At 72.5% G+C, this 57,671-nt stretch carries 45 protein-coding genes and 1 other RNA gene (1 of these 46 running past the window's edge); 12 read left to right on the top strand and 34 right to left on the bottom strand.

The annotated features are described in order from the left end of the window. The 17 genes from ACFW2G_RS21030 to ACFW2G_RS20950 form a co-directional block, all read right to left on the bottom strand. On the bottom strand, window positions 1-325 hold the 5' portion of the coding sequence (locus tag ACFW2G_RS21030) for an IclR family transcriptional regulator (RefSeq protein WP_030662724.1). The gene continues 317 nt to the left of window position 1, outside the view; only the first 325 of its 642 coding nucleotides appear in the window; it begins with the start codon at window positions 323-325; its stop codon lies off the left edge, out of view. Between the two features lie 403 nt (window positions 326-728). Further along, window positions 729-2,513 (bottom strand): DEAD/DEAH box helicase, encoded by a 1,785-nt coding sequence (locus ACFW2G_RS21025; protein ID WP_384580620.1) that lies wholly within the window; start codon window positions 2,511-2,513, stop codon window positions 729-731. A gap of 131 nt (window positions 2,514-2,644) precedes the next feature. Then, entirely contained in the window at window positions 2,645-3,013 is a 369-nt protein-coding gene (locus ACFW2G_RS21020) for a type II toxin-antitoxin system death-on-curing family toxin (RefSeq protein ID WP_037923310.1), read from the bottom strand. Further along, a complete protein-coding gene (locus ACFW2G_RS21015) occupies window positions 3,013-3,210 on the bottom strand; it encodes an Arc family DNA-binding protein (protein ID WP_037923309.1) in 198 nt (65 codons plus the stop codon). Before ACFW2G_RS21015 ends, ACFW2G_RS21020 begins: the two co-directional genes overlap by 1 nt. Before the next feature lie 42 nt (window positions 3,211-3,252). Continuing rightward, window positions 3,253-4,707 (bottom strand): MFS transporter, encoded by a 1,455-nt coding sequence (locus tag ACFW2G_RS21010; RefSeq protein ID WP_384580618.1) that lies wholly within the window; start codon window positions 4,705-4,707, stop codon window positions 3,253-3,255. Window positions 4,708-4,838: 131 nt separating this feature from the next. Beyond that, on the bottom strand, window positions 4,839-5,393 hold the full coding sequence (locus ACFW2G_RS21005) for a hypothetical protein (RefSeq protein ID WP_384446173.1): 555 nt from the start codon (window positions 5,391-5,393) through the stop codon (window positions 4,839-4,841). Further along, entirely contained in the window at window positions 5,393-7,678 is a 2,286-nt protein-coding gene (locus tag ACFW2G_RS21000) for a hypothetical protein (RefSeq protein ID WP_384580615.1), read from the bottom strand. The genes ACFW2G_RS21005 and ACFW2G_RS21000 overlap by 1 nt, the downstream gene beginning before the upstream one ends. A gap of 13 nt (window positions 7,679-7,691) precedes the next feature. Further along, window positions 7,692-8,129, bottom strand: coding sequence for a hypothetical protein (locus tag ACFW2G_RS20995; RefSeq protein WP_384446177.1), 438 nt, complete (start codon window positions 8,127-8,129; stop codon window positions 7,692-7,694). Window positions 8,130-8,170: 41 nt separating this feature from the next. Continuing rightward, window positions 8,171-9,343, bottom strand: a complete 1,173-nt coding sequence (gene mycP / locus ACFW2G_RS20990; RefSeq protein ID WP_384446179.1) for a type VII secretion-associated serine protease mycosin — start codon at window positions 9,341-9,343, stop codon at window positions 8,171-8,173. A gap of 21 nt (window positions 9,344-9,364) precedes the next feature. Then, window positions 9,365-10,825, bottom strand: coding sequence for a WXG100 family type VII secretion target (locus tag ACFW2G_RS20985; RefSeq protein ID WP_384580613.1), 1,461 nt, complete (start codon window positions 10,823-10,825; stop codon window positions 9,365-9,367). Then, entirely contained in the window at window positions 10,825-11,355 is a 531-nt protein-coding gene (locus ACFW2G_RS20980) for a hypothetical protein (protein WP_384446183.1), read from the bottom strand. The genes ACFW2G_RS20985 and ACFW2G_RS20980 overlap by 1 nt, the downstream gene beginning before the upstream one ends. A gap of 168 nt (window positions 11,356-11,523) precedes the next feature. Then, the gene (locus ACFW2G_RS20975; RefSeq protein WP_384446235.1) at window positions 11,524-13,815 is read right to left on the bottom strand and encodes a xanthine dehydrogenase family protein molybdopterin-binding subunit; all 2,292 of its coding nucleotides are present in this window, start codon (window positions 13,813-13,815) and stop codon (window positions 11,524-11,526) included. A gap of 59 nt (window positions 13,816-13,874) precedes the next feature. Continuing rightward, window positions 13,875-16,148 (bottom strand): 2Fe-2S iron-sulfur cluster-binding protein, encoded by a 2,274-nt coding sequence (locus tag ACFW2G_RS20970; RefSeq protein ID WP_384580611.1) that lies wholly within the window; start codon window positions 16,146-16,148, stop codon window positions 13,875-13,877. Next, entirely contained in the window at window positions 16,145-17,062 is a 918-nt protein-coding gene (locus tag ACFW2G_RS20965; protein WP_384446187.1) for an FAD binding domain-containing protein, read from the bottom strand. Before ACFW2G_RS20965 ends, ACFW2G_RS20970 begins: the two co-directional genes overlap by 4 nt. 293 nt (window positions 17,063-17,355) lie before the next feature. Then, a complete protein-coding gene (locus ACFW2G_RS20960; protein WP_384580608.1) occupies window positions 17,356-19,011 on the bottom strand; it encodes a beta-N-acetylhexosaminidase in 1,656 nt (551 codons plus the stop codon). Window positions 19,012-19,175: 164 nt separating this feature from the next. Then, window positions 19,176-19,460 (bottom strand): DUF3039 domain-containing protein, encoded by a 285-nt coding sequence (locus tag ACFW2G_RS20955; protein WP_030010729.1) that lies wholly within the window; start codon window positions 19,458-19,460, stop codon window positions 19,176-19,178. Window positions 19,461-19,489: 29 nt separating this feature from the next. Then, window positions 19,490-20,050: a YqgE/AlgH family protein gene (locus tag ACFW2G_RS20950; protein ID WP_384446191.1), complete on the bottom strand. Its 561-nt coding sequence runs from the start codon at window positions 20,048-20,050 to the stop codon at window positions 19,490-19,492. Window positions 20,051-20,313: 263 nt separating this feature from the next. On the opposite strand from ACFW2G_RS20950, the gene murA reads away from it, so the two are divergent. Further along, window positions 20,314-21,657: a UDP-N-acetylglucosamine 1-carboxyvinyltransferase gene (gene murA / locus ACFW2G_RS20945; protein ID WP_030771691.1), complete on the top strand. Its 1,344-nt coding sequence runs from the start codon at window positions 20,314-20,316 to the stop codon at window positions 21,655-21,657. A gap of 452 nt (window positions 21,658-22,109) precedes the next feature. Here murA and ACFW2G_RS20940 read toward each other — a convergent pair whose 3' ends face one another. The 8 genes from ACFW2G_RS20940 to ACFW2G_RS20905 form a co-directional block, all read right to left on the bottom strand. Continuing rightward, window positions 22,110-22,391, bottom strand: a complete 282-nt coding sequence (locus ACFW2G_RS20940) for an HU family DNA-binding protein (RefSeq protein WP_007264399.1) — start codon at window positions 22,389-22,391, stop codon at window positions 22,110-22,112. Between the two features lie 300 nt (window positions 22,392-22,691). Next, window positions 22,692-24,128: an NAD-dependent malic enzyme gene (locus ACFW2G_RS20935; protein WP_037923270.1), complete on the bottom strand. Its 1,437-nt coding sequence runs from the start codon at window positions 24,126-24,128 to the stop codon at window positions 22,692-22,694. Between the two features lie 482 nt (window positions 24,129-24,610). Beyond that, the gene (locus ACFW2G_RS20930) at window positions 24,611-26,944 is read right to left on the bottom strand and encodes a HelD family protein (protein WP_384446194.1); all 2,334 of its coding nucleotides are present in this window, start codon (window positions 26,942-26,944) and stop codon (window positions 24,611-24,613) included. 104 nt (window positions 26,945-27,048) lie between these two features. Then, complete coding sequence (locus tag ACFW2G_RS20925) at window positions 27,049-27,609, bottom strand: ABATE domain-containing protein (protein ID WP_037924233.1); 561 nt, start codon at window positions 27,607-27,609, stop codon at window positions 27,049-27,051. Between the two features lie 135 nt (window positions 27,610-27,744). Then, complete coding sequence (locus tag ACFW2G_RS20920) at window positions 27,745-28,293, bottom strand: GNAT family N-acetyltransferase (protein ID WP_384446196.1); 549 nt, start codon at window positions 28,291-28,293, stop codon at window positions 27,745-27,747. Between the two features lie 9 nt (window positions 28,294-28,302). Next, window positions 28,303-29,481 (bottom strand): uroporphyrinogen-III synthase, encoded by a 1,179-nt coding sequence (locus ACFW2G_RS20915; protein ID WP_384580605.1) that lies wholly within the window; start codon window positions 29,479-29,481, stop codon window positions 28,303-28,305. A gap of 95 nt (window positions 29,482-29,576) precedes the next feature. After that, window positions 29,577-30,944: a nitrate/nitrite transporter gene (locus ACFW2G_RS20910; RefSeq protein ID WP_037923264.1), complete on the bottom strand. Its 1,368-nt coding sequence runs from the start codon at window positions 30,942-30,944 to the stop codon at window positions 29,577-29,579. A gap of 97 nt (window positions 30,945-31,041) precedes the next feature. After that, window positions 31,042-32,034: a LysR family transcriptional regulator gene (locus ACFW2G_RS20905; protein WP_037923262.1), complete on the bottom strand. Its 993-nt coding sequence runs from the start codon at window positions 32,032-32,034 to the stop codon at window positions 31,042-31,044. Between the two features lie 93 nt (window positions 32,035-32,127). Between ACFW2G_RS20905 and ACFW2G_RS20900 the strand changes: the two genes are divergently transcribed. Both ACFW2G_RS20900 and ACFW2G_RS20895 read left to right on the top strand, forming a co-directional pair. Beyond that, window positions 32,128-33,459: an MFS transporter gene (locus tag ACFW2G_RS20900; protein WP_384580751.1), complete on the top strand. Its 1,332-nt coding sequence runs from the start codon at window positions 32,128-32,130 to the stop codon at window positions 33,457-33,459. A 49-nt stretch (window positions 33,460-33,508) separates the two neighbouring features. Further along, complete coding sequence (locus ACFW2G_RS20895) at window positions 33,509-34,690, top strand: SH3 domain-containing protein (RefSeq protein WP_384580603.1); 1,182 nt, start codon at window positions 33,509-33,511, stop codon at window positions 34,688-34,690. A gap of 424 nt (window positions 34,691-35,114) precedes the next feature. Here ACFW2G_RS20895 and ssrA read toward each other — a convergent pair. From ssrA to ftsE, 5 genes are all read right to left on the bottom strand, one after another. Then, window positions 35,115-35,503: a transfer-messenger RNA gene (gene ssrA / locus ACFW2G_RS20890) on the bottom strand. Between the two features lie 82 nt (window positions 35,504-35,585). Beyond that, a complete protein-coding gene (gene smpB, locus ACFW2G_RS20885; protein ID WP_037923261.1) occupies window positions 35,586-36,071 on the bottom strand; it encodes an SsrA-binding protein SmpB in 486 nt (161 codons plus the stop codon). Between the two features lie 18 nt (window positions 36,072-36,089). After that, window positions 36,090-37,268 (bottom strand): S41 family peptidase, encoded by a 1,179-nt coding sequence (locus ACFW2G_RS20880; RefSeq protein ID WP_384446202.1) that lies wholly within the window; start codon window positions 37,266-37,268, stop codon window positions 36,090-36,092. Window positions 37,269-37,335: 67 nt separating this feature from the next. Beyond that, complete coding sequence (gene ftsX / locus ACFW2G_RS20875; RefSeq protein WP_037923256.1) at window positions 37,336-38,286, bottom strand: permease-like cell division protein FtsX; 951 nt, start codon at window positions 38,284-38,286, stop codon at window positions 37,336-37,338. 15 nt (window positions 38,287-38,301) lie between these two features. Further along, window positions 38,302-38,991 carry a cell division ATP-binding protein FtsE gene (gene ftsE, locus ACFW2G_RS20870; RefSeq protein WP_030011324.1) on the bottom strand — a complete coding sequence of 230 codons (690 nt, stop codon included), beginning with the start codon at window positions 38,989-38,991 and terminating at the stop codon, window positions 38,302-38,304. Window positions 38,992-39,229: 238 nt separating this feature from the next. On the opposite strand from ftsE, the gene ACFW2G_RS20865 reads away from it, so the two are divergent. Beyond that, window positions 39,230-39,421, top strand: a complete 192-nt coding sequence (locus tag ACFW2G_RS20865) for a hypothetical protein (RefSeq protein ID WP_037923252.1) — start codon at window positions 39,230-39,232, stop codon at window positions 39,419-39,421. Window positions 39,422-39,561: 140 nt separating this feature from the next. Here ACFW2G_RS20865 and prfB read toward each other — a convergent pair whose 3' ends face one another. Continuing rightward, window positions 39,562-40,671, bottom strand: coding sequence for a peptide chain release factor 2 (gene prfB, locus ACFW2G_RS20860; RefSeq protein WP_037923250.1), 1,110 nt, complete (start codon window positions 40,669-40,671; stop codon window positions 39,562-39,564). A 315-nt stretch (window positions 40,672-40,986) separates the two neighbouring features. On the opposite strand from prfB, the gene ACFW2G_RS20855 reads away from it, so the two are divergent. Beyond that, window positions 40,987-41,988: an isopenicillin N synthase family dioxygenase gene (locus ACFW2G_RS20855; RefSeq protein WP_384580600.1), complete on the top strand. Its 1,002-nt coding sequence runs from the start codon at window positions 40,987-40,989 to the stop codon at window positions 41,986-41,988. 139 nt (window positions 41,989-42,127) lie between these two features. Here the strand turns inward: ACFW2G_RS20855 and ACFW2G_RS20850 are convergent, their stop codons facing one another. Both ACFW2G_RS20850 and ACFW2G_RS20845 read right to left on the bottom strand, forming a co-directional pair. Then, entirely contained in the window at window positions 42,128-43,378 is a 1,251-nt protein-coding gene (locus ACFW2G_RS20850; RefSeq protein WP_037923245.1) for a serine/threonine-protein kinase, read from the bottom strand. Window positions 43,379-43,536: 158 nt separating this feature from the next. Beyond that, window positions 43,537-45,330: a protein kinase gene (locus ACFW2G_RS20845; RefSeq protein WP_384580598.1), complete on the bottom strand. Its 1,794-nt coding sequence runs from the start codon at window positions 45,328-45,330 to the stop codon at window positions 43,537-43,539. Window positions 45,331-45,763: 433 nt separating this feature from the next. Between ACFW2G_RS20845 and ACFW2G_RS20840 the strand changes: the two genes are divergently transcribed. From ACFW2G_RS20840 to ACFW2G_RS20820, 5 genes are all read left to right on the top strand, one after another. Beyond that, a complete protein-coding gene (locus ACFW2G_RS20840; RefSeq protein WP_384580596.1) occupies window positions 45,764-48,853 on the top strand; it encodes an FHA domain-containing protein in 3,090 nt (1,029 codons plus the stop codon). A gap of 267 nt (window positions 48,854-49,120) precedes the next feature. Continuing rightward, on the top strand, window positions 49,121-50,479 hold the full coding sequence (locus ACFW2G_RS20835; protein ID WP_384580593.1) for an ABC transporter substrate-binding protein: 1,359 nt from the start codon (window positions 49,121-49,123) through the stop codon (window positions 50,477-50,479). 4 nt (window positions 50,480-50,483) lie between these two features. After that, the gene (locus ACFW2G_RS20830) at window positions 50,484-51,800 is read left to right on the top strand and encodes a carbohydrate ABC transporter permease (RefSeq protein WP_078556616.1); all 1,317 of its coding nucleotides are present in this window, start codon (window positions 50,484-50,486) and stop codon (window positions 51,798-51,800) included. Beyond that, the gene (locus ACFW2G_RS20825) at window positions 51,797-52,729 is read left to right on the top strand and encodes a carbohydrate ABC transporter permease (RefSeq protein ID WP_384580591.1); all 933 of its coding nucleotides are present in this window, start codon (window positions 51,797-51,799) and stop codon (window positions 52,727-52,729) included. Before ACFW2G_RS20830 ends, ACFW2G_RS20825 begins: the two co-directional genes overlap by 4 nt. A 120-nt stretch (window positions 52,730-52,849) precedes the next feature. Next, window positions 52,850-55,108, top strand: coding sequence for a CDP-glycerol glycerophosphotransferase family protein (locus ACFW2G_RS20820; RefSeq protein ID WP_384580589.1), 2,259 nt, complete (start codon window positions 52,850-52,852; stop codon window positions 55,106-55,108). A 70-nt stretch (window positions 55,109-55,178) separates the two neighbouring features. Here the strand turns inward: ACFW2G_RS20820 and ACFW2G_RS20815 are convergent, their stop codons facing one another. Then, on the bottom strand, window positions 55,179-55,811 hold the full coding sequence (locus tag ACFW2G_RS20815) for a TetR/AcrR family transcriptional regulator (protein ID WP_037924223.1): 633 nt from the start codon (window positions 55,809-55,811) through the stop codon (window positions 55,179-55,181). A 116-nt stretch (window positions 55,812-55,927) separates the two neighbouring features. On the opposite strand from ACFW2G_RS20815, the gene ACFW2G_RS20810 reads away from it, so the two are divergent. Then, a complete protein-coding gene (locus ACFW2G_RS20810; protein WP_384580587.1) occupies window positions 55,928-56,836 on the top strand; it encodes an ABC transporter permease in 909 nt (302 codons plus the stop codon). Further along, window positions 56,829-57,614 carry an ABC transporter ATP-binding protein gene (locus ACFW2G_RS20805; RefSeq protein WP_384446221.1) on the top strand — a complete coding sequence of 262 codons (786 nt, stop codon included), beginning with the start codon at window positions 56,829-56,831 and terminating at the stop codon, window positions 57,612-57,614. The genes ACFW2G_RS20810 and ACFW2G_RS20805 overlap by 8 nt, the downstream gene beginning before the upstream one ends. The last annotated feature ends 57 nt before the right edge of the window (window positions 57,615-57,671 follow it).

Raw genomic sequence — 57,671 nt, 5'->3', positions numbered from 1 at the left:
CCTCGGTGCCGTCGACGAGGGTCAGGTGTGCGGTGGCACCTATGTCCTCGGCGAGGGACCGCAGCGCGGGCAGCGCGGCCTCACGCACGAGCGGGTGCACCTGCCGGCCCAGTCGCAGCACCCCGAGCCCGACCCTGGCCCGGCCACCGAGGTCGCGGCGGACCAGGGCGTGCTGTTCGAGGGTGGCCAGGAGCCGGTAGACGACCGTGCGGTTGACGCCGAGGCGGTTGGAGAGCTCGGTGACGGTCAGACCGTGGTCGGTGTCGGCGAGCAGTTTGAGGACCCTGAGCCCTCTGTCGAGAGTCTGGGAGGTTTCCGCGGTCACGACGCCTCTCCCTCTTTCGGTGAGCGGCGGTGACTCTCGGAATGGCGCGCCGCCGGTCCCACGGCGGCGCACAGGAGAGGCCGCCGGTAGCGGCCATTGCACCGGCTGCGCTCCCGCGGCGGCGCTGCCACGGTGCGTTCGATGCGGGGAATGTAGCGAGCAGGTCCGCTCAGCGGAAGGGCTCGTCCAGAATCCGGGCGCGAGCTACCCGTTTGTGCTATTTTCTGATCGCCTCAAGTGTCGTTTCGTGACAACGAATCGCACAGACGCGGAGACGGCGGTACGCGGACGGGGTCCGTGCGAACCTCCGCACGGACCCCGTCACACGTTCTGGGCGAACTCACCGCAGTCACCGCGGTCACCGCACATGCCGCAATAAGTGCAGTAAGCGGAGCAAGCGCGCCTACCGCATGCGGGTGGCCCACTCCTGCACCTTCTTGATGCGCTCGCGGATCTGCCCCGCCGTGGCCTCCGCACTCGGCGGCCCGCCGCACACACGGCGCAGCTCCGTGTGGATCACCCCGTGCGGCTTCCCGCTCTGGTGGACGTAGGCGCCCACCATCGTGTTGAGCGACTTCCGCAGCTCCAGCAGTTCCTTGTGGGAAACCACGGGCCTGCGATCGGCCGGCAGTTCCAGGAGGTCCGCTTCGGAGTCGGGCTTGCGCCGGCTGTGCGCGATCTGCCGGGACTGCCGCTTCTGCAGCAGCATCTGCACCTGGTCCGGCTCCAGCAGCCCGGGGATGCCGAGGTAGTCCTGCTCCTCCTCGCTGCCCGGGTGCGCCTGCATGCCGAACTCGGCCCCGTCGTAGAGGACCCGGTCGAAAACGGCGTCGGACTCCAGTGCCTCGAAGGACATCTGCTCGTCCTCGCCGGTGTCCTCGTCCTCCTGCCGGTTCGCCTCGTCCATCTCCTTCTCGGACTCGGCATACGGGTCCTCCTCGCCCTGCTTCTTCGGCCGGTCGAGCACGTGGTCGCGCTCGACCTCCATCTCGTTGGCGAAGCCGAGCAGGTAGGGGATCGTCGGAAGGAAGACGGACGCCGTCTCGCCCCGCCTGCGCGAGCGCACGAAGCGTCCGATGGCCTGGGCGAAGAACAGCGGGGTGGAGATCGTGGTCGCGTACACGCCGACCGCGAGGCGCGGTACGTCGACGCCCTCGGACACCATGCGGACCGCAACCATCCAGCGGTCGTCGTTCGCGCTGAAGGTGTCGATGTTCTTCGACGCCCCCGTGTCGTCGGAGAGCACCAGGGTCGGCCTCGTCCCGGTGATCTCCCGGATCAGCTTGGCGTACGCGCGCGCCGAGTCCTGATCGGAGGCGATGACGAGGCCGCCCGCGTCGGGGATGCCCTTGCGGACCTCGGTGAGCCGCTGGTCGGCGGCGCGCAGCACGTTGGGCATCCAGTCGCCGCGCGGGTCCAGGGCCGTACGCCAGGCCTGCGAGATGGCGTCCTTCGTCATCGGCTCGCCCAGCCGCGCGGCGATCTCGTCGCCGGCCTTGGTCCGCCAGCGCATGTTGCCGCTGTAGGAGAGGAAGATGACCGGCCGGACGACGCCGTCACCGAGGGCGTTGCCGTAGCCGTAGGTGTAGTCGGCGGAGGACCGCCGGATGCCGTCGTTGCCCTCTTCGTAGGTCACGAACGGGATGGGATTGGTGTCGGAGCGGAAGGGCGTGCCGGTCAGCGCGAGCCGGCGGGTCGCCGGGTCGAAGGCCTCCAGGCAGGCCTCTCCCCAGGACTTCGAGTCTCCGGCGTGGTGGATCTCGTCGAGGATCACCAGGGTCTTGCGCTGCTCGCAGCGGTTGCGGTGGAGCATCGGGCGCACGCCGACGCCGGCGTAGGTGACGGCGACGCCGTGGTAGTCCTTGCTGAGCGGACCGGCCGAGTACTCGGGGTCCAGCCGGATTCCTATCCGGGCGGCGGCCTCCGCCCACTGCTTCTTCAGGTGCTCGGTGGGCGCGACGACGGTCACCTGCTGCACCACGTGGTGGTGCAGCAGCCAGGAGGCGAGGGTGAGGGCGAAGGTGGTCTTGCCTGCGCCGGGGGTGGCGACGGCGAGGAAATCCCGGGGCTGGTTCTGGATATAGCGATCCAGCGCTCCCTGCTGCCAGGCACGCAGCTTGCTGGCGGTGCCCCACGGGGCACGGCCGGGGAAGGCGGGTGAGAGATGGTGGGAGGCGGTAGTAGTCACGGTCTCCGGTTCGTGCTCTCGGCGGCGGTCGTACGTAGGACAACCGGGCCACCTTACCGGGGCGGGCCCGCCCCCCGCGGAGGGACAGGCCCGTGACCTCGGGCGGTGCGGCGAGCGTCACATCGCCTGCCTCAGCGCGCGAACCTCGGCAGCTGCGCAGCGATCTTGGGTACGTCGAGAGCCCCCTGGCACACGTCCAGCACGAACTGCTCGGCTTCGTCCACGTCGAACTCGGGGTCGAGCGGATGCCCGTTCATGTGGAGGAAGACCCAGGTCGCGTACCAGGCAATGCGCTTGTTCCCGTCTACCAGCCCGTGGTTGCGAGCCAGCGATTCCATCAGAGCCGCTGCCTTCTGCCAGATGTCCGGGTAGGCGTCCTGGCCGAACACACTCGCTTGCGGGCGCGCCAGTGCCGAGTCGAGGAGACCGTAGTCGCGCACTTCGTCCGCTCCGAGACGCTCCGCGAGGTTGAGTAGCTCGGGAAGCGTGAGGTAGTGCATCAGGCAAGCCTCCGGTTGAGCTCTGCGCTCGCCTTCAGCACATGCTCCGCCGCCTCGTTGAACAGTCGGGAGTGTTCGTTTATGGCCTTGATGACCGCGTCGTGCGCGAAGGACTGCATGCTCCGGCCCTCCGCCTCGGCGCGCTCACGCAGGGCGTCCAGCTCTTCTTCGGTGAATCTGACGTTGAGACCAGCCATGGAATGACGGTACCGCGCGGTACCACGCGGTGTCACGCGGTGTCACGCGGATTCGGGAGCCGGCTCCAACCGGGTCGCGACCCACGCCCCCACCAGCGCCACGCACGCCATCGGCAGGAACACGACCGCGAAGGCGGCGGGGTGCGAGGCTCCCGCCCCGCCGGCGGTCACCGCGTGCGCGGCCCCGACCGCTCCGCCGCCGAGCGCGGCGAAGGCGGCTCCGCCGGCGGCCAGCAGGACGACGTTCGCGAGCGCGTCGGAGATCTGCAGGGCGGCGGAGTTGGCACCGACCTCCTCCGGTGCGGACAGCTTCAGCAGCAGCACGCTCGTGGAACCGATCACCAGCCCCATCCCGAGACACCCCACGGCCCAGGCCGGGGCCAGCGTCCACACGGGCACGGACTCGATGAGCACGGCGGGTGCGGCCGCGATGGCCAGCGCCACCAGGACCATGCCGATCACCATCAGCCGCTGCCGGTAGGGCGCCGTCCGCCCCCGCGACTGCACCCATGAGCCGCCCGCCCAGGTCACCCCGCCGAGCGCGAGGGAAAAGCCGGCCATCGTCGGGCTCAGCCCCCGCTGGGTGACGAGCATGAGCGGTACGAAGCTCTCGGCGGCGATGAACGCCCCCGCCGCGACCCCGCGCAGCAGCACCACGGACGGCAGCCCGCGCCGGGCCAGGTACGTCCCGCGCGGCAGCAACCCCAGCACGGCCGGCACCAGCAGGGCCGCGCCGGCGACGCCCGGAACGAGCGAGAGCCACCGCAGGTCCTGGGCGGCGTACTGGAGCAGACCCGCCCCGACGGAGATCCCGAGCGCCAGCCGGATCCGCCGCCGGTCGAACGCCGCGGGCTCGCCGCCCACGGGACCGGAGGCGGTCCGGCGGATGGCGGGCAGCGCGACGACGAGGGGGACGACGACGAGCACGGGTATGCCGAGGAACACCCACCGCCAGCCGAGATGCTCGGTGACCGTCCCGGAGGCCAGCGGCCCGACGATGGAGGGGACGACCCAGCTGGCGGCGAAGGCAGCCATGATCGCGGGCCGCAGCCGCTCCTCGTAGGCCCGACTGACGACGACGTACAGCGCGACGATCACCAGCCCACCGCCGAAGCCCTGCACGGCGCGGCCGAGGACGAACACCCACATGGCGCCGGCGGTCCCGGAGACCACGAGCCCGAGGGCGAACGCGGCGATGCCGACCGTCAGCGGCTTCAGCGGCCCCTGCCGGTCGGCCCACTGCCCGGACAGGACCATGCCGAAGAGGCTGGTGGTGAAGTAGGCGGAGAAGGCGAAGGCGTACAGCCCGATCCCGTCGAGCTCACGGGCGGCGACGGGCATGGCCGTGCCGACGGCTGTCGCCTCGAAGGCGATGAGGAAGACGACCGAGATGATCCCGATGCTGAGCGTCCGGTACGCGGGCCCCATGACCCCGCCCTGCGACGGGGTCGGAAGGTCTGCGGTTCTCTGGGGCACGCGGGGCTCGAGGGCGCTCATCGCCCCAGAGTAAGGTGCACAGCCCCATTTCGACCCTGTCCGTTAGGCCGATCCCGCACTCGGCCCCGGGTCCTAGGACCACGCGCGCCGAGGGTGACTGCGGTCCGGGGCCTCGGCCTTTGCCTGCCTTGTCAGGCGCGGCACTGGTTCTGTCGCTTGGCGTAGTCGGCGTACTTCTGCATGAGTCCGGTGAGTAGCACGCGAGTATCGGTGGACTTCTTGCCACTTATGGACCCACTGAGCCACAGCTCCAGTTGGAAGGGCTCCTCGGATCCCTGGCAGGAGATTCCCGCTGCCGCACCCGTATCCCACACCTTGCCATTTTCAACGGCGGGAATCGACTCGGCGTTCAGGTCGTCCAGCGGCCAATGGAATTCTTGCCCGACGGGTTGCCACTTCGCCCAAGCCAGCACGCCGCTCTTGCCATCGACGTAGATGTTGCAGGTCGCGGCGCGTCGTTGCGAGTTCAGAGCGAGGTCGGCCGGAGAGTCGACCTTGACATCGTCACCCCTGCCCAGCAAGGGCGCGAGATCGGACGGCGTGAAGGCCCCGAAGCACGTCGACTCCGGCAGTCTTGACGCCACGGGCGCAGGCCCACCAGAGCAGCCCACCAGCAGCAGAGCCCCCGCCACGGGGAGGGCGGCGGCTCTGCGACGGGTAACGCCACGGGCAGCGCCTTCCGGCATCAAGAGCTCCCCTTCGAAGACGCCACGAGGTCCCGGCCTGCGCTGTAAGCGTTCGTCGTCGCGGTCCCCGCGACTCCGGCGAGTGCACCGATGGTCCGCTCGCTCATACCCGAACCCTCCGCCGCCTTCCGTACGGAAGCAGCAGCCGAAGCCCCGGCTGCCTGCTGCGCGTCGACGTACGCGGTAGCCGCAGCCTGGTCACTGTCGGCGGTCCTGTTCACGACGTCCTTCTTCGCGCCCTCGACCACACTCTCTGTGATGTCCTCTTGGAGCCACTCCACGATGTCACCGGCCAGCGGCACCATCTCCAGATACTTGCCGCCGGCGGCACTGATACCGCGGTTGATCCACTTTGCCGTGTCCTCGACGCCCTTGACGTACTCCTCCTGCTTATGACCGTTCCCGGCATACACCCCTTGGGACCGCGCTTCGGAGAGAATGCCCGCGATCTCACCGCCAGGGTGCACGGCGCTCTGGATACCTGCATCCAGGTCGGCGTACTCGTCGCGGTGAGCGATCACGTCGTTGACGAGTGTCGTGGTGAACGCCCGCTGAGAGTTCGTGATCGCACCATAAGCCTCGGGGTCCTGGCCCACAGCGCCCACGAAACTCGCCATCTGGGACTTGTCGAACTCGGCCATCACCCCATTGGCCTTGATCAATCCGCTGTTCTTCTCCGCCGCCGCCTGGATGTCCGGCATGTACTCCGCCGCCATCTGGCCGAAGTGCCCGGACAGCCCGTTCAGCGGGCCCTCCGGGTCACCCGGGTCGGCGTCGACCAGATCCGGCTCGTCGCCGATCTTCTCGACGATCCGTTCCATGACCGCCGCCATCTCCTTGGTGTGCGCGACCGGCGGCGCGTCCTCGTCGCCGGGGCCCCGGTGGGAGACGGCCGCCATCAGCGCGTCACCGAGGGCCTGTTGGGCCGGGCGGAGGTCGCCGGTCGGGACGATGTCGAAGCCGTCCATGTACGGCTTCTTGTCGAGCATGTAGTCGACCATGCCCCGGTCCTTGCCGTGCTGGCCGCCGACCGGCTTGTCGTCCTTCGTGACGATGCCGTCCTTGTTGCTGTCCTCGCGGACCGGCTCGTTGAAGAAGGCCGTCGCCGCGTCCGGGTTGTTGCCGAGTGCCTCCATGAGTCCAGTCAGTGGGTAGAAGCCGCGGCCGCCCTCCGACCCCTGATTGAGTACGGTCTCCAGGCCGATCGGCGTGTGGAACTCCCAGGCCTGCGGGTCCTCACGGTCCATGGCGACCATGTCGCGGCCCACAGAGGTCAGGAACTCCGTGTCGTACTTCCCCTCGCGCAGCAGCGCGCCGAGGGCCTGGTAGCCGTAGATCTGCCGGACACCGCCGAAGACATCCATCTCCTTACGCCCGGCCTTCATGAGCTGGGTCGTCCACGCCGCGTCGAGGTGGCCCGGCACGTCCTTGTGCGTGGCGAGGCCGAGCATCGCGCCCAGGTCGCTCTGGATGTTCGAGACCATGAGCGCCCGGTCCTTGCCGGCGGTACCCAAACTTGTCGCGTCCAGGGACATCGCGGAGTACATCTGCAGGGTGCCTTCGGCACCGATGGTCCGGAACAGGCCCGTCGAGAACTCGGGGTCGTCGCGGTTGTCGTCGAGCACTTCCTCCAGCTCGCGCAGCGCCTCGACGTTGCGGGCCGTGCCGCCCGCGCCGGTGACCTTCTTCATCAGGTCGGCTGCGCGGGAGACCTGTTCGGCGTCGAGGGTGGTGAACTTCGGTCCGCTGAAGTCGTGTTCGTCCGTCGTGTTCGCCTGGAGCACGCGGACTAGGGAGTCATCGGCGTCCTGAGCGTTCTCGACGGCCCGGTTGACCTGGGACTGCCAGGCGTTGCGGTTCGCGTTGAGGGTCTGCTGGTAGTCGGGGTCGTGGCGGGCCGCGTTCCGCTCGGCCTCGGTGGGCAGGGGGATGACGCTGACCCGCCCGGTGGCGTCGATCCGGAAACCGGCTGCGGGGGCTTCCGCCGCGAGCCTCTTCAGCTCATCCTGGGCGGCCTTGAAGGTGGCGTGCGCGTCGGCGAGGACCAGGTGCATGCCCTTGGCCGCCTTGGCCGCGTCCTCGAACTCCTTCGCCGTCTTGTCGACGAACCCGCGTGCCACTCCGGCGGTGATCCCGCTCCACTCGGCCTTGTCGGACTTCGCCTTCATGCCGTTGCGGGCAGCCTCGGCCATCTCGTCCAACTTACCGGCCATGGCCGTCCAGTCGGTGACCGCGGTCTGGAGCTTGTCCAGGGGCGCGTTCATCACGTTCTCGTACGTCAGCATGCGGACGCCTCGCCTACTTCAGGTACTTGTCGATGGCGGACGCCGTGAAGTCCGCGTGGAGCTGCTGCTCGTCCTTGGCGTGGGAGGAGAGCGAGTAGTTGAGGCCGTTGGAGATGTTGGCGCAGGCGGCCACCAGGGTCTTCACCTGGCTCTCCCAGAGGGTGTTGGCTTTGAGCAGGGCGGCCCCGCTCGCGAATCCCTCCCGGGTGAGCGCCCCGGCAGCCTCGGCGGTCGCGGTGGCGGCGTGCTTGCCGTCGGTCTGCAGTCGGGTGTGCAGCTTGTACGCCTCGGAGCCGATCGCTCCGATCTGGTCCTGGTTGAGCGCGAGATCAGCGCCGCCGGATCCGGCGGGTCTGCCGGGGTTGGGTTCGGCGGGGGCCTGGTTGAGCCGCATCGTGACATTGGCGGTGGCCGTGGCGCGGGCCGCCGACCACTCTTCGTCGAACGACATCGCGCGAACCTCCGAGTCGGAACGGATCAGACCAGATCAGATCAACGGTTACGGCGTACGACGACGACCGCGGTCACGGCCCCGCCGATGAGCACGCACGCCCCCAGCCCGAGCCCGACCCAGAGGAGCGAGCTGCCGCTCTTCGTCTCCTCGGCAGCGGCGGGCTTGGATGTCGGTGGGCCGGTGGGGGCGGCCGCTGAGGGCTTGCCGCCGCTGGCCGCCGCAGCCAGGTCGGGCAACGGATAGACATCGGCGGGACCGGGGTCCCCGGGCGTTTGCAGGGCGACTCGGGGGCGGACGATGCCGTAGCCGATGTAGTCGTTGCGCTGAGAGCCGTCGACGGGCTTGCCCGCCGTATTCAGGAGGACCCGAAGGACCTGGTTGTTGGTCCACTCGGGGTGGGCGGACCAGAGGAGGGCGGCGGAGGCCGATGCGAGGGCGGAGGCGTCACTGGTGCCGTGGGTCTTACATAGCCCTGACTTGCCAGTACATGCCGTGACGATGTCCACACCGGGCGCGGCGACGTCCACTTGGGGCCCGTGCTGCGACTCCTTGGTCGGCTCGCCCTCAGCATCTACAGCTCCTACACCCACCACCCCAGGAGTAGCGGCCGGATACTCGATCAAGTTGGTCGCATCTCCAGTGTTACCAGCAGCCGCGAAGATCAACTTGCCCTTTGAAAGGGCGTACCGCACGGCTTCAGCACGCGCTCGATCGTCCTCCGGCTTCCCCACAAGCCCTTGCGAAATGTTGATGACCTTGGCTTCGGAGTCCGCAGCAAATTTAATCGCCGCGACCAGATTCGGCGTCGTCGCGGTCTCGAATTGATCGGGCACCCTAATCGGGAGGATCTTGACACCAGGAGCTAGGCCATACGAACCGTCACCGCTGGGATGTTTTCCAGTAGCCCCGATCAGGGCAGCCATGCTGGTGCCGTGGCCAAAGTAGTCGTTGTCTCGACCAACCTCGGCGTCCGTAAAGGGAAAAGCCTTGCCGGGGAGGACTTGCCCCTCAAGCTCGGGGATCTGATTGACACCCGTATCGATCACCGCAACGGTGATCCCTTTACCATTAGCGATCTTCCAAATTTCGTCGGCCTTCATGGCGTCGAGATGCCATTGCCGCGACCGGATCGTCTCCGCTTGGGCCGGGGTCGCGGCAACCCCGGCCAGCAAGAGGCCCACCAAAGCCGCAGTCACCTTACGCATGTGCATCCCGTGCAACGTCCGTTCTGCTCAGTCGATCACAGGCGGAGCAACACGGCGGCTACCCTGCCAGGTCTCTTCGTCCTCTGTCAGATAGTCGGGGCGCTCTCCACCCTGATCGCTGCGTCGCTTGCCGGAACCCGGGGCACCCGCGCCCGCGTGCCCCACAGAACCCGCGCTGCCGCGCACGAGGCCTGAGCCGCCCTGGGTAAACGGCTGGCCGCTTGAAGCGGGACGACCAACGGGACCGGCCTGCCGTCCTCCGAGAACACCGCCCGGTTCCGTGGCCAGTCGACGCCCCACCGGGTGGCCTGCTTGGCTGCCGCCGAGACCGCCACCGACACCATGGCCCATCCCGCCGCCCAGCGGACGGCCAGCGTGAGCCCCCTCGCCAATAACCGTCCCGCGCGGAATCCCCGAGCTGGGTCCGGTAGCGGTAATGGGACGGCCACCCATGATCCCGGTGTCACGTGGGGGCATGCCAGGCATACCGGCCGCCTTGCCACCCGGCGCTCCTGGACCGGTCAGACTCGGGTACGGGCCGAGACCAGGACCGGTTCCTACGGGACCGGGTCCCTTCATTCCGCCTACCGGAGGGAAGGCCACAGGCGGGGCTACCGGTCCTGGCGTGGGGCCAACAGGGTTCAGGGGAAGCGAGCCACCCGGCGTGGTCGACACCGGAGACACCGGACGGTCGGGGAGTGCGGTGACGGCGTCGAGATCGACGTCCACCTCACGGTCCGGGATCGCCGGAGGCAAGGTCGGCGGAAGCGTGGCGCTCGGCCTCGACCCGGGACCGCTCACCGAACCCGTTTCGCTCACGGATCCGCTGTGGCCGACTGGGCTGGATGATCCGTATCCGGAACCACCCGAGTAGCTTCCTTGGGGGGAGCTACCACCCGGGCGGGCGATGTCTTCACTGCCTGAGTGGTCAACCGGCACGAACACACCCGGCGGCGGCGGGAAGGTCGGGATCTTCGTGTTGTCCATCTGTGTCGACGACTGCTCGTAGGACCCGGACAGCTTGTTCATCGCGTCCACGGCACGCGCGTGGTCTCCGCTCAGCTTCGACCAGGCCTCCTGCCCGAGCTGTACCGCGTCCGGGTCGTTGTGGTATTTGCGGGACGTCGCGAGGTCCTCCTTAAGACTCGCCTCCGCCGACGCGCTGTACTTCGGCATGTCCCCGGTGCCGTTCTTCGGCTTGACCTCACGCATGACCTGGGCCGTCTGCGTCAGGTACTTCCCGCTGGCCTCGCTGTAATCGGCCAGGACCAGCGTCGCGCTTCCGGTCTGGTTCACCCAGTTCTGGAAGGACTCGGCGGCCTCGCCCTCCCAACCCTTGACCCTGTGGTCCTTGAGCTTGTCGCCGATCTCCTTGATCGTCTTGGCCGCCTCGGTGAGCTGCGTCCCGAGGGCGCTGACCACCTCGTCGTCAAGCGCGGCGATCATCCCGTAGAGCTGTGCGTGTGTGTAGCCCTCGAACTCGCTCATCAGAAGTCGGCGCCCTTCCTCGTCCCGTTCGGCTGAGGCGCGTTCGACTCGGGCTGCGGGCTTTCCGCCGGCTTCTCCGCGTACGGGTCACGCTTCGGGACATACTGATCGTGAGCCTGCTTGGCCAGGAGAGCCATGCGGCGCTTCGTCTCCTCGTCCACCTCGCTGTAGCCCTTGCCCGCCCACTGAACTGCGATGCCCAGGGCCTCGATCTGCACCGCCAGCCCCTTCGACAGCTTCTGCAGCTCCGAGTGGACGGTGATGTAGGACTTGTTGAGCTTGTCGGCGGCCGGGAACCCCGTGCCCAGAGCGCCCGTCGGCAGCGTGCCGTCCGCCAGCTTTCCGTGGTGTGCCGGGGACTCCTGAAGCTTCGTCAGGAGTCCGTCCACCAGCTTCTGGTAGTCCTTCAGGTCGTCGTACTGGACCTGCAGGGCCGCGGCCCTCGCCTGCGCTTCCGCCTGGGCCCTGATGGATGCAGCGACGTCCCCCGATGAGACCATCGCCAGAATCCCGCCGTTGTCCTCTGCCACGATGGCCTCCCCGACTCCCCGTCTCCCCGCGGTCGCGGCGCGCGGCGCCGCTCCCCGTCCCCGTTCGCACCCGTTCGCACGTGTGCGCGCGCACTCTCGTCGATCACTCTAGCGACCGGCACCGACAGCCCCAAGTCCGGGGTTGCACGTGCAATGCGACTCACACGGTCACGAGTTGGGCACTCCCACCGCCGCGGACGGCCTGATCGGGAGCCTGTTGACCGGGCGGCCCGTGGCTGCGCGGACCGCCGAGGCGATCGCCGCCGGGGTCGTCACCACCGGGACCGCGCTCGCCGCCTTCGCGCCGAACGGGGCCACCACGTCGCGCTCCTCCACCAGCTTGACGATGCGGACCCTCGGGGCGTCCAGCGCAGTCGGCAGGGCATAGCCCGTCAGGTCGGGATGGCGGACCAGGCCGGCGACCGTACGGAGGTTCTCCGTCAGGGCCGCGCCCAGGCCCTGGGTGACGCCCGCTTCGATCCGGGCCTCCAGGCGGCGGGGGTTCAGGACGCGGCCGACGTCCTGGGCCACCGCGAGCTCCACCACCCGTACCGAGCCCAGCTCGATGTCCACGTCCACCACCGCGCGGATCGCGCAGAAGGCGAGGCCCACGAACGCGTCGCCCTGGCCGTCCGCGTCCAGCGGCTCCGTCGGGTGGGGGCGGCACTGGGCGGTCGCCCAGAGTTCTTTGCCCGCCATCGCCTCCGCGACCGACATCGAGAACGCGCCGTCGTACGAGGTGATGCGGCCGTCCTGGATCTGCAGGAGCTCGGTGGACATGCCCAGCTTGTGGGCCATCGGCTGCAGCAGCTGGGTGCGGACCATCTTCGCGGCCCGCTCCACCGCGCCGCCCGACACCCACGTGTGCCGGCCGTGCGCCGACGGGCCGGCGGGCGGCTGGTCGGTGTCCACCGGGGCCACCACCACTTCGTCGACGCCCAGGACCTCCTGGACGATCTGGCGCGCCAGCGTGCCGAAGCCCTGGCCGGTGTCGACCGCGGCGCAGATGACCGTGGCCGCGCCGCCCACGACCTTCACCGTGGCGGTGGAGACCTCGTCGGCGCCCTCGGCGCCGAGCATGTGCACCATGCCGACCCCGTAACCGACACCGCGCCGCACCGCACCGGGCTCGCCCGCGCCCTCCGGGCCACCGGGCAGCAGCCACTCGTCCTCGGGGGCGTCCTTGGGCAGCGCGGGCAGTTCGAAATCGCGCACCGCGCGGAGCAGTTCGGCCACGGGGGCCGGGCAGGTCACCGTCTGGCCCGTCGGGAGGAGGTCTCCGGTCGCCAGGACGTTGCGCAGACGCAGTTCGGCGCCGTCGATGCCGAGGGCGGCCGCGAGCTTGTCCATCTGGCCCTCGTACGCGGCGCACACCTGCATGGCGCCCTCGCCTCGGACGTGGCCCGACGGCGGGTTGTTGGTGCGTACGACCCAGCCCTCGACGAAGGCGTGCGGGACGACGTACGGGCCGCAGGCGAAGGCCACCGCCGCGGCCAGGGATTCCGCGGAGGCGTCGGCGTACGCACCCGCGTCCATCAGGATCTGCGCCTCGACCTTGACCAGACGGCCCTCCGCGTCCGCGTGGTGGCGGTAGCGCAGCAGGGTCGGGTGGCGGTGGGTGTGGCCGAGGAAGGACTCCTCGCGGGTGGCGGCCAGTTTCACTGGGCAGCCCGTGCGCAGCGCGAGCAGGCCGAGCGGGAGCTGGAAGGCGGCGTCCTCGCGGTCGGCCGTCGCGCCCGGCACGCCGGTGACGACGACGCGCACGCGGTCCGGTTCCAGGCCGAAGCAGGCGGCGGCCAGGTCGCGGTCGGTGTGCGGGTCGGTGGAGGCGGTGTAGAGCTCGACGCCGCCGTCGGGGCGGGGCACGGCCAGTCCGGCCTCGGCGCCGATCGGGGCGGGGTCCTGGCGGCCGATCCGGTACAGGCCCTCGACGACGACTTCGCCGGTGGCCTCCGGGTCGCCGTAGCGCAGCGGGATGTGTCGGATCAGGTTGCCGTCGGGGTGGAGGGCGGGGGCGCCGAAGGACTGCTCGGGGTCGGTGACCGGGTCGAGGAGCTCGTACTCGACGGCGATCGCTGCCGCGGCGAGGCGGGCGGTGTCGGGGTGGTCCGCGGCGACGGCGGCGATGGGCTCGCCGTGGTGGCGTACGACGTCGTGGGCGAACACCGGGCGGTCGGCGATCCGGCGGCCGTGGGTGGTGGCGCCCGGCACGTCGGCGTGGGTGACGACGGCGCGCACGCCGGGCATCTCCGCGGCGGCCTTGGTGTCGATGGAGAGGATCCGGGCGTGGGCGTGCGGGGAGCGCAGCACGGCGGCCCAGAGCAGGCCCTCGGCCCACAGGTCGGCGGCGTAGGGGAAGGTGCCCTCGGTCTTGGCGCGGGTGTCGGTGGCCTCGACGGAGGCTCCGATGCCGCGCGGTGCCTGCGGCTGTGCGGCGTCGGGCGCGCCCGGGGCCGCCATGGCCGTCACCGTGGCGTTCACGGCGGTCGTCGCCGTCGCCGTCGCCGCGTCCTGCCCGCTCACACCGTGCCTCCGTGGTGGATGCCGCCCTCGCCGGGCGCTGCCTGGTGCGGGATGCGCGGCTCCGGCGCGCCCTCGCCCTGGCCCTGAACGTGCCCGTGCCCCGGTTCCGGGGCCTGTGCCGCTGCCGCGGACGCTGCCGACGCGGCCTCGCGCCCTGCCACGACCTCGCGCACGGCCTCGACGACCCCCGCGTAGCCGGAGCAACGGCAGAGGTTGCCACACAGCGCTTGGCGGGTCTCCAGCTCGCTGGGGGCGTGGTTGCCTTCCAGCAGGTCATGGATGGTCATGGCCATGCCGGGTACGCAGAATCCGCACTGCACCGCACCCGACCTGCACAACGCCTGCTGCACGTCGGAGAGTTCCCCGCCCGCCGCGAGGCCCTCGACGGTGCGGACCTCACTGCCGGCGGCCGTGGCCGCCGGGACCAGGCAGGAGGCGACGAGCCGGCCGTCGACCTGCACGGCGCAGGCGCCGCACTCGCCCTGGGAACAGCCGTCCTTGGCGCCGGCGAGGCCGAGGCGCTCGCGCAGCACGTAGAGGAGGGACTCCCCGATCCAGGCCCCGGTGACGGGGCGGTCGGCGCCGTTGACGCGCAGCACGTAGGAGGCGTGGGGGTGCTCGTGGTGCACGTCGGCGGCGGGCCGGGGCTCTTCCGCGTACGCCGGCACCTCGGCCGGGACCCCTTCGCCGGTTCCCTCCGGCGGGAGCTCCGCCGCGCTGTCGGCGGTGTCCGCCACCGGCGTGGACGCGACCGGGACCTCCCCGCGGGCAGGGGCGGCCCCGGCGGGCGCCGAGCCCTCGGCGTCGGCGTGGTCCGGTGCGGGCCCCCGGCCCGCTTCGGCGAGGCCGGGGCCGTCCGCCGGGGCGGGCTCGGGCTCGGCGGTGTGGCCGGCCGGGGCGGGCTCGGGCTCGCGCTCGGCGCGCTCCGGCGCCTGCCCGAAGGCGGCGAAACCGTGCCCGTCAGTGTCCGCGGGATGCGGAGGGTGCACGGTGTGCCCGGTGTGCCCGGTGTGTCCGAGGTGCGCGGCGTGTTCGGGGTACGCGGCCGGGTCGGAGTGCCCGCCGTGTTCGCCGTGTTCGGCGCTCCCGAAGAACGCGGCGTGCCCGCCGTGTTCGGCGTGCCCGCCGTGAGCGGGCTGGGCGAAGTGCTCCGGCTCGGCCGGCTGCGCGGCATCCGCGCCCGGGGCCTGGACATGCGCCCCACCGAAGGGGTCCGCACCGCCGGCCGCCGCGGACGGCTCCTGCGCCGGGGCTCCCGGGTGCGGCCGCTCCCCCGCGTGTGCCGTCGCCGCGGGTCCGTGCGCGGCCTCGATGTCGTGCGGCGCCCGGTGCGCGGGCTCGGCCTCCTGCAGCGCGGTCCCCACGCCGGGCCCGCCCAGCACCCGCGGCCCGCGCCCCGCGACGCCCACACCGGGCCCGCCGAGCAGGCGTCCGGCGGCGTGCGCCGTGGCGGCTGCGGCGGCCGAAGCGGCGGCGGCCTCGTCCGTGCCCGGCAGGACACCGGCGTCCTGGGCCTGCGTCCGGGCCTGGCCCTGGTCCGGCCCGGCGGCCGGCTGCTGCTGCGTCAGGTAGGCCCACGGTGCCGGGGCACCGCCGGGCAGGGTCGCCGGGGCCTGGCTCCAGTCCGCGTCCAGGCTGCCGCCCGTGCGGAAGTCGCCCTGCTGCCGGGCGGGGTCGGAAACGTCCCACTGGCCGGTCGCCGAGGGCGCCTCCGCGGGCTCGCGCACCGCGTCGGGGAAGCGCCACTCCGCCGTCGCGCCCGGGTCGCGATCCGGGTCGTGATCCGGGTTGTGATCCGGGTTGTGATCCGGGTTGTGATCCGGGTTGTGATCCGGCGCGGAGTCGGGCTCGGACTCGGCGAACGCGGCGGCCACCGACGCCGGGATGGGGATCGTCGCGGGGATCGGCCCGCCGACGGACCCGCCCGCCGGACCGGCAGCGGAACCGGACCGGGAAGCCGCACCCGCGCCCGCGGAGGCCCCCGACGCGTCCCCGCCCGTCTCCGGCCACTGCGCCGGGACCGCCCACGTGCCCGTGGCCGCCGGGTCCGTACTGGCCGAGCCCAGCGGCACGATCATCGGCGGCGGTACATAGCCGTGCCCGGGTGCCGCGAGCGGCTCGCCGGTGCCGAGCGCGTCCAGCATGTCCTGCGGCAGCTTCACGAAGGCCGTGGCGTCCGAGTCGTACTCGCCGCCCTGCGGGACCGGTTCCCAGCCCCAGCCCGCCGTGCCGTTCCCCTGGGTCACGTTCTCGTTCTCGTTCTCGCTCATGAGGTCAGCGCCCTTCCGAGGGCCCTGCGTGCCAGTACCGCCACCGTCCGCCGCAGGTGCAGTACGCCGGGAGCCACCGGCTCCCCCTGGTCGGGGACGCAGGCGGCCGCGACGTACTCGCCGAAGGCCTCCAGGGCCTCGGGGGCCAGGTTCCGCCCGCCGTCCCAGTCGATCAGCGAGGCCACCCACTGCTCGGCCTCCAGCGGCCGCAGCGGCATGGGCGCCACGGCGCCGATCGCACAGCGAACGCCGCGCCGGGCCGGGTCCAGCACCAGGCCGACGGACGCCACCGCACGCCCCGGGCCCGTGCGCCCGGTGGCCTTGAGGAACACCTGCGGGGCGTGCAGCAGCGGCACCCGGACGAAGCCGATGAGTTCGCCGGGCCGCAGCATCTCCCGCCCGGCCAGCAGGTGGGAGACCGGGATCTCGCGCTGCCCGTCCGGGCCGGCGATGACCAGTACGGCCTCCAGCGCGGCCAGCACGGGCAGCGCGTCACCAGTGGGCGCCGCGGTGGCGATGTTCCCGCCGAGGGTGCCGGCGTTGCGGATCTGCGGGGGCCCGGCCGCGCGCGCGGCGGCCGCGAGCGCGGGGATCAGGGCGGCGAAGTCCGGACGTCCCATCCGGGCGTGGGTGAGGCCCGCGCCGAGCAGCGCGTGGCCGTCCTGGTACTGCCAGCCGCGGATCTCGTTGATCCGGCCCAGGCCGACGAGCGCGGCGGGCCGCAGGAGCCCGGCGTTGACCGCGGCCATGAGGTCGGTGCCGCCCGCGACGGGAACGGCGGCGGGCATGGCGGTGAGCGCCGCGACGGCCTCGTCGAGCGAGGCCGGCAGCGTCACGGACTGCGCCGCCTGCCGGCCCTGAGCCCCCTGGGGTGAATCAGGTGCGTGCGGTGCGTGCGGTGCGTGCGTGGTCAACCCAGCTGCCCCTTCCCGATGTCCCGGTCCTGGCGCTCACGCCTGTCCGCCGTACGGTACGTGCTCACCGCCGGGACGTGGCAACTCTGGCACATGTTCCGGGCCGCCCGGCGCGAGGGTCCTCCCCGTGCCCCGCGGTCACGGTCGGTGTCCCGTACGGGGTGGAGGGCCCGGTCGCACCGCCTTCGACAGCGACCCTCCCCTATTGCCCGGTTTTACCCGTATAGCGGGAAATCGAGGCAGAGTTCCCAACCCGTCCCCCTGCCGTTCAGGGAGGCCGCTCCGCCCCCGTGTCACACGTTCGGGGGCGGGCCCTCGACGGGGCGCCCGAGCACGCCGGGCCGCCGCTGCCACGGCAACGGGCCGCCCGGCGGCCGGTAGCCGACACCTTGGGCGTCCAACCGCCCGTAGTGCGCGTCCATGCGCGCCTCGAAGTCCGCGAAGTCGCGCTCCTCGGGCGCCGGCTGCCATGACCACACCACCTCCGCGAAGGCCGCCAGCCGCGGGAACACCTGGTAGTCGACCCGACCCTGGTCCTCCGTCACCTCGGTCCACAGGTTGGCCTGGGCGCCCAACACCCGGGCGGCGGCCTCCGGCGACAGCTTCGGCGGCACCGGCTCGAAGCGGTACACGTCCTCCAGCGAGCGGACGTATCCGATGGGCATCGGCTCGTCCCCGCCCGCCGCCTGACGGTGGTCCAGGTACACCTGCTGCTCGGGGCACATCACCACGTCGTGCCCGGCCTCAGCGGCGGCGATCCCGCCCGCGTAACCGCGCCACGAGGAGACGGCCGCGCCCGGCGCGAGCCCGCCCTCCAGGATCTCGTCCCATCCGATCAGCCGCCGCCCGCGTTCGGCGAGCCAGGTGTCGAAGTGCCGGATGAACCAGGACTGCAGCCCGTCCTCACCCTCGACGCCCAGCTCGCGGATCCGCTCCTGCGCGGCCGGGGACGCCTTCCACTGCGCCTTGGGGCACTCGTCGCCGCCCACGTGGACGAAGGGCGAGACCTCCGCCGGGAACAGCTCCAGCACCTCCTCGAAGACCCCCTCGTAGAACCGCAGCACGGCCTCGGTCGGCGCGAGGACGTTCTCGCAGACGCCCCAGTCGTCCCAGACCCCGAGCGCCGCGGTGTCGACCACGTCGGTGTTGCCCAGTTCCGGGTACGCGGCGATCGCCGCCTGCGAGTGCCCCGGCAGGTCGATCTCCGGAACCACCCGGACGTGCCGCTCGGCGGCGTACGCGACGATCTCGCGGATGTCGTCCTGGGTGTAGAAGCCGCCGTGCGGGGTCTCGTCCCACAACGGCGAGGCCCGGTGGCCGCGGCGGCTGCGGGCCCGCCAGCCGCCGATCCCGGTCAGTCGGGGGTGGCGCCCGATCTCGATCCGCCAGCCCTGGTCGTCGGTCAGGTGCAGGTGGAGCACGTTGAGCTTGTGGGCGGCGAGCAGGTCGATGTAGCGCAGCACGCCGTCCTTGGGCATGAAGTGCCGGGCGACGTCGAGCATCATCCCGCGCCAGCCGAACCGCGGGCCGTCCGCGACGCGGGCGTGCGGCAGGCTCCACGTCCGGCCGGGCAGTGGGGCCTTGCGGTACGCGTCGGGCCCGAGCAGCTGCCGCAGGGTCTGGGCGCCCCAGAACAGCCCGGCGGCCGTGGCCCCGGTCAGCTCCGCCCCGCCCTCCGAGATGTCGATCCGGTACGCCTCCGGACCGCGGTCGCCCGCCGCGTCCGAGTCGATCCGCAGCCGCAGCTCCGCGGCATCCCCTGCCCCGGCGGCGGCGGGCAGCGCCCAGCCGGTGGCGGCTCCGAGCTCCCGCCGGATCCAGCGGGCGACGGATCCGGTGCCGGGCCCGGCGTCGAGGACGGGCTCGGGTCCGAAGACGAAGCGGTGCCCGTCCCCGTCGGGGAGCAGCACCCGGGGTGCGGGGATCAGGCCCGTGCGGATCCGGTCCATGCGTCAGCCCTTCGCGACAGCCTGTTGCGCCCTGCGCAACACACGTTCCGCCGGGTGCTCGTCGCGCCGACCCTAACGCGCCCCGAAAGCACGGAAAAGGCCCCCGGCCGCACCGTGGTGCGCCGAGGGCCCGGTCCCGCGAACGGGAGGAGGAACGGTCGGACCTACTTGTCCTTGCCGCCCTTGTCCTTGTCCCCGCCGGGACCCATGGACTCGTAGATCTCCTTGCACATGGGGCAGACAGGGTACTTCTTCGGGTCCCGGCCCGGTACCCAGACCTTGCCGCAGAGCGCGACGACGGGGGTCCCGTCGAGCGCGCTCGCCATGATCTTGTCCTTCTGGACGTAGTGGGCGAAGCGCTCGTGGTCGCCGTCACCGTGCGACACCTGCGGCGTCGGCTCTACGAGGGTCCCCGTGCCAGTCCCGCGCTCGGGCTCAAGAGTGCTCATGGAACCCAGGGTACTTAACCCCGCGCCCGTCAGTTGAGCGACGGGTCGTCCGGATAGGTGGCGACCATCGCGAGTTCGCTGCGCTGGCGGCGCAGCACCGACCGCCACAGCCGCTCCGGGTCGGGTGAGGACACGTCCCCGGGCTCCGACTCCACCACGTACCAGGCGCCCTCGCCGAGCTCCCGCTCCAGCTGGCCCGGCCCCCAGCCGGAGTAGCCGGCGAAGATGCGCAGGCCCCCGAGGGCCGGGGCCAGCAGCTCCGGCGGCGCCTCCAGGTCGACCAGCCCGATCGCCCCGTGCACCCGGCGCCAGCCGAGCGGCCCCTCCTCGCCCGGGATGACGGCGAGCCCGAGAGCCGAGTCCAGCGCCACCGGCCCGCCCTGGAAGACCACGCCGGGGGCACCGGCCAGGGGCGCCCAGGGCTGCAGTACGTCGCCGACGCCCACCGGGGTCGGCCGGTTGAGGACAACGCCGAGCGAGCCCTGCTCGTCGTGGTCGAGCAGCAGCACCACCGCGCGGTCGAAGTTCGGGTCCGCGAGGGCGGGGGTGGCCACGAGCAGCCGCCCTGTGAGGGAGGACACCTCGGTCATGCCGCCATGATCCCCCACATCACCCCTTCGCGGGGAGCGGGCGGGCGGATCGGACCGCCCGCAGTTCAGGGCGCACAGCGGCGGCGGGGAGCGCGCACGGACGGAGCAGCCGGAACGCGACACTCCGCCATGTGGTGGATACGGAGGGTGTTGTACCGAATTCATGACAGTCCTACGGCCACGTCACCCTTACGAACAAGGGGGTGATGGCCCTTACCCTTTTCCCTGATCCCCCTGCCCACCCTCTCCGGAACGCGAGATTCATGACCGGCATCAGTGACGATGTACTGCTTGTCCACGGCGGTACCCCGCTCGAGGGCGAGATCCGTGTCCGCGGTGCGAAGAACCTCGTGCCCAAGGCCATGGTCGCCGCTCTGCTCGGCAGCGAACCCAGCCGGCTGCGCAACGTTCCCGACATCCGTGACGTGCGTGTCGTGCGAGGTCTGCTCCAGCTGCACGGGGTGACGGTCCGCCCCGGCGAGGAACCGGGCGAGCTGGTGCTCGACCCCACCCACGTCGAGAGCGCCAACGTCGCCGACATCGACGCCCACGCGGGCTCTTCGCGCATCCCGATCCTCTTCTGCGGGCCCCTGCTGCACCGCCTCGGCCACGCCTTCATCCCGGGCCTCGGCGGCTGCGACATCGGCGGTCGGCCGATCGACTTCCACTTCGACGTGCTGCGCCAGTTCGGCGCGACGATCGAGAAGCGCGAGGGCGGCCAGTACCTGGAGGCCCCGCAGCGGCTGCGCGGCTGCAAGATCCGCCTGCCCTACCCCTCCGTCGGCTCGACCGAGCAGGTACTGCTGACGGCCGTCCTGGCCGAGGGCGTCACCGAGCTCAGCAACGCCGCCGTGGAGCCGGAGATCGAGGACCTCATCTGCGTGCTGCAGAAGATGGGCGCCATCATCTCCATGGACACCGACCGCACCATCCGGATCACCGGTGTGGAGCGGCTCGGCGGCTACAACCACAAGGCGCTCCCGGACCGCCTGGAGGCCGCTTCCTGGGCCTCCGCGGCCCTCGCCACCGGCGGCAACATCTACGTGCGCGGCGCCCAGCAGCGTTCGATGATGACCTTCCTGAACACGTACCGGAAGGTCGGCGGCGCCTTCGAGATCGACGACGACGGCATCCGCTTCTGGCACCCCGGCGGCCCGCTCAACGCCATCGCGCTCGAAACGGACGTGCACCCCGGCTTCCAGACCGACTGGCAGCAGCCGCTGGTCGTGGCCCTGACGCAGGCCTCCGGCCTCTCGATCGTCCACGAGACGGTCTACGAGTCCCGGCTCGGCTTCACCTCGGCGCTCAACCAGATGGGTGCTCACATCCAGCTGTACCGCGAGTGCCTGGGCGGCTCGGCCTGCCGCTTCGGCCAGCGCAACTTCCTGCACTCGGCGGTCGTCTCCGGCCCGACCAAGCTGCAGGGCGCCGATCTGGTCATCCCCGACCTGCGCGGCGGTTTCTCGTACCTGATCGCGGCGCTGGCCGCCGAGGGCACCTCCCGGGTCCACGGCATCGACCTGATCAACCGCGGCTACGAGAACTTCATGGAGAAGCTCGTCGAGCTCGGCGCGAAGGTCGAGCTTCCGGGCGGCGACCTCGTGTAACCCCCGCCGGTCCCGCGCGCCGCACTCCGCGTAAGGACGGCGAAAGCCCCCCGGCCCCCACAAGGGCCGGGGGGCTTTCGCATGCCCGTCCGCGGCCCGTCGGCGGCCCCGGGCCCCGGATCAGCCCCGAGGGGCCCTAGGGGGCCCTGCGGGGCGCTGCGGGGCGCTGCGGGGCGCTGCGGGGCGCTGCGGGGCGCTGACATGCCTCGCCCCGGTAGCGCCCGGATGGGCGGACAGGCGGAAGGGGGGGCCCCCCCCCCCGGGGGGGGCGCCCCGCGCCCGTGCGCGGGGTGGCGCGGGCCGGCGGGGCGGGGCGGGCGCGCGCGCGCGGCGGGGCGCACGGGCGCCCACCCCGCCCGGGGGTGGCCGCCCTTCGCCGTTCCACGTACTGCCGCGTCCCTGCGGTGCTCGGCATCCGGAAGGCCTCTGCGGCCCCCGGTGCCGGGGCAGGACTACTTGCCCTTGGCGGCTTCCTTGAGCTTGGAGCCCGCGGAGACCTTCACGCTGTAGCCGGCCGGGATCTGGATGGGGTCGCCGGTCTGCGGGTTGCGCGCGGTGCGAGCGGCACGGTGGGTGCGCTCGAAGGTCAGGAAGCCGGGGATGGTGACCTTCTCGTCGCCCTTGGCGACGATCTCGCCGACGGTCTCGGCGAGCGCGGCCAGAACGGCGTCGGCGTCCTTGCGGGTCACCTCGGCGCGCTCGGACAGAGCGGCCACCAGCTCACTGCGGTTCATGTTGTACTCCCGTGTTCAACTTGCCTTAGAGGCGTGAGATCGAAGCCGATGCTGCCAGGGCCCTAGGACAGTCCCCGGACCCGGGTCTGAACGTCAGACCCTCTCGCCCGGTTACGCATCCTGCCCCCACCAGCGGCGGGAAAGCGAATCCGGCACCCGCCGGGGTCACACGAAAAGCGCCACAGTCACGCCCCGGTGACACTCCGTCCGCACCCGAGGGATGCGAACAGCGGAGCACGTTGGCATCCCCGCAACCCTAGAGGCGGCCCAGCGGGCCCGCATCTCGCGACGCGCCGGGGATCAGGGAGCCGTGAGGCCCGTCACAGACCCGTTCTGCGCGGCCGAGGCGGCCTTGCGGACGGCGCCGGCGACCGCTCCGGCGACCTTGTCGTTGAACACCGACGGGATGATGTAGTTGGCGTTCAGCTCGTCCTCGCCGACGACATCGGCCAGCGCGGTCGCGGCGGCGAGCATCATGCTGGTGTTCACGGTGCGGGACTGGGCGTCCAACAGGCCGCGGAAGACACCCGGGAAGACCAGGACGTTGTTGATCTGGTTCGGGAAGTCGGAACGGCCGGTGGCGACCACGGCGGCCGTCTGGCGGGCCACGGCCGGGTCCACCTCGGGGTCCGGGTTCGCGAGCGCGAACACGATGGCGCCTTCCGCCATGGCGGCGACGTCCTCGCCGGACAGCACGTTCGGAGCCGAGACGCCGATGAACACGTCGGCGCCGACCACGGCCTCCTTCAAGGTGCCCGTGTAGCCCTCGGGGTTGGTGTTGTCCGCGATCCAGCGCAGCGGGGAGTCCACCGCGGCGTCGACGAGGTCGGGACGGCCCGCGTGCACGACGCCGTGGATGTCGGCGCTGACGGCGTTCTTCACGCCCGCCGCGAGGAGCAGCTTGAGGATGGCGGTGCCGGCCGCTCCAGCGCCCGACATCACGACCTTGACGTCCTCAACTGCCTTGCCCACCACGCGCAGCGCGTTGGTGAGGGCCGCGAGCACGACGATCGCGGTGCCGTGCTGGTCGTCGTGGAAGACGGGGATGTCGAGGGCCTCGCGCAGCCGGGCCTCGATCTCGAAGCAGCGCGGCGCGGAGATGTCCTCCAGATTGATGCCGGCGAAGCCCGGGGCGATGGCGCGGACGATCTCGACGATCTTGTCGGTGTCCTGGGTGTCGAGGCAGATCGGCCAGGCGTCGATGCCGGCGAAGCGCTTGAAGAGGGCGGCCTTGCCCTCCATGACGGGCAGCGCAGCCATCGGGCCGATGTTGCCCAGGCCCAGCACCGCGGAGCCGTCCGTCACGACTGCGACGGAGTTGCGCTTGATGGTGAGGCGGCGCGCGTCCTCGGGGTTCTCGGCGATGGCGGTGCACACGCGGGCGACACCCGGGGTGTAGACCATCGAGAGGTCGTCACGGTTACGGATGGGGTGCTTCGACGACATCTCGATCTTGCCGCCGAGGTGCATCAGGAACGTACGGTCGGAGACCTTGCCCAGGCTGACGCCCTCGATGCCGCGCAGCTTCTCCACGATCTCGTCGGCATGCGCGGTGGAGGTGGCGGCGATGGTGACGTCGATCCGCAGCTTCTCGTGGCCCGAGGCGGTCACGTCGAGGCCGGTGACCGAACCGCCGGAGGACTCCACGGCGGTGGTGAGCTGGGAGACCGCGGTTCCGCTCGCGGGCACTTCCAGCCGGACCGTCATCGAATACGAGACGCTGGGCGCCGTTGCCATGGCCGTGTTTCCTCTTCTGTCCCTGGTTCGCTTCACACACAGGGCCCGCGCTCCACAGCAGGTGCGGCAGGACCTGTTGTCCGATCGTCCCACCTACCAGCCGGTACAAGGTAACCAGCTACAAATTTCGGAAAGACTCTTCCACCATACGAGATACGAGGGGGGTTCGGAATGGTGGGGTCATACAAAACAGGTCCGCGCCCTCCACCTGTGGAGGGCGCGGACCTGGGGATGCATACGTTTGCGACACCGACCCGCCATGCTCGCCTCGCGGCAAGTGGTCGCTCTGAGCGACGAAGGTTGGGCCCGGGGGCTTGGATCGAGTCGGTGCCGTACCCAGGCTAACAAAGGATCGCCGAATGTGATCCCCCTGGTCGCGGTCGGTTGCCGGGACCACGCGCCCGGCTGCGGCCCATACGGCCGTACACGGCCGCTGAACAGCCCGGACACCCATCCGGGCCACGGGGCCGGACCATCCCCGGCTACGGCAGGAGCAGCTCGGGAACCCCGTCCGCGTCCGGCCCGTCCCCCTCGCCGGAGACCACCGTCAGCTGCTGCGTGGCACGGGTCAGCGCCACGTACAGGACCCGCAGGCCCGCCGGGGACTCCTCCGCGATCTCCGCCGGGGAGACGACCACCGTGGCGTCGTACTCCAGGCCCTTCGCCTCCAGGCTGCCCAGTGCCACGGCCCGTTCGCCGAGGTCGGCGAGCCAGCCCGCGGCCTCCGCCCTCCGGTCCATGGCCACCACCACGCCGACAGTGCCGTCCACCTGCTCCAGCAGCCGCCGGGTCTCCTCCCGCACCACGGCGCCCAGGTCGCCCGCCGCCGCCGTGAACCGCGGCCGGAGTCCCGTGGAGCGCACCGCCGACGGCGGCTCCATCCCGGGCATCGCCCGGCGCAGCACGCGGGACGCGACCTCGGCGACCTCGGCCGGGTTGCGGTAGTTGACCGTCAGCGTGAACCGCCGGCGCGGCCGGGACCCCAGGGCCTCGTCACGGGCGGCGGCCGCCTCCTCCGGATCCGTCCAGGAGGACTGCGCCGGGTCGCCGACGACCGTCCAGGTGCCGTGCCGGCCCCGGCGGCCCACCATCCGCCACTGCATCGGCGTCAGGTCCTGGGCCTCGTCCACGATGACGTGCGCGTACTCGGTGCGCTCCGCAGCGAGCCGCTCGGCCCGCTCCCACTGGGTCTCCTCGCGCGTCGGCATCAGCTCCTCCAGCCCGCTGAGCTGGTCGAGCCCCCAAGCGCCGGACGCGGTCGCCTCCCGCTTCCGCTTCGGCCGGGCGGGGGCGCCGAGGAGTTGCTGGAGCTCGTCGAGCAGCGCCACATCGTGCACCGACAGGGGGCCCTCGCCCTCCGGGCCCACCCGATGCAGCGAGCGGGCCAGCCGGCGGGTCTCGCGCGGGTTCAGGTCGCGGCGCGACCAGCGCCCGAGCCTGCGCTCGTCGGCCATCGCGGCGAGCACCCGGCGCGGGGTCAGCTCGGGCCACCACGCGTTCAGGAAGCCGACGAAGGCCTCCTCGGTGGAGATGTCCTCGTCGAACGCGGAGCGCAGTTCGGCGGCGAGCTCCGGATCGCTGTGCCGGCCGGCGGCGCCGGTCTTGGCGTACAGGGCATCGAGCAGCAGCTTGCGGGCCCGCGGGCGCAGCAGGTTCACGGGCGCGGTGCCGCCGAGCACGTTCTGCCGGATCCGGTTGAGCTCGGTGGCCTCCAGCTCCTGGCGGCTACCGAAGGCCACCACCCGCAGCCGGTCGGGGGCCGGGCCCCGGTGGTCGCCGAGCTCCAGGGTGCCGCGCACGGCCTTGCGCAGGACCGATCGCATCCGGGAGGAGCCCTTGATCCGGGCCACGGCCGGGTCGTCGTACGTGGTCGCCTCGGCACCGTCGACCAGCGAGCCGAGCGCCCGGATGGCGACCTGGCCCTCCTCGCCCAGCGAGGGCAGCACGCCCTCGGTGTACGCGACGAGCAGCGGGGTCGGGGAGACGATGAGGATGCCGCCGGAGTAACGGCGGCGGTCCTGGTAGAGCAGGTAGGCGGCGCGGTGCAGGGCCACAGCGGTCTTGCCGGTGCCGGGGCCGCCCGCGACCTCGGCGACGGAGGCGGCGGGGGCCCGGATGACCAGGTCCTGCTCCGCCTGGATGGAGGAGACGATGTCGCGCATGGAGTGCGTACGGGCCCGCCCGAGTGCGGCCATGAGCGCGCCGTCGCCGATGGCGGGGAGCTCGCGGCCGTCGAGGAAGGCGGTGACCTCGGGGCGCATCAGGTCGTCCTCGACGCCCAGCACCCTGCGGCCCTTGGAGCGGATGACGCGGCGGCGCACGACGCGGCCCGGCTCCTTGGGCGTGGAGCGGTAGAAGGGCGCGGCCGCCGGCGCCCGCCAGTCGATGACCAGCGGCGCGTAGTCGGAGTCGAGGACCCCGATGCGGCCGATGTGCAGGGTCTCGGCGATGTCGGCCGTGAGGTCGTCGCGGATCGCGGCATCGGCGGGTTCGACGGAGGTGTACGCGCCGTCCGGGCCGCGCTCGCCGTCCTTGCCGAGCAGCAGGTCGATGCGCCCGAAGAGGAAGTCCTCGTACTCGTTGTTGAGCCGGTTCAGGTGGATGCCCGCCCGGAAGACCTGCGCGTCACGCTCGGCCAGGGCTCCGGGGGTGCCGACCTGGCCGCGCTGGGCGGCGTCGTTCATGAGGAACTCGGCCTCGTGGATCTTCTCCTCGAGGCGGCGGTACACCTGGTCGAGGTGCGTCTGCTCGACCGCGATCTCGCGATCGCGGACGGAATCCGCCGTGCTGTCGACAGCGGCATCCTGCGCGGCCACCAAGGCCCCCTTCTGACGTGCATGGGCGACCGTCAACCGTACGCGAACCGGCGCCCTGCGCGCACGCCCGTTCCGGAAACGCGTCTCGCTCAGTGATACGACGGCTACCGGGATCCGGACGCCAGCAGCCGTCGGCGGTGGCGGGCGACGCGCTCGCGGTTGCCACACAGCTCGCTGGAACACCACCGGCGCCGGTGGCCGCGGGAGGTGTCCAGGTAGACGCGGGTGCAGCCGTCGCCCGCGCAGGCCCGCAGCAGGGCGCGGTCGCCGGGGTCGGTGAGCAGTTCCACGGCGTCCCGGGCGACGGCCGCGAGGAGGGCGCCGCATTCGACCCCGCCGCACAACTCCCGCACGAGGTGCCCTTCCTGATCCCGTACGGCGCACAGGCCCGGGGGTGGTCCGGCGGCCAGCGCGTTGACCCGGGCCAGGGCGCCCTCGTCGAGATCGCCTCCGGACAGCTCCGCCCGTACGAGGGTCTCCACGTCGGCGCGCAGGGCACGGAAGGCCTCGGCCCAGTCGCCGCCCACCCGCGCCAGCGGTGTCCGGTCCGGCACGAGGCCGGCCCCGGCGAGCCACAGCCGCAGCTCGTCGCCGTCCGGGATCCCCTCGCGCGGGGTAAGGGTGGCCACCAGGTCCAGGCAGACCCGCCCGGAGTCGAACCGCATGTCCGTCACCGCCTCGCGTCGTCGGGCGCCTCCCCAGAGTGCCCGTCCCCCGCCCGTGGGGGAAGCCCCCGAACCGGTGCGGGGCCCGCCGTGTTCGGCCCGGCCCGGCGCCGGATCACCGGAGGTGCGTCCCGGTCAGGGGGCCGGCGGGTGATCGTGCAGGATCCGCTGGAAGAGGCGGTGGTCGCGCCAGGCGCCGTTGATGTGCAGATAGCGCGGCGCGAGTCCGTACTGCTCGAAGCCCGCCTTCGCCAACACCCGCTGCGAGGCAAGGTTGTCGACCAGGGTCCCGGCCTCCACCCGGTGCAGCCCCAGCTCGTCGCGGGCGATCCGGCAGACCTCCTGGGCGGCGGCCGTGGCCAACCCCTTGCCGCGGCACGCCTCGTCCACCCAGTAGCCGAGCCCGCCGCTGCTCAGCGGCCCGTGCTGGATGTTGCCGAGGTTGATGGTCCCCAGCGGCGTGCCGCTCGCCAGGTCCACCAGCACGTACGGCATCAGCCGTCCGGCCGCCCGGGACTGCAGCTGCTGCCCGATCCGTTCCCGCTGGCCCAGTTCCGTGTAGAAGGCCTCGGGCCGGGCCGGTTCGAACGGCGTCATGTACGCCCGGTTCCGTGCGAACGCCTCGGCCAGTGCGGCGGCGTCGTCCAGTGCGACGCCCCTCATCTCCACCCCGTCGATGATCATCCCGGTACGCTAGCCCAGGCCCCCCCTGGCCGTCACCGCCACGTCCCGCGGAAGCTCGCCGTACTTGTCCTCGCCGCCCGCGTCGAGCGACAGTCGGTAACCGCGCTTGACCACCGTCTGGATGAGGTTCGGCACCCCCAACGCCGCCCGCAGCCGGGCCATCGCCGTCTCCACGGCGTGCTCGTCGCGGCCCGCGCCCGGCAGCGCCCGCAACAGTTCCGCCCGGCCCACCACCCAGCCGGGCCGCCGCGCCAGCGCCCGCAGCAGCGCCATCCCGGCGGGCGGCACCGGCCTCAGCTCCGCGTCGAGGAGCACCGCGTGCCCCCGGATCTCCATCCGGTGCCCGGCCACCGGCAGCACCCGGGCCCGGCCGGGCAGCTCCTGGCAGAGCAGCTGCACCAGCGGGCCCAGGCGGAAGCGCTCCGGCTGGACGGTGTCCACGCCGAGCGCCTGGAGCGGCAGCGCCGTCACCGGCCCGACGCACGCGGACAACGGCCCGCCGCGCAGCGCGTCCAGCACCGCCTCCCGCATCCCCCGCTCCCCGGCCCGGGACAGCAGCGAGGCCGCCGCGGGGGCCGAGGTGAAGCTCACCGCGTCCACCGCGCCGCCGACGATCGCGTCCAGCAGCCGGTCCAGCGGCGCAAGCTCCTCCGGAGGCATCCACCGGTACACCGGGACCACCACCACCTCGGCCCCGCCGGCCCGCAGCGCCTCGACGAAGCCGGGCAGCGGCTCCCCGTGCAGCTGGAGCGCGATCCGCCGGCCGGCGACGCCGGCCGACAGCAGCCGGTCCAGTACCTCGGCGAGCGATTCCGAGTCCGGGGACCACTCCTCCACGAGTCCGGCGGCCCGGATGGCGCCCTTCACCTTCGGCCCGCGCGCGAGCAGTCCGGCGGAACGCAGGGTCTCCAGGAGCCGCTCGCCGACCCCCCAGCCGTCGGCGGCCTCGACCCAGCCGCGGAAGCCGATGGCGGTGGTGGCGACGACCACGTCCGGCGGGCAGCCGATCAGTTCCTTGGTGGCGGCCAACAGTTCGCTGTCATCGGCGAGTGGCACGATCCGCAGCGCCGGCGCGTGCAGCACCGACGCTCCGCGCCGCCGCAGCAGCGCGATCAGTTCGTCCGCCCGCCGGGCGGCGGTGACCCCGACGGTGAAGCCCGCGAGCGGCCGGGTGTTCCTGTCGTCCATCGTGACCTGCCTACTGACGCATGGGGGGGCGGTACGGGTGGACCGAGCCTGCCAACTCGGCGTGTCGGACTCGGTTCACCCGCATTTCGCCCCGGTTACACCGACGTGAGCTGGGGTTTCACCGGAGCCTCGGCCGTGTGGACCACCGGGGCCGCCGGGCGGCGAAGGTATACCGCCCACGTCACCGCGCAGCACACCGCGTAGAAGCCGAGGAAGGTGGCGAAGGCGGTCGTCCCGGACCCGGAGGAGCGGAACGCCTCCCGGAAGACCAGGTTGATGCCCAGGCCGCCGAGCCCGCCGACGGCGCCGATCAGCCCCATGGAGGCCCCGGAGAGCCGCCGTCCGTACGCCGCCGCGCTCTCGCCGCTCATCCCGCGCGCCAGCGCCTTCGCCTGGAAGATGCCGGGGATCATCTTGTACGTCGAGCCGTTGCCGAGTCCGCTCAGGACGAACAGGGCCACGAACCCGACGAGGAAGACCGGCAGCGAGGACCGTTGCGAGGCGAACACGACGACTCCGGTCGCCGCGGCCATCGCGACGAACGTGGCCAGGGTGATCCGCGCCCCGCCGAACCGGTCCGCCAGCGCGCCGCCCACCGGCCGGACCAGCGAGCCCAGCAGCGGTCCGATGAAGGTCAGCGAGGCGGCCTGGAGCGGGGTTCGCCCGAACTGGGTCTGCAGGACCAGCCCGAAGGCGAAGCTGTAGCCGATGAAGGACCCGAAGGTCCCGATGTAGAGGAAGGACATGATCCAGGTGTGCCGGTCCTTCAGGACCTCGCGGACCGCGCCGGTGTCGTTGCGCACGGGCGCCAGGTTGTCCATCCGTACGGCCGCCAGCAGCGCGGCGATCACGATCAGCGGGATGTAGGCGCCCAGCAACAGCCGCGGGTGGCCGGCCCCGGCGGTGGCGATGACGAGCAGGCCGGCCAGCTGGACGACGGGCACGCCGATGTTGCCGCCGCCCGCGTTCAGGCCGAGCGCCCAGCCCTTCTTCCGCATCGGGAAGAAGGCGTTGATGTTGGTCATGGAGGAGGCGAAGTTGCCGCCGCCGACACCGGTGAGGGCGGCGACGATCAGGAAGGTCCCGTACGAGGTACCCGGCTCCATCACCGCGATCGCGGCGACCGTCGGCACGAGCAGCAGCAGCGCGCTGAAGACGGTCCAGTTCCGGCCGCCGAATCGGGCGACGGCGAAGGTGTACGGCACGCGCACGACCGCGCCCACGAAGGTCCCGGTCGCGATCAGGAAGAACTTCCCGGCCGGGTCGACGCCGTACTGGGGGCCCATGAAGAGGACCATCACGGACCAGAGGGACCAGATGGAGAATCCGATGTGCTCGGAGAGGACGGAGTACAGCAGGTTGCGGCGGGCGATCCGTTCCCCGGTCTCCTTCCAGAAGGTCTCGTCTTCGGGGTCCCACTGTTCGATCCAGCGGCCCCGCTTGCGCGGTGCGGTTCCGGTCATCACACGCCTCCACAGCTGTCGCGTCCGTGGGAACGACCGTAGGAAGGGCTCGTTTCGGCCTCGGTCCCCGCCGGATGACCGCCGGGAAACCTTGCTCTCACCCGCCGCCCGTGCCGTGTGTGAGCGGGGCGGGCAGCCAGCTCCCGGCCGGTGGCTCCAGCCAGCCCCGCTCGGCCGCCAGCCCGGCGGTCGCGGCGTGCAGGGCGTCCAGCCCGGGGTGGCCGAAACCCTTGCGCCACACCATCGACAGCGGCGACAGCGGCACCGGATCGGTCAGCGGCAGCTTCACGCACCCCGGCATCTCCAGGAAGCCCACGGTCGCCAGCACCGGGTTACCGGTCTTGACCATGACCCGGCGGAACTCGTCCATGCCCATCGCGACCGGCGCCGGCGGCGCCACCAGGATCCCCCGCCCGGCGAACAGCTCGCGCGCCAGCCCCGTCCACTCCAGCGTCCGGGGGTTGCCGGCGCCCGCGTACACGGTCTCCCCGGCCAGCGCGTCCAGCGGTACGGACTCCCCCGCGGCCAGAGGGTGGCCCTCGGGCAGCAGCACGGCGAGCGGCTCGTACCGTACCGGCCGCCGGGCGAGCGGCGCCCGCAGTGCGGGGTCGAGCCCGTCGGCGTATCCGAAGGCGACGTCGAGCCGGCCGGCCGCGACCTCGGCGGCGGCATGGGTGAGCCCGCTCTCGAAGCGGGCCATCAGCTCGCAGTCCGGGGCGATTTCGCGGGCCCGTTCGAGCACGGTGCGCGCGGTGCCGGGCCCGTCGGTGTTCAGGTCCACGAGGAGCGGGCGGGGTGCCGCGCCGGATGTGGTCCCGGTGCCGGGCGCGAAGGCGCCCGCCAGCTCCTCGTGGGCACCCAGCACACGCCGGGCCAGGGGCAGCAGGCGGTGCCCGTCGGCGGTCAGTTCGACGGCGCGGGTGGTGCGCAGGAACAGCGTGGCCGCCAAGGTCTGTTCGAGGCGCCGAATGTCCCTGCTGAGCGCCTGCTGGGCGACGTACAGGCGGGCGGCGGCACGGGTGAAGTGCAGTTCCTCGGCGACGGCGACGAACCCGCGGAGCAGACGGGGTTCCACATCACGGGGATTCACCCCCGGAGACTAACAACGGGAACAGGTGAATGGCTTCGGAACAGGTGTTGGACGCCGCACACCGCCCCGGCCGAGGGTGGGCGCATGCCCCTCATGACCGTCACCGGCGGCACGCTCGTCATCACCGCCACCGCCCCCTCCCCCGCTGCCGCCGCTCCCTCGCCGGCCGCCGCTCCCTCGCCCGCTGCCGCCGCCCGCCGCCGGGCCGCCGGGCGGGCGCCCGGCCCCTACCGGCGGCTGTTCGCCCTGCCCGGCAGCCGCGGGTTCACCGCCGGCAACCTCCTCGCCCGCCTGCCGATGGGCATGTTCGGGGTCAGCGCGGTCATGATGATCGCCGGCCAGCGGGGCTCGTACGCGCTCGCCGGCGCGGTCACGGCGACCGGCCTGGCGGCCACGGCGGTGGTCGCACCCTGGACCGCCCGTCTGATCGACCGCCACGGCCAGGCCCGGATCGCCGTACCGGCCACCCTGATCGCGGTCCTCGGCTCGCTGGCCCTGGTCATCTGCGTCCGCACCGGCGCTCCCGCCTGGACGCTCTTCGCCTGCTACGCCGCGACCGCCACCACTCCCAACATCGGCGGCATGTCCCGCGCCCGCTGGACGCACCTGCTGCGCGACTCCCCCGCCGCCCACCACACGGCGATGTCCTTCGAGCAGGCCGCGGACGAGCTGTGCTTCATGCTCGGGCCGGTCCTGGCGGCCTTCCTGTGCGGAGCGCTCTTCCCCGAGGCGGGCACCCTCGCCGGAGCCATGCTGCTGCTCACCGGCATGCTGGTCTTCACCGCCTGCCGCGCCACCCAGCCCCCCGTGACGGCGGCGGCGCGGCGCGGCTCCCCGCTGCGCGCACTGGGTCCGCTGCTGCCGCTCTTCCTCGTCACGGGCGTGGTGTTCGGCTCGATGGAGGTCGCCTCGATCGCCTACCTCGACGTCCGGGGGCTGGGCGCCGCCTCCGGCCTGGTCCTGGCCTTCCAGGCGGCGGGCTCCTGTGCGGCGGGCCTGCTCTACGGCACCGTGCGCGCCCGCTCGTTGAAGGCGTGTGTGTGCGCCCTGGCCGTCCTGATGACCCTCCCGTGGGCCGCCGCGGCCTCCGGCTCGGTGACCGCGCTGGCCGGCGCGCTCCTGCTGGCCGGCATGGCCACGGCCCCGACGATGGTGACGGCGATGTCGCAGGTTCACGCCCGCACCCCTGGCGGACGGCTGAACGAGGGCCTGACCCTGGCGGTCACCGCCATCCTCACGGGCATCGCGGTCGGCGCGGCGAGCGCCGGGCAGGTCGTGGAGGGCGCGGGCCCGACCGCCGCCTACGCGGTGCCGGCGACGGCCGCGCTGATCGCCCTGGCGATCGCCTTGTCGGGCCGATCGATCCGGCGCCCGAGTGACCGTTCCCGCGTGGTACGCACGACCTCCGCCCAAGATCCGCAATAACTGGTGGTGCCTTCCCCCCAGCGCCCTTCCCTTTGCGGAGGAACTACCCGTGCCTGCTTCCCGTTCCGTGCCCGCGGCCCTGTTCGTCGCTGCCGTCACCGCCGCCTGCCTGGCACCGGCCGTGCCGGCCGCCGCCGACTCGTCCGACATCCGGTTCTTCCAGCCGTACGTACCCTCGATCGCCCCCGGCGGGACGGGCCGTGTCGTCATCGCGGCCGCCAACGGGGCCGACCGGGCCGTCAGCAGCACCTTCCGGATCGTCGCGCCGGACCGTACGAGCTTCCCCGAGGCCCGCTTCTACTGGGACGGGCAGCGTTCCTCGGTCCCGTGCACGCGCTCGGCGGACGCCCGTCAGCTGATGTGCGACGCCGGGAGCCGCGCCGGCTTCGTCTTCCCGTCGAACGAGCAGACCCGGCTGGGCGTCGACCTGCGGGTGGACGCGGACGCCCCGCAGGGCACCACCCTGCACGGCGGCGAGTGGTCGACCGACGGTGCGGCGCCGGCGCTGTTCGCCGTCGCCACCCCGGTGACCGGCCCCAAGGGAGACAAGGGGGACCGGGGAGACGACGGCAAGCCTGGCCACCACGGCAAGCCCGGGCGCCCCGGCCCCAAGGGCGAGAAGGGCGAGAAGGGAGACCAGGGCGAGAAGGGAGACAAGGGAGACCGCGGCGAGAAGGGCGACAAGGGGGAAAGGGGCGAGATCGGCAGGCCGGGCCACACGGGGCCCCGCGGCCCGCAGGGCGAGCCCGGACCCGCCGGCGGCCCGAAGGGAGACAAGGGCGACAAGGGCGAGAAGGGAGACAGGGGCGACCGCGGCGAGAAGGGGGACAAGGGCAACAGGGGCGAGACCGGCAAGCCGGGCCCGCGCGGCCCGCAGGGCCCCAAGGGCCACCCCGGCAAGCCCGGCCCGGTCGGACCGCAGGGCCCCAAGGGTCCGAAGGGCGAGATGGGCAAGCCCGGGAAGCCCGGCGACTGCAAGTGCGGCGGCGGCCACCACGAGCACCCCAAGGCCAAGATCGTCAGCCCCGGCAAGGGACTGGGCGTCCGCTCCGGCCCCGGCACCCACTACAAGAAGCACGGCAAGATCCCGACCGGCACGGTGGTCAAGCTCCAGTGCAAGGTCAACGGCCAGAACATCGACGGGAACGCGATCTGGTACAAGCTCGCCGACGGCTCCGGCTGGATCTCCGCCCGCTACGCCCTGAACCTCAACAAGGTCCCGTTCTGCTGACCCCCGCCACCGCCTGACACAGCCCCCCGGCCCGCCGGCCGGGGGGGCTGTTGGCCCATCGGCCGCCGGAAGCGGTCGCCGGCACGGGATGAGGGGAGATGGCGGGAATCGACCCCGCCCACAAGCCCTGCCTCCAGCAGGCCCGGGCGGGCCGTTGATCGTCGTGGACTCCTCCGCCCTGGTCCTGTTCCTCACGGACAGGGGCTCCCGGGGCGCAGCGGCCCGCCGGCGCATCGACGCCGCGTACGTCGCCCTCGCCGAGACACTGGGCGTCCCCCTGCTGACGGCGGACGCGCGCATCGAACGAGGCGTTCGGAAACCGCGGTGCCCCATCGAGGTCATCGCCGCCGACAGCGACCAGCCTGCGCATGACGAAGGCCCCGCCCCCCGGAACCGGGGTGCGGGGCCTTCGCCCACATGGGATGAGTGGAGATGGCGGGAATCGAACCCGCGTCCAACGGTGCAGAAGCAGGGCTTCTCCGAGCGCAGTCCGCTGCGCTTTTCTCGGCCCCGGAGATCACACGGACAAGTCTCCGACGGGCTCAGTCACTGTTTGATTTCCCTCCAACCCCCGTGACCGGGGCTAGAGGTTTAGATCCCTTGTTGACGCCAGGATCCGGACCGGGACCACTTCCGGGCTGACGCTCCTCACAGAGGCTTCAGCTCACTGTTATTAGGCAGCGAGGGTGAAGCGGGAGTTATCGCTCTTGGAGTTGGCGATTATTTTTTGCGACATGTGGTTAGCGAGATCATTGCCGCTTCCTCGGCTCGCTTCCCCTGCATCGACATCCGCTGTCGAAACCGATCATCCCCATGTTTTTTTAACAATGTGCTCCACCCCGGGGGGCGGTGCTGACGTCATGGTACGCGAAGTGGACCACCGCGTGCCAGGTGATTACACCGTGCCCCGCTGCTTGCGACGGATGGCTGAGATCACCCGGTTCGTCTCGCGGGTGTCCTGCTTCTCCCGCATCGTCTGCCGCTTGTCGTACTCCTTCTTGCCCCTCGCCAGGGCGATCTCGACCTTGGCTCGGCCGTCCTTGAAGTACAGGGCGAGGGGCACGATCGTGTGGCCCGACTCGTCCGCCTTGCGCTCCAGCTTGTCGATCTCCTCGCGGTGCATGAGGAGCTTGCGCTTGCGCCGGGCGCTGTGGTTGGTCCAGGTGCCCTGGCTGTACTCCGGCACGTGCACGTTGTAGAGCCAGGCCTCCCTGCTCTCCACCGACACGAAGCCGTCGACCAGCGAGGCCCGTCCCTGGCGCAGGGACTTGACCTCGGTACCGGTGAGCACCAGTCCGCACTCGTAGGTGTCGAGGATCGCGTAGTCGTGCCGCGCCTTCTTGTTCTGGGCGATCAGCTTGCGCCCTTTTTCCTTAGCCATAGTGCGGTCATTTTCGCACTACGGACCCACCCCGAGGCCACCCAATACCGTGACGGCCCGCTCCTCGGCCCGCTCGCCGGCCGGCACGTCCGGGGTGATGCCGCCGCCGTCGAGGCTGCGGCCGGCCGGGGTGCGGTACGTGCCCACCGTCAGCTCGGCCACCGAGCCGTCGGGGAGCTCGGTCGGCATCTGCACGGCGCCCTTGCCGAAGGTCCGGCTGCCCACCGCCACCGCCCGCCCCCGATCCTGGAGCGCGCCCGTGACCAGCTCGGCGGCGCTCATCGTGCCGCCGTCGACGAGGGTCACCAGCGGCCGGGTCGTGTCCCCGCCCGGCGCGGCGTTCAGCACGCGCTGCTCGCCCCGCACGTCGTAGGTCGCGACGAGCCCGCCGTCCAGGAAGGCGGAGGCGGCCGTGACGGCCTCGGCGACCAGCCCGCCGCGGTTGCCGCGCAGGTCGAGCATGACGCCACCGCCGGCCGGGGCCGCCTGGACGGCCGCCCTGACCCGCTCCCCCGAGCCGCGGGTAAAGGAGGTCACCTTGATGACGGTGACGTCGCCGGCGAGCTGCCGGACGGTCACCGGCTCGGTACTCAGCCGCTCGCGCAGGACGGTCTCGGTGAGGTCGGCGCCGTTCCTGCTCAGGTTGAGCACGACGGGGGTGCCTGCGGTACCCCGCAGCAGGGCGACCACGTCGGCCACGGCCAGGCCGGTCACAGCGTGCCCGTCGACGCTGAGCAGCCGGTCCCCGGCGCGCAGCCCGGCCCGCGCGGCCGGGCTGCCGGACTGGACCTCGTCGACCGTGATCATGCCGTCCCGGGCGCGCACGGCCCAGACCCCGACGCCGGTCCAGTGCCCGTCCAGGTCTTCGGCGAAGGCGGCGTACTCGCCCCGGTCGTAGACGGTGCCCCAGCGGTCGCCGCTGCGGCTGACCACCTCCTGCGCGGCCTTCTTGCCCGACTTGCCCTCGGCGACGGCCTCGGCGGCGGCGCGGGCGACTGCCTCGCGGTCGGCCGTGCCCTCCGCGCGCCGGGCACCGGGCACCGGTGCGTCCGCCGGCGCGGCGGCCGCGGCCCCGTCGTCGCGGTCCCAGCAGCCGGTCAACGCGCCGACGGCGACGACGGCGACGAAGGTTAACGTCAGAACGGCCCCGCGACGTGGGTCGCGGGGCCGGAGACGGAAGGCGGGCAGACCCGGCATGGCGCCGAGTCTAGGACAAGCCCCGCGCCGGTACGGATGGTCGGCCGGACCGCCTGCGGGGCGCTTGTCACACCTTCAGGTACTTGCGCAGAGCGATGAAGGCGGCCATGGAGGGCATCAGGAGGCCGATGAAGAGCACGTACGGAAGCTTGGCCAGCACCGATCCCCAGCCCATGAAGTCGATGAGCTGGATCTTGTCCCGCAGGCCGACACCGTGGTCGATCACGAAGTACTGGCCGGAGACGAGCATGACGCAGGCGAAGAAGGCGCCGATGAGCCCGGCGACGGCGGCCTCCATGATGAAGGGGACCTGGATGTAGAAGCTGGAGGCGCCGACCAGGCGCATGATCCCGGTCTCCCGCCGGCGGCTGAACGCCGAGACGCGCACGGTGTTGACGATCAGCAGCAGCGCCACGATCAGCATGATCGCCATGATGCCGATGGCCGCCATGTTGAGGTAGTTGAGGATCCTGAAGAGGTCGTCGATCGCCTGGCGCTGGTCGTCGACGGTGTGGATGCCGTCACGGCCCGCGAAGGCGGAGGTGACCACCTTGTACTTCTCCGGGTTCTTGAGCTTGACCCGGAAGGACTCCTGCATCTGGTCGGGGGTGATGGAGGAGGCCAGAGCCGTGTGCCCGTACTGCTCCTGGTAGTGCTTGTACGCCTCGTCGGCCGACTCGTAGGTCACCGACTTGACCAGGGACATCGCCTTGAGCTCGGACTCGATCTGCTTCTTCTGCTCGTCGGTCACGGCGCCCTTGCGGCAGGTCGCCACGCCCCCGGCGCTGTTGGCGGCGGCCTCTCCGGCCTCCTGGGCGTCCTGCTTGTTGCAGAGGTAGATCGAGACGTTGGCCTTGTCGTACCAGTAGCCCTTCATCCTGCCCACCTGCTCGCTCATGAGCAGGGAGCCGCCGAACAGGGCCAGCGACAGGGCCACGGAGATGATGACCGCGAAGGTCATGGTGAGATTGCGGCGGAGGCCGACGCCGATCTCGGACATGACGAACTGGGCGCGCATGACTCTGGGGGCCTTTCAGTGCTGGTAGCCGTAGACGCCGCGCGACTGGTCGCGCACGAGTCGGCCCTGTTCGAGTTCGATGACGCGCTTGCGCATCTGGTCGACGATCTGCTGGTCGTGCGTCGCCATGATCACGGTCGTGCCGGTCCGGTTGATCCGGTCCAGCAGCTTCATGATCCCGACAGAGGTCTGGGGGTCGAGGTTGCCGGTGGGCTCATCCGCGATCAGCAGCGCCGGACGGTTGACGAAAGCGCGGGCGATGGCCACGCGCTGCTGCTCGCCGCCGGACAGCTCGCCGGGCATGCGCTCCTCCTTGCCGCCCAGGCCGACCAGTTCGAGGACCTGCGGGACGGCCTTGCGGATCTCGCCCCGGGGCTTGCCGATGACCTCCTGCGCGAAGGCCACGTTCTCGGCCACCGTCTTGTTGGGCAGCAGGCGGAAGTCCTGGAAGACGGTCCCCAGCTGGCGCCGCATCTGCGGGACCTTCCAGTTGGAGAGCTTGGCGAGGTCCTTGCCCAGGACGTGCACCTGGCCGTGGCTCGCCCGCTCCTCGCGCAGGATGAGCCGGAGGAACGTCGACTTGCCGGAGCCGGACGAACCGACCAGGAAGACGAACTCGCCCTTCGCGATGTCGAGGGAGACTTCTCTGAGTGCGGGACGGCTCTGCTTCGGGTAGGACTTGGAGACGCTGTCGAATCGGATCACGGGTGCACCACGGTCGCCGGGGGTAGGTGAGCGTGACCCTACGCGAACGGGCGCGAGGTGGGGACCCGGCATCCGGAGTTGTCCGCTTTATCCCTCGGTCCTGGAGGGTCCGGACCGCGATTGCCCGGACGGGCCGCGCCGAATGTCGGCAAAGCTGGCACAGTGGTAGGGGGAACGGTCCGGTTCCCCGCGCCGTTATAGGCAAGAAGGATGACCGAGGGGACGAGAGGAGGAGCGCATGACATATGACCGGCTCGTGTGCGCGAACTGCGCCGCACCCGTCAGCCAGGGCCGCTGCCCGGTGTGCCGGGCGAACCGGGAGCGCCTCCAGCAGGAGGGCCCCTTCTCCGGCCTGAACCCCGTGGCGCTCATCGCGCTCATGGTGGTCCTCGTGGCAGCTCTGGTGCTGGTGGCCCAGCAGACCGCCTAGGAGGCGCCGCCGGGCGGGGCGGCGCCGGTGCTCGTCGGTGCCCGCGCCGCGTACCGATCACATGCGGCGGAAGGGCCCGGACACCTGTGGTGTCCGGGCCCTTCCCGTGTTCCGTGCGCGCGGCATGCGCGGTGCGCGCCTTACGCGGTCTGCTCCTGCTGCTTGCGCCAGCGGATGCCCGCCTCCAGGAAGCCGTCGATCTCGCCGTCGAGGACCGCCTGCGGGTTGCCGACCTCGAACTCGGTGCGCAGGTCCTTGACCATCTGATAGGGGTGCAGGACGTAGGAGCGCATCTGGTTGCCCCAGGAGCTGCCGCCGTCCTTGAGGGCGTCCATCTTGGCCTGCTCCTCCTGGCGGCGCCGCTCCAGCAGCTTGGCCTGGAGGACGTTCATGGCGCTGGCCTTGTTCTGGATCTGCGAGCGCTCGTTCTGGCAGGAGACGACGATGCCGGTCGGGATGTGCGTGATGCGCACGGCCGAGTCGGTGGTGTTGACGCCCTGTCCGCCGGGGCCGGAGGCGCGGTAGACGTCCACGCGCAGCTCGGACTCGTCGATCTCGACGTGGTCGCTGGTCTCGACGACCGGGAGCACCTCGACGCCCGCGAAGGAGGTCTGGCGGCGGCCCTGGTTGTCGAAGGGGGAGATGCGCACCAGGCGGTGGGTGCCCTGCTCCACGGAGAGGGTGCCGTAGGCGTAGGGGGCCTTGACGACGAAGGTGGTCGACTTGATGCCGGCCTCTTCGGCGTACGAGGTCTCGTAGATCTCGGTGGAGTAGCCGTGGCGCTCGGCCCAGCGCAGGTACATGCGCTGGAGGCGCTCGGCGAAGTCGGAGGCGTCGACGCCGCCGGCCTCGGCACGGATGTTGACCAGGGCCTCGCGCTCGGCGTACTCGCCGGAGAGCAGGGTCCGGACCTCCATCTCGTCCAGCGCCTTGCGGACGGACACCAGCTCGGCCTCGGCCTCGGCGAGGGTGTCCGCGTCGTCCATCTCCTGGGCGAGCTCGAACAGCACCCCGAGGTCGTCGATGCGCCCGCGCAGGGTCTCGGTCTTCCGGACCTCGGCCTGGAGGTGCGAAAGCTTGCTCGTGATCTTCTGGGCGGCTTCCGGGTCGTCCCACAGGGACGGCGCGGCGGCCTGCTCCTCGAGCACGGCGATATCTGCCCTCAGCTTGTCGAGGTCCAGGACGGCCTCGATCGACCCCATGGTCGAGGAGAGGGACTTCAGCTCTTCGGAAACATCGACGACTGCCACGGGTCCAGCCTAGCCGGTCCGCGGGCGAGCCCGTCCGGGCAGGCCGGATCACCCGTTCTGATGAAGGCTCGCGCGGGCGTACGCTCACCGTATGACCGTTCTCCTCGTCAAGCGCCGCCATGTGGACTACATGCGCGTCACGACGGCGAGCTGTCAGCCGCCGGACCGAACCCAAGCCTGATCCGCCCCGATCCGACTTGGTCCTGTACGCGGCCCGAGCGGTCGCCGGCACCATCCCCGCCGACGGCCCCGCCCCACCCGCTGCCCCGCCACCTCTGGGGAACAGGACCCCGTGACATCCGAAACGGAGCCGTCATGCCGTCCGTGCACTCCCTCCCCGTCCTGGACCTCTCCCAGGCCGACGACCCGGCCCTGCGGGCCGCATTCCTGAAGAAGCTGCACGCAGCAGCCAGGGACACCGGTTTCCTGCACCTGACCGGGCACGGCGTGACCGCCGCCGAGAGTGCCCGCATCCTGGAGGTCACCCGGACCTTCTTCGCCCTTCCGGAGGCCGACCGGCTCGCGGTGAGCAATCTGAATTCCCCGCACTTCCGCGGGTACACCCGGATCGGGCACGAGCTGACCGGCGGGGCCTCCGACTGGCGCGACCAGCTGGACGTGGGCGCCGAGCGGCCCGCGCCGGCGGTGGGCCCGGACGACCCGCCGTACCTGTGGCTGGAGGGCCCGAACCAGTGGCCGGCGGCCCTCCCCGAGCTCCGCACGGTGGTCCTGGACTGGCAGACGCGCCTGGCGGCGGTGGCGCACCGCCTGCTCCAGGAACTCCTGGTCTCCATCGGCGCCCCGGCCGACTTCTTCGACGAGGCCTTCGCCGACCGCCCCCACCTGCACACCAAGCTGATCCGCTACCCGGGGTCCGCCCCCTCCGGCGCCGACCAGGGGGTCGGCGCGCACAAGGACTACGGCTTCCTGACCCTCCTGCTCCAGGACTCCGTGGGCGGCCTCCAGGTGGTCCGGGACGGCGGCTACGTGGACGTGCCGCCCCTGCCGGGCGCCTTCGTGGTGAACCTGGGCGAGCTGCTGGAGATCGCGACCGAGGGCTACCTGACGGCGACCGACCACCGGGTGGTCAGCCCGCCGGGTGCGGTGGAGCGGTTCTCGGTGCCGTTCTTCTACAATCCGCGGCTGGACGCGGTGGTGGAGACCGTGCCGGGCGACTACCTGCGCGCGGCCCCCGGGGTCGCGCACGACGCGTCCAACCCGCTGCACGCCGAGTACGGCCGCAACGAACTGAAGGGCTGGGTCCGCGCTCACCCGGCCGTCGCCCGGCGCTGGCACCCCGAGCTGGTGGCCGCCTGAGCCGCGCCTGCGCCCCGTACCGGCGCGTGCCGGGGCCGGACCTTCGCGGGGAGGTCCGGCGTTCAAGGCCCGGGGGCGCGGCGGAGCCCGGAGTGGGCCCTGCCTCCGGGCGGAGCCCCGCAGGGGCGCCGCCCCGGCGTCACGGCACCCGCGGAACGGACTGCTTGTTGTCCTGGCGGGGCTGCGGCTCATCGCCCCCGGAGAAGGCCAGCCAGCCTCCCAGCCCGAGGGCCGCGGCCAGGGCCACCGCGACCGCGGACAGGGTCAGCCGCCGCTTGCGCGCGGCCTCGGCCCGGTGCCGGGCCGAGCCGGGCCGGTGCCCGCCGGCCGGGCGCGGCACCCGGGCGGTGCCCAGCGCCCCGCCGGCCAGCTCGTCCGGTCCCGGAACCCGCATCGAGGTGTGGGTGTCCCGGTTGGAGTCGGTGGCCGACCCCGGCACCAGCGGGACCACGCCGCGCCGCCGCACCGGGTCGGTGGAGGGCTCCTCCGGCACCGCCGGCTCCGGCTCCGCGTCGTCCGGCTCGTCCACGTCGAGCGGCGGCATTCCGGCCAGCATCGGCAGCAGGTCACGCAGCCGGGCCGACAGCTCCGAGGCCCGCAGGCGCGAGGCCGGGGCCTTGGCCAGGCACTGCACGACCAGCTGCCACAGCTCGTCGGGGATGCCCGGGAGCGGGACGACGGTCTCCGTCACGTGCCGGCGCAGTACCGCGCCCGGGTGGCCGCCGCCGAAGGGTGTGAACCCGGCCAGCAGCTCGTACAGGACGGTGGCCAGGGCGTATATGTCCACGGCCGCGCGCGGGGGCAGGCCCTCCACGATCTCCGGGGCGAGGTAGTCCGGAGTGCCGATGATGCGGGTCGCCGGGGCGTTGGACCTGCCCGCTGCGGCCCGCCGGGGGGAGTCGATCAGCTTCGCGACGCCGAAGTCGGTCAGCAGGGCGGGGTGCGAGCCACCGGGGCCGAGCGCGCCCTGCATGTCGAGCAGGACGTTCTCCGGCTTGACGTCGCGGTGGACGACTCCCGCCGCGTGCGCCGCGGCCAGCGCGTCGGCCACGTCGGCGACGATCGCCACGGCCGCCTCGGGGGCCAGCCTGCGCTCGCGGTCGAGCCGCGTGCGCAGGTCCGTGCCGCGTACGAGGTCCATGACGAGGGCGAGGTCGTTGCCGTCCACGACGAGGTCGCGGACGGAGACGACGTGCGGATGCTCCAGGCCGAGCAGGGCGCTGCGCTCCTGGACGAAGCGTCCGACCAGTTCCTGGTCGGACGCGAGGTCCTCGCGCAGGAGTTTGACGGCGACGGGGCCGTCGGGCCCCTCGCCCAGCCACACCGTGCCCGCGCTGCCGCGCCCCAGGATCTGGTGCGCCGTGTACCGGCTGCCGATTTTCCGTGCCACGACTGCTCCCTCAGTGGCTGGCGTACGCCCCAAAGCTACGCGGCCCGGCGGGCTTCGAAGGCCAGCAGGGGGCCCGATTCGCGACGACCTTCACATCTGGGGGCGAAATCACGCCCTGGATGTCGACAAATCCACGAGGTCGCCGCCGGGGCCCCGCCTCAGGGGCTGCCGGAGCCGGAGGAACCCGACGAGCCCGCCGCGTCACCGATGCCGGCGACCCAGTCCACGACGTCGGTGCCCCAGGTCCACACCTGGTCCCACCATCCCCGGCCGGTGCCGACCCACTCCTGGAGCGGGGTCAGCTCCCAGACCAGCCAGCCCGCCACGAAGAACACCAGGATCAGCACCAGGCAGCCCTTGAGGCAGCCGAGGCCGGGGATGCGCACCGGGTTGGCGCTGCGGCGGCGCGGCTCGCGCGGCTCCCGGGGGGCCGGGGGCTGCGGCGGGGCCTGCTGGGGCTGCTGCGGCTGCCGGTACTGCGGCTGCTGCGGGGGCTGCTGGTACTGCTGGGGCTGACGCTGCTGCGGCTGGTAGTGCTGCGGCGGGGGCGGCGGCGCGTACTGCTGCTGTGGAGGCTGCTGCGGCTGGCGGTATTGGGGCTGCTGCGGCTGCTGATACTGCTGTTGCTGCTGCGGCGGGCCCTGCCGGTACTGCGGCGGCTGCTGGGGTCGGTGCGGCGGGGGCGCCTGGCGCTGCGGGCGGCGGCGCAGCGGGTCGTCCTGGGGGTCGAGGTACTGCATCTGCGTCTGCTCGTTGCGGTCCCGGGCGGCCCGCATCTGCGACTGCCACGGGTGCGGCGCGTCGGGCTGCTGCACTGGTGGCATGACCGAGGTCGGGTCGGCGCCGGGGCCGGCAATCTGCCCCGGCCCCCCGGGCCGGGGAGCCCCGGTGGGCAGCACCGAGGTGGCGTCGGCGGCGCCGACCGGCGGCAGGACGCCGGTCATGGCCTCCGGGTCGTACGCGCCCGCCGGGGAGGCCGCCCCGGACGGCAGCACCTGGGTGGGGTCCGCGGCGCCCGGGGTCTCGGGGACCGGGGCCGGCGAGGGGTCGGGCGCGAGCAGGGCTCCCACCCCGAGCGCGGCCTCCACCTCGGCAGCCGTGGAGTGCACGCCGATACCGGCGGCGACCACGCGCAGACCGCGGGCCAGGCTCGCGGCGCTGGGGCGCTCGTTCGGCTCCTTGCGCAGGCAGCGCTCGATGACCGTCCACAGCGGCTCGGGCACGGTCGAGGGGCGCTGCGGCTCCTCGCTGAGGTGGCGGTGGAGCACTTCGAGCGCGGTGCCCCCGGCGAACGGCGGGCGGCCGGTGAGCAGCTCGTAGAGGAGGATGCCGGCGCCGTAGACATCGACGGCGGAGGTCTGCGGGCGGCCCTCGGCGGACTCGGGGGCGACGTAGGCCGGGGTACCGACGAACTCGTGCGTACGGGTCAGTCCCGGGGAATCCGCGAGCCGGGCGATGCCGAAGTCGGTGAGCATCGGCCGCATCTGCCCGCCGCGCTCGTCGAGCAGCACGTTGGCGGGCTTGAGGTCGCGGTGCACCACGCCGTCGGTGTGGCTGGCGGCGAGCGCGTCGGCGATCTGGGCGGTCAGCAGGCTCGCGGCGACGGACGTGAAGGGGCCGTTCTCGCGCAGGTACCGGTGCAGGTCCGGGCCGTCGATCAGGTCCATGACCAGGGCGAGGAGGTCGCCCTCGACCACGAGGTCGCGGGTGCGGACGATGTTGGGGTGGGTCAGGCGCAGCAGGACGGAGCGCTCCCGCAGGAAGCGCATGACGATGTCGGCGTCCTGGGCCAGCTCCTCCTTGAGGACCTTGATGGCCACGGTCTCACCGGGCTGTCCCGCGACCGCCGCCTCCGCGCCGGCGGCCTCCCTCTGGCGGGCACGCCAGACAGTGCCCGTGGCGCCGCGCCCGAGCGGCTCCTCGAGCAGGTACTTGCTGCCGACTGGCCGCACGTCTCGCGCTCCCCTGCTGTCGTCTGCTGTGGTCGATCCGTCGAATGGTTTTCCGGCCCACTCTAGGGGGTGTCCCCCCGGAAGACGCCGGTCCCCGGAGGTTGGTTGCCGCACATATGTACGGAGGGTGACGTTTTCGGGGTATGCCGGAGGCGATTTTCCCCTCTTTCACCCGCTCGTGGTTCGGATTCGGCCGGACCACGGTCCGACCCGCGACAGATCAAGATCATTTATTGCCGGGTGCCGGGCGTGTTGTCCGCGACAGGTGCGAGGATGCACCCGTACGGACGGCACGGGACGGGAGCCCCGCCTTCCGGGCAGACCTGACCGGACGACGCGTCCGTGCCGGGCGGGGGGCGATCGGCACGCGTGTCGCGGGTCCCCTGCCGGGCGCACACACCGGCGCACCGCGCAGAAGGGACCGCTGACGGCGATGCAGATCCGGCTGACCGTCCTCGGGTCGCGCAGCGGCCACCAGACCGCGACCGCCCCCGCGAGCTGTGACGTGCTCGTCACCGCGCCCGCCGGCACCGCGCTGGCCGCGGTCGCCTCCGGGCTCGCGGCCACCGTCGGCGGCCCCGACACCGGGGGCACGGTCGTGCTGTACGCGGGCTCCGAGCGCCTCGACCTCCAGCGGCGGGTGCTGGGCGAGCCGCCGCTGGTGGACGGCGCGGTGCTGGCAGTGAACGCGCCGATGCCGGACGTACTGCCCGAGGACGGCCTCGGCACACCCCAGCTGCACGTCGTGGCCGGACCCGACGCGGGCGGCGTGCACCTGCTGCACGGCGGGCAGATCCGCGTCGGACGGTCCGCCGACGCCGACGTTCCGCTGGACGACCCCGACGTGTCCCGGATGCACTGCGCGGTGACGGTGATCGGCGGCGGCCGGGTCGCCGTGGCCGACCTCGGCTCCACCAACGGCACCGCCGTCGACGGCTCCCCGGTCGGGCTCCAGCCGGTCGCCCTGCCCCCCGGAGCCCTGCTGCGGGTCGGCGAGTCCACCCTGCGGCTGGCGCCCGCGAGCGCGCCCGCGCTGGCGGTGACCCCCGACCAGGAAGGCCACCTGTCGCTCGCGGCCCCCGCGAGCTCCGGCGGCCCCGACGGCCCCACGGGCGCCTTCCCCGACGCCCCCGGGAGCGCGGCGGGCGCCCGCGGCCCGGCCGGGCCGGAGGAGTACGACCCGCACGGGCCGCGCGGCCTGCACGCCCCGGCCACCGCCCCCCGTACGACACCGGGCGCCTCCGGGACCGCCCCGGAGACCACCGGGCCGTACGGACCGACCGGCGCGGCCGGCGCCGCCCGACCGGACACGCCCGCCTCCCCCGGAGGCCCCGGCGCGGCCGGTCCGGACGGGGCCCGGCCCGGATCCGGCCGCCGCCGGGGCCTCGGCGCGTGGGCCCGCCGGTGGGTGCGCGGGGAGGACATCGCGGAGGACATCGCGGAGGCGGTCGTCGCAGCCGCCGCGCCGCACCCCGACGACCCGGCCGCGCTGCTGCTGGCCGCGATGGGGCCCACCGGCCGCCTGTGGTCGCGTACGTCCGGGCGGGCCGGTGGCTCCGCGCTGCTGGAGGTCGGGCTCGGCGCCGGGAACCGGCTGTCGCTGCCCGCCGTCGGCGCCCTCGGCCTGGCGGGCCCGCGGGCCCGGCTGTCCGGGGCCGCCCGCTGGGTGGTCGCACAGCTCGCGGGACTGCACGCACCGGGGCAGCTGGAGATCGTGCTGGTCTGCGCCGACCGGGTCCGCCCGCTCGCCGACCGGCGGCGCGACTGGGGCTGGCTGGGCTGGCTGCCCCACGTACGGCCCGCGCACGGCCAGGACTGCCGCCTGCTCCTCGCGTACGACCGCGACCAGGCCGCCGCCCGCACGGCGGAGCTGACCCGGCGGCTCGACGACGGTCCGCTCGGCGCGCACTGGGCGAGTACCTCTCCCGAGCAGGTCCGGGAGGCGGCCGACGCCTACGCGGGTCCGTACACGCTCCTCGTCCTCGACGGCGACCCCGGCACCGGCGCGCTGCGCGACATCACCGGCCGGCTCGCCTCGCACGGCCCGGCCGCCGGGATCCACGTGCTGGTGCTCGCCGAGGCTCCGGCCGCCACCCCCGCCTCGCCGGTCCACGACACCTACGAGGCCGCCTGCGCGGCCACCCCCGCGTTCCGGGACTGCGGCGCGGTCGCCCTGCTCAGCGGGGACGTGGCCACGGCCGTGCAGACCTTCGCGGTCCGGGGCGGCCATCCCGTTCCGTCCGGCAGCACGGCTGTCTCCGACGCCGTCTCCACCGCCTGGGCCGAGCGGTTCGCCCGGGCCCTGGCCCCCCTGCGGCCCACCGACGGCGGGGCCTGCGGACCGGGCCGTCCCACGGCCGCGACGCTGCCCGCCACGGCCCGGCTGCTGGACGAGCTGGGACTGGCCCGGGCCACCCCGGCCTCCCTGATGGCCCGCTGGGCGGCCGCCACCGACCAGGGCCAGGGCCAGGGCGGCCTCGCCGAGATCGTGCTCGGCAGCGGGCGGCGCGGCCCCGTCGGCACCGAGCTGGTCCACGACGGCCCGCACCTGATCGTGGAGGGGCCCGCCGGGAGCGGGCGGACCGAGCTCCTGCGGTCGGTGGCCGCGTCACTGGCCGCGGGCGCCCGCCCGGACCGGCTCGGGCTGGTCCTCCTCGACGGGGCGGGCGGCGAGCGCGGGGACGGGCTGCTGCCCTGCACCGAACTCCCGCACGTCTCCGCGCACCTGGTCGCCTCCGATCCGCTGCGCATGCGGGAGTTCGCCCAGGCACTGGGCGCGGAGCTCAAGCGGCGGGCCGAGCTGCTGGACGGCGTCCCCTTCGCCGAATGGCACGCGCAGCGCGAGGTGTCGGGCCGGATGGTCGCGCCCCGCCGGCCCGCCCCGGGCGAGGTCCGCGGCGACGGCGGCTCCGCACCCGCCTCGCCGGGCCCCGGCGAGGCGGTACGGACGGGGACGCTCCGGCTGCGCGCCGCGGCGACCCGTACGGAACCGGTCGGGCCGAGCCCGCTGCCCCGCCTGGTGGTGCTGGTCGACGACCTCGACGCGCTGGTCGCGCCCGGGCTGGGCAGTGCCGGCCGGCCCGCCGCCGGCTCGGTGGTGCGGGCGCTGGAGGCGGTGGCCCGTGACGGTGCCCGGCTCGGCGTGCACCTGGTCGCGAGCACCTCCCGACCGGACCGCACGGCCGACACCGGCCCGGCCCGGACGGCGGCCCTGCGGGTGGAGCTCGAAGGCCCGGACCAGCCGGGGCCCGGCCGCGGCGTGCTGCGCTTCGCGGACGGCCGCACGGTCCCCTTCCAGGCAGGCCGGGTCACCGGGCGGATCCCCCGGACGGCGACCCTGCGACCGACGGTGGTGCCGGTGGAGTGGGAGCGGATGGGCGATCCGCCGGCCCGCCGGCCGGTGCGCGAACTGGGCAACGGCCCGACCGACCTCGCGCTGCTGGCCAGCGCCCTGGACCGAGCCGCGCACCTGGTCTCGGCGATACCCGTGCTGTTCCCTCCGGCGCCCCAGGACGCCTCGTAGCGGCGCCTCCCGGTGGCACTTCCCGGTGGCACCTCCCGGCGCCATGGACCTTCGCGGCCACCGCACCGTCCGGGACACCCCTGGGCCTCTCCTGCGGTTCGCGTCGGCGGGGCCCGCAGCGCCCGGTGCCGGGCGGGACGGCCCGGCGTCGCCCGAACATGACGGCCCCGGCCGCGCGGCCGTCCCGGTGAGGCGGTATTGCGGGGTCGAGCGGGTCGGCGTAGACCTTGTGGTCCGGGACACACCACGGGCATCGGGGGCAGAACCATGCGCGAGCACGGAACGGGCCGTACGCATCTCAGGTGGGCGGCGCTGGCCGCGGCGGGCGCGCTCGCGCTGACCGCGTGCGGCAGCGACGCGGAGCGGGAATCCCCGGCGCCGCAGGGCGCCACGGCCTCGCCCGGAGTGGAGTTACCCCGGCTGGACGGCGAGGAACTCCAGGTCGCGGCGGTCTGGACGGGGCCCGAGCAGGAGAACTTCACCAAGGTCCTGAAGGAGTTCGAGAAGCGGACGGGGGCGTCGGTCACCTTCGTCCCGGCCCAGGACCCGATCGTCACCTTCCTCGGCACCAAGATCGCCGGTGGGGCTCCACCGGACGTCGCGCTGCTGCCGCAGGTCGGGGCCCTGGTCTCGGCGGTGCAGAACAAGTGGGCGCAGCCGGTGGGCCCGGAGGCGCAGGCGCAGCTCGACAAGAACTACTCGGCGGGCTGGAAGTCCCTGGGCGCGGTCGACGGCACCCAGTACGGCGTCTACTACAAGGCTGCCAACAAGTCGCTGATCTGGTATAACGCGAAGGCCTTCGAGGCGGCGGGCGTGAAGCCGCCGACGACCTGGAAGGAACTGATCACCGCGGCGGACACCCTGTCGGCGTCGGGCACCCCGGCGGTCTCGGTCGCAGGAGCGGACGGCTGGACCCTCACGGACTGGTTCGAGAACATCTACCTCTCGCAGGCCGGCCCGGAGAAGTACGACCAGCTGGCCGCGCACCGGATCAAGTGGACCGACGACAGCGTCCAGCAGGCCCTGACCACGCTCGGTGAGTTGTTCGGACGCAAGGACTTTCTGGCGGGCGGCACGAGCGGGGCACTGGCCACCGAGTTCCCGAAGTCGGTGACGCAGACCTTCACGGGCGGCGACCGGCCGGCGGCCGCGATGGTCTTCGAGGGCGACTTCGTGGCGGTCAACATCGGACAGACCGAGGCGAAGATCGGCGAGGACGCCCTGGTCTTCCCCTTCCCGGCGGTCGGCGCGAAGGCCCCCGTGGTCTCGGGCGGTGACGTCGCCGTCGCGCTGAAGCCGTCGAAGGGCGCGCAGGCGCTGCTGACGTTCCTGGCGTCGGCGGACGCGGCGCAGATCCAGGCCCGTGAGGGCGGTTTCATCTCCCCGAACAAGGCGGTCGACCCGGCGGCGTACCCGGACGACATCCAGCGGGGCATCGCCAAGGCGCTGATCGCGGCGGGCGACGACTTCCGTTTCGACATGTCGGACCAGGCGCCGTCGGCGTTCGGCGGGACGCCGGGCGCGGGCGAGTGGAAGGCGCTCCAGGACTTTCTGGCGAACCCGTCGGACGTGGCGGGCACCCAGGCGAAACTGGAGGCGGACGCGGCCAAGGCCTACGGGAACTGATCCCGTGACGGCCCCCGCCGCGCACGGTCTGTCCACCGAGGCACGGCGCCGCCGCCTGGTGGCGGCGGCGTTCCTCCTGCCGGCCCTGGTCCTGCTCGGCGCACTCGTCGTGCAGCCCATCGGCTTCTCGCTCTACCGCAGCTTCTTCGACCGGTCCGGCGAGGTGTTCGTCGGGGGCGACAACTACCGGGAGATCCTCACCGACGACGCCATTCGCACCGCCCTGAAGAACACGGCGGTGTGGGTGGTGCTCGCACCGGCCACGGCCACCGCCCTCGGGCTGATCTTCGCAGTGCTCACCGAACGGGTGCGCTGGGGCACGGCGTTCAAGCTGCTGGTGTTCATGCCGATGGCGATCTCGATGCTGGCGGCGGGCATCATCTTCCGGCTCGTCTACGACCACGATCCCGACCGGGGCGCCGCCAACGCGGTCTGGGTCGGTGTCCACGACACCTTCGTACAGTCCTCGGCCTTCCCCAAGGCCCGGCCGGGCCGTGACTCGCCGCTGGCGGACGCGGGCGGGGGTGCCTTCGTGACCCGCGAGCCGGTGCGCGCGGGGAGCCCGGTGCTGCTGCCGCTGGTGGGCGTGGCCCCGGAGGCGCTGCCCGAGGGGACCCGTACGGCGGCCGCCCCGGCCGCGGCGGCGGGGAAGGTCACCGGCACCGTCTGGCAGGACTTCACCCGGGGCGGGGGCGGCGCGACGAACGTGATCGACCCGAGCGAGCAGGGCTTCTCCGGGATGCGGGTCGAGGCGGTCAAGGACGGCCGGGTGGTCGATTCCGCCACGGCCCGCGCCGACGGCACCTTCACCCTGTCGGCGAAGGCCGACGGGGCACTGCTGCGGCTGCCCGCGGCCAACTTCCGGGAGGCGTACGGCGGCGTGGAGTGGCTCGGCCCGACGCTGGTCACCCCGGCGGTCATCGGCGCCTACGTGTGGATGTGGGCCGGCTTCGCGATGGTGCTGATCGGGGCCGGGCTGGCCGCCGTACCGCGTGAACTGCTGGAGGCGGCGCGGGTGGACGGGGCGAACGAGTGGCAGGTGTTCCGGCGGATCACCGTCCCGCTGCTGGCGCCGCTCCTGGCGGTCGTGCTCGTCACGCTCGTCATCAACGTCATGAAGATCTTCGACCTGGTCTTCGTGATCGCGCCGGGGGCGGTCCAGGACGACGCGAACGTCCTCGCGCTCCAGCTGTACCGGACCTCCTTCGGCACCGATGCCGATCCGGGTCTGGGCAGCGCCATCGCCGTGCTGCTGCTGGTGCTGGTGATCCCGGTGATGCTCGTGAACATCCGCCGCCTGCGCAAGGAGGGGGCCCGATGACCCGTACCGAGACCGACACCGGCACCGGCACGGCAGCCGGAACCCGCACCGGCGCCGGCGCGGCGCCGGCCTCGCGTTCGGCGCCGTGGGCCGGGCGGGCCGCCGGCCTGCTGGCCGGCGGGGCCGTGCGCGTCTTCCTGGTCGTGGCGGCGCTGTTCTGGCTGCTTCCCACCCTGGGGCTGCTCGTCTCCTCCCTGGTCGCCCCGGCCGATCTGAACGACGGCGGCTGGTGGCAGGTCTTCAGCGCGCCGTCGCAACTGACCGCTGGGAACTACGAGCGGCTGCTGGCCAACGAGACGATCACCTCCTCGCTGCTGAACACGTTCGCGATCGCGGTGCCGGCCACCCTGCTCGTGCTGGTCCTCGGCGCGTTCGCCGGATACGCCTTCGCCTGGCTGGAGTTCCCCGGACGGGACTGGCTCTTCCTCCTCGTCGTCGGACTGCTCGTCGTCCCCGTGCAGGTGGCGCTGATCCCGGTGTCGGAACTGTTCGGAACCATCGGGCTGTTCGAGACCACGGCGGGCGTGGTGCTCTTCCACACCGCGTTCGGGCTGCCCTTCGCCGTGTTCCTGCTGCGCAACTTCTTCGCGGAGATCCCGCGCGAATTGCTGGAGGCCGCCCGCCTCGACGGCGCCGGTGAACTGCGGCTGTTCACACGGGTGGTGCTGCCGCTGGGCGGCCCGGCCATCGCCTCGCTCGGCATCTTCCAGTTCCTGTGGGTGTGGAACGACATGCTGGTGGCGCTGGTCTTCGCCGACTCGGCCAACCCGCCGATCACGGTCGCCCTCCAGCAGCAGGTACGGCAGTTCGGGAACAACATCGACGTGCTGGCGCCCGGAGCGTTCCTGTCGATGGTGGTGCCGCTCGTCGTCTTCTTCGCCTTCCAGCGGCAGTTCGTCACGGGGGTGATGGCCGGCGCGGTCAAGTAACCCCGCCCCGACTCCCGTGCGACGTCGACGCTCCGTAACCCGAATGCCACACACCGCGTAACCCGAACGCCACGCCGGGGGTTCCTGGGCGAAATGCCCGCGCCGACCCCTGGATGTGCCGTGCCCCGGTTCAGCGTCATCGTGCCCGCGTACAAGGTGCAGGCCTACCTCCAGGAGTGTCTGGACTCGGTCCTGACCCAGTCGTACCCGGACCTGGAACTGATCGCCGTCGACGACGCCTCCCCCGACGCCTGTGGTGCGCTCATCGACGAGTACGCGGCCCGCGACCCCCGGGTGACCGCGGTGCACCTGGCCCACAACCTGGGGCTGGGCCCGGCGCGGAACGCCGGGCTGGCCCGGGCCGCCGGCGACTACGTGATCTTCCTCGACGGCGACGACACCCTCGCCCCGGGCGCCCTGCAGGCCGTCACCGACCGACTGAAGGCCACCGGCTCCCCCGACGTCCTCGTCTACGACTACGCACGCGCCTACTGGTCCGGGGAACTGGTGCGCAACCGGCTCTCGCACCGGCTGTCCGAGGAGGGGCCGGCCAGCTTCCGGCTCGCCGACCGCCCCGCTCTGCTCGCCATGCTGATGGTGGTGTGGAACAAGGCGTACCGCCGCGAGTACGTCGAGCGCGAGGGCCTCGCATTCCCTCCGGGGCTCTACGAGGACGCCCCCTGGACCTATCCGGCGCTGCTGGCCGCGGAATCCGTCGCCGTCCTCGACCGGGTCTGCGTCCACTACCGTCAGCGGCGCACCGGATCGATCCTGACCACCCGCACCCCCCGCCACCTGGAGATCTTCGACCAGTACGACCGGGTCTTCGGCTACCTCGCCGGCCGGCCCGAGCTGGAGCGGTGGCGCTCCACCCTGCACCGCCGGATGGCCGAGCACTTCTGCGCCGTCCACTCCGACCCGCGCCGTCTCCCGCGCTCCGTCCGGGCCGAGTTCTTCCGCCGCGCCTCCGCCCTGCTGCGCCGCTACCGCGCCCCGGGCGACCGGAGTTCGCCGCCGCTGTCCCTGTCACGCACCGACCGGATCCGGCACGCCCTGATGCTGCTGGGCGCCCGGCGGAGCTACCGGCTGCTGTCGGTGCTGCGCTCGGCGGGGCTGGCGCTGGGCCGAGCCGCCGCGACGCTGGGGCGGGGCCTCGGGGAGTCCGCGCTGCGGCTGCACTACCGGATCCAGCGGCTGCTGCCACTGCGCCCGGAGCTCGCCGTCTTCTCCGCCTACTGGTACGGCGGTTACGCCTGCAACCCGGCGGCGATCGAGGCCAAGCTGCGCGAACTGGCGCCCCGGATGCGGACGGCGTGGATCTGCGACCCGGTGCACGCCGCGACGCTCCCGCGGGAGACGGTGGCGCTGCGGCCGGGTTCGACGGCGTACTGGAGCGCCCTGGCCCGGGCCGGATACCTGGTCTCGAACGTCGCCTTCGACCGTGCACTGGTCAAGCGGCCCGGCCAGGTCCTGCTCCAGACACAGCACGGCACCCCGCTCAAGCGGGTCGGCCTCGACCTCCAGGACCGGCCCGCGGCCGCCCCGACCACGGACTTCGCGGGCCTGCTGCGCGGCGCGGACCAGTGGGACTACCTGCTCTCCTCGAACCGGCACTCCACGCTGGTCTGGGAGAAGGCCGTCCCGTCCTCGTACACGACCCTCGAATACGGCTATCCGCGCAACGACCTCTTCCACCGGGCGAGCCGGACGGAGGTCCTGGAGCTGCGCGAACGCCTGGGGATCCCGGCGGGCTCGACGGCCATCCTGTATGCGCCCACCCACCGCGACTACCGCCGCAGCCGGCCGGACCACCTGGACTTCGAACGGCTCCTGCGCGAGCTGGGCCCGCGCTTCACGGTGCTGGTCCGCACCCACCTGACGTACGCGGACGCCGACCACCCGTGGGAGCCCCATCCGCGCCTCGTGGACGTCTCCTCCCACCCGTCGGTGGAAGAGCTGTGCCTGGCCTCCGACGCGCTGGTCACCGACTACTCGTCCCTGATGTTCGACTACGCGGTGCTGGACCGGCCCATCGTGATCCACGCGGACGACTGGGAGGCGTACGAGGCCGCCCGGGGCACCTACTTCGACCTGCGGTCGGCCCCGCCGGGGGCGATCGCCCGCACCCAGGACGAGCTGGTGGACATCTTCACCACGGGCCACTGGCAGGGCTCGCGCTCCGCCCAGCTGCGCTCGGCCTTCCGCGCGCGCTTCTGCTCCTACGACGACGGTCACGCGGCGGAGCGGGTGGTCCGCCGGGTCTTCCTGGGCCAGCCGACCCCGTCCCCGGCGGTCACCCCCTTCCCGGACCGCCACCCGGCCCCACCGGCCCCGGCCCCCACCGCCCCGGAGCTGGCGCTGTCCCCCGTCTGGCCGTAGGGCCCGCGGACCGCCCCGGGCGGCTGCCCGCGCGCGAAGAAGCCGCCCGACGACGTGCCGCCCGGCGACGTCAGGCCGGGCCCGCGGCCGACCTCAGGCCCGCCACGACCTGGTCGGCCAGGGCATCCAGGTGGGCGGGGGTCACCGTGTCGCGGACGACGACCTGACGCCAGTAGAGCGGGCCGATCAGCAGGTCGAGGGCGTGGTCGGGGCTGATCTCCGCCGGGAGTTCACCGCGGGCGACGGCGTCCGAGACGATGCCCTGCGCCATGCGGTGCTGGCCGTCCAGGAGGGCTCCCCGGACCGCGTCCGCGATCTCCGGGTTGCGGGAGGCCTCGACCAGCAGGTCGGGGATCACCGCCGAGGCCACGGGGTGCCGTAGTACGTGTGACATGACTTCCAGCAGGGCGCGTACGTCCCCGTGGAGCGAGCCGGTCGCCGGCACCGGCAGGCCGTCCACCGCGAAGGCCCCGACCAGGTCCAGCACCAGGTGCAGCTTGGACTTCCACCGCCGGTACACGGCCGTCTTGCCGACCCCGGCCCGCCGGGCGATGCCCTCGATGGACATCCGGGCGAACCCGACCGCGGCCAGCTCCTCCAGCACCGCGTTGCGGATCGCCTCGGTTACGTCCTCGCGCAGGACGGCGGCACCGGCGGGGGCGCGGCGGGCGGAGGCGGCGGAGGCGGAGGGGTCCATGGTCATGCACAGAGCATAGCCGCGCCCCGTCACGACGATACGGTTGCGTTCCATCGATCAACGCCCTAACCTCGCCGTAGCGACGATACGGACCCGTCCCGACCAACGTCGAAAGCGAACCTGTGACCACCGCGACCGCATCCAAGAACGCGCCCGCCGCCTCCGCGGAACGCGCACGGCTGGCCGCCGCACACGGCCTCACGCTCAGCGGCGCCCGCCCCACGCTCCCCCGCTACATCGCGCAGCTCTGGCAGCGCCGCCACTTCGTGAGTGCCTACGCGACCGCCCGCATGCAGGCCACGTACAGCACGGCGAGGCTCGGCCAGGTCTGGCACCTGGTGACCCCGCTGCTCAACGCCGCGGTCTACTACTTCATCTTCGGCCTCGTCCTGAAGGCCAGCCACGGGGTGCCGGACTACGTCCCGTTCCTGATCACCGGGATCTTCGTCTGGGACTTCATCAGCAGCTCCGTGAACGCCGGCACCCGCGCCGTCCACAGCAACCTCGGTCTGGTCCGCGCCCTGCACTTCCCGCGTGCGAGCCTGCCGATCTCCACCGTCGTACAGCTCTTCCAGCAGCTGCTCGTCTCCATAGCCGCCCTGGTCGTCCTGCTGCTGGCCTTCGGCCAGCGGCCCGGCCCGGCCTGGCTCCTGGCCCTGCCGGCGCTCCTGCTCACCGCCGTCTTCGCCGCCGGCTGCGCCATGGTCATGGCCCGCATCGGCAGCAGGAGCCCCGACGTCAGCCAGCTGATGCCGTTCGTCCTGCGTACGTGGATGTACACCTCGGGCGTCATGTGGTCCATCGACCAGGTGCTCAAGGCGGACGACCTGCCCCACTGGGTGCTGGTGGCGCTGAAGGCCAACCCGCCGGCCGTCTACATCGACCTGATGCGCTTCGCGCTGATCGACAGCTTCCCCGCGCACGCGCTCCCGCACCACGTGTGGCTTCTGGCCGCCGGCTGGGCGCTGCTGGCGGGCGTCGGCGGGTTCATCTACTTCTGGAAGGCCGAGGAGGCGTACGGACGTGGCTGAGACGAAGACCGGCACCCGGGTGCCCACCGTGATCGCGGACGGGGTCCACGTCATCTACAAGGTCCACGGCGCCGGCGCCCGCAAGGGCGCTGCCACGGCGGCGCTGAGCCGGATCTTCACCCGCGGCCCCGCCCCCGGGATGCGCGAGGTGCACGCGGTCAAGGGCGTCTCCTTCACCGCCTACGAGGGCGAGGCCATCGGCCTCATCGGGTCCAACGGCTCGGGCAAGTCCACCCTCCTCAAGGCCGTCGCCGGCCTCCAACCGGTGGCCCGCGGCCGGATCTACTCGCGCGGCCAGCCGTCCCTGCTCGGTGTGAACGCCGCCCTGATGAACGACCTGACCGGCGAACGCAACGTCATGCTGGGCGGCCTCGCGATGGGCATGACAAGGCAGCAGATCCACGAGCGGTACGCGGGGATCGTCGACTTCTCCGGCATCAACGAGAAGGACGACTTCATCTCCCTGCCGATGCGGACGTACTCCTCCGGCATGGGCGCCCGGCTGCGCTTCTCCATCGCCGCCGCCAAGGACCACGACGTCCTGATGATCGACGAGGCGCTGGCCACCGGTGACGCCGCCTTCCAGCGGCGCAGTCAGGCCCGCATCGAGGAACTCCGCGCGCGCGCCGGCACCGTCTTCCTGGTCAGCCACGCCGTCAACACGGTCCGCGAGACCTGCGACCGCGCGATCTGGCTGGACTCGGGCGTCCTGCGGATGGACGGTCCGGCGGATCAGGTCTGCGCCGCCTACGAGAAGTCCAGCCGCTCCGGCGCCTGAGGCGCCGCCCTGCGCCACCGCGGACGCGAACGGGCCGGGCCCGGGACCCTATGGTCC

This window comes from Streptomyces sp. NPDC058880 (genome assembly GCF_042742535.1).
Taxonomy (GTDB): domain Bacteria; phylum Actinomycetota; class Actinomycetes; order Streptomycetales; family Streptomycetaceae; genus Streptomyces.
The sequence above is the reverse complement of the archived record's forward strand: the minus strand, read 5'-3'. Positions and strand labels throughout refer to the sequence as shown.

Bases quoted from the DNA above. Each gene is read 5' to 3' on its own strand.
- ftsX (WP_037923256.1), bottom strand. From the start codon at position 38,286: ATGCGCGCCCAGTTCGTCATGTCCGAGATCGGCGTCGGCCTCCGCCGC.
- ACFW2G_RS20900 (WP_384580751.1), top strand. From the start codon at position 32,128: ATGACCGTCACCGGCGGCACGCTCGTCATCACCGCCACCGCCCCCTCC.
- ACFW2G_RS20865 (WP_037923252.1), top strand. From the start codon at position 39,230: ATGACATATGACCGGCTCGTGTGCGCGAACTGCGCCGCACCCGTCAGC.
- ACFW2G_RS20960 (WP_384580608.1), bottom strand. From the start codon at position 19,011: ATGGACCGGATCCGCACGGGCCTGATCCCCGCACCCCGGGTGCTGCTC.
- ACFW2G_RS20995 (WP_384446177.1), bottom strand. From the start codon at position 8,129: ATGTCGTTCGACGAAGAGTGGTCGGCGGCCCGCGCCACGGCCACCGCC.
- ACFW2G_RS20985 (WP_384580613.1), bottom strand. From the start codon at position 10,825: ATGAGCGAGTTCGAGGGCTACACACACGCACAGCTCTACGGGATGATC.
- smpB (WP_037923261.1), bottom strand. From the start codon at position 36,071: ATGGCTAAGGAAAAAGGGCGCAAGCTGATCGCCCAGAACAAGAAGGCG.
- ACFW2G_RS20910 (WP_037923264.1), bottom strand. From the start codon at position 30,944: ATGACCGGAACCGCACCGCGCAAGCGGGGCCGCTGGATCGAACAGTGG.
- ACFW2G_RS20915 (WP_384580605.1), bottom strand. From the start codon at position 29,481: ATGGACGACAGGAACACCCGGCCGCTCGCGGGCTTCACCGTCGGGGTC.
- ACFW2G_RS20815 (WP_037924223.1), bottom strand. From the start codon at position 55,811: ATGACCATGGACCCCTCCGCCTCCGCCGCCTCCGCCCGCCGCGCCCCC.
- ACFW2G_RS21010 (WP_384580618.1), bottom strand. From the start codon at position 4,707: ATGAGCGCCCTCGAGCCCCGCGTGCCCCAGAGAACCGCAGACCTTCCG.
- ACFW2G_RS20955 (WP_030010729.1), bottom strand. From the start codon at position 19,460: ATGAGCACTCTTGAGCCCGAGCGCGGGACTGGCACGGGGACCCTCGTA.
- mycP (WP_384446179.1), bottom strand. From the start codon at position 9,343: ATGCACATGCGTAAGGTGACTGCGGCTTTGGTGGGCCTCTTGCTGGCC.
- ACFW2G_RS20920 (WP_384446196.1), bottom strand. From the start codon at position 28,293: ATGATCATCGACGGGGTGGAGATGAGGGGCGTCGCACTGGACGACGCC.
- ACFW2G_RS21000 (WP_384580615.1), bottom strand. From the start codon at position 7,678: ATGCTGACGTACGAGAACGTGATGAACGCGCCCCTGGACAAGCTCCAG.
- ACFW2G_RS20970 (WP_384580611.1), bottom strand. From the start codon at position 16,148: ATGAGCGAGAACGAGAACGAGAACGTGACCCAGGGGAACGGCACGGCG.
- ACFW2G_RS20835 (WP_384580593.1), top strand. From the start codon at position 49,121: ATGCGCGAGCACGGAACGGGCCGTACGCATCTCAGGTGGGCGGCGCTG.
- ACFW2G_RS21015 (WP_037923309.1), bottom strand. From the start codon at position 3,210: ATGGCTGGTCTCAACGTCAGATTCACCGAAGAAGAGCTGGACGCCCTG.
- ACFW2G_RS20925 (WP_037924233.1), bottom strand. From the start codon at position 27,609: ATGCGGTTCGACTCCGGGCGGGTCTGCCTGGACCTGGTGGCCACCCTT.
- ACFW2G_RS20975 (WP_384446235.1), bottom strand. From the start codon at position 13,815: ATGGCGGCCCCGGGCGCGCCCGACGCCGCACAGCCGCAGGCACCGCGC.
- ACFW2G_RS20950 (WP_384446191.1), bottom strand. From the start codon at position 20,050: ATGACCGAGGTGTCCTCCCTCACAGGGCGGCTGCTCGTGGCCACCCCC.
- ACFW2G_RS20940 (WP_007264399.1), bottom strand. From the start codon at position 22,391: ATGAACCGCAGTGAGCTGGTGGCCGCTCTGTCCGAGCGCGCCGAGGTG.
- ACFW2G_RS21020 (WP_037923310.1), bottom strand. From the start codon at position 3,013: ATGCACTACCTCACGCTTCCCGAGCTACTCAACCTCGCGGAGCGTCTC.
- ACFW2G_RS20935 (WP_037923270.1), bottom strand. From the start codon at position 24,128: ATGGCAACGGCGCCCAGCGTCTCGTATTCGATGACGGTCCGGCTGGAA.
- ACFW2G_RS21005 (WP_384446173.1), bottom strand. From the start codon at position 5,393: ATGCCGGAAGGCGCTGCCCGTGGCGTTACCCGTCGCAGAGCCGCCGCC.
- ACFW2G_RS20840 (WP_384580596.1), top strand. From the start codon at position 45,764: ATGCAGATCCGGCTGACCGTCCTCGGGTCGCGCAGCGGCCACCAGACC.
- ACFW2G_RS20880 (WP_384446202.1), bottom strand. From the start codon at position 37,268: ATGCCGGGTCTGCCCGCCTTCCGTCTCCGGCCCCGCGACCCACGTCGC.
- ACFW2G_RS20855 (WP_384580600.1), top strand. From the start codon at position 40,987: ATGCCGTCCGTGCACTCCCTCCCCGTCCTGGACCTCTCCCAGGCCGAC.
- murA (WP_030771691.1), top strand. From the start codon at position 20,314: ATGACCGGCATCAGTGACGATGTACTGCTTGTCCACGGCGGTACCCCG.
- ACFW2G_RS20825 (WP_384580591.1), top strand. From the start codon at position 51,797: ATGACCCGTACCGAGACCGACACCGGCACCGGCACGGCAGCCGGAACC.